The sequence below is a fragment of the Klebsiella sp. Q11 genome (genome assembly GCF_964241505.1).
GTDB lineage: Bacteria > Pseudomonadota > Gammaproteobacteria > Enterobacterales > Enterobacteriaceae > Klebsiella > Klebsiella michiganensis.
Genome location: NZ_CAXSXW010000001.1, coordinates 441,455 through 499,125, shown reverse-complemented (window position 1 = coordinate 499,125; position 57,671 = coordinate 441,455). Strand labels below are relative to the sequence as shown.

50 protein-coding genes and 1 pseudogene (2 of these 51 running past the window's edge) are annotated in these 57,671 nt (G+C 56.4%); 20 read left to right on the top strand and 31 right to left on the bottom strand.

The genetic code is table 11. From position 1 onward, the window contains the following. A protein-coding gene (locus tag ACESQ2_RS02265) for a GNAT family N-acetyltransferase (RefSeq protein WP_227634515.1) crosses the window boundary here: on the top strand, positions 1-364 show its 3' portion. It extends 101 nt beyond the left edge of the window; only the last 364 of its 465 coding nucleotides appear in the window; its start codon lies beyond the left edge, outside the window; the stop codon is at positions 362-364. 102 nt (positions 365-466) lie between these two features. Here ACESQ2_RS02265 and pepD read toward each other — a convergent pair whose 3' ends face one another. Then, positions 467-1,924 (bottom strand): cytosol nonspecific dipeptidase, encoded by a 1,458-nt coding sequence (gene pepD, locus ACESQ2_RS02260; RefSeq protein WP_014837473.1) that lies wholly within the window; start codon positions 1,922-1,924, stop codon positions 467-469. 258 nt (positions 1,925-2,182) lie between these two features. On the opposite strand from pepD, the gene gpt reads away from it, so the two are divergent. From gpt to crl, 3 genes are all read left to right on the top strand, one after another. Further along, positions 2,183-2,641 (top strand): xanthine phosphoribosyltransferase, encoded by a 459-nt coding sequence (gpt, locus tag ACESQ2_RS02255; protein ID WP_004129200.1) that lies wholly within the window; start codon positions 2,183-2,185, stop codon positions 2,639-2,641. 106 nt (positions 2,642-2,747) lie between these two features. Further along, positions 2,748-3,992, top strand: coding sequence for an esterase FrsA (gene frsA / locus ACESQ2_RS02250; RefSeq protein ID WP_004129202.1), 1,245 nt, complete (start codon positions 2,748-2,750; stop codon positions 3,990-3,992). Positions 3,993-4,049: 57 nt separating this feature from the next. Beyond that, complete coding sequence (crl, locus tag ACESQ2_RS02245; protein WP_004847949.1) at positions 4,050-4,448, top strand: sigma factor-binding protein Crl; 399 nt, start codon at positions 4,050-4,052, stop codon at positions 4,446-4,448. An 82-nt stretch (positions 4,449-4,530) separates the two neighbouring features. Here the strand turns inward: crl and ACESQ2_RS02240 are convergent, their stop codons facing one another. From ACESQ2_RS02240 to gabD, 13 genes are all read right to left on the bottom strand, one after another. After that, a complete protein-coding gene (locus ACESQ2_RS02240) occupies positions 4,531-5,037 on the bottom strand; it encodes a serine acetyltransferase (RefSeq protein ID WP_049084249.1) in 507 nt (168 codons plus the stop codon). Positions 5,038-5,039: 2 nt separating this feature from the next. Next, positions 5,040-6,458 carry a DUF4832 domain-containing protein gene (locus ACESQ2_RS02235; RefSeq protein WP_172869240.1) on the bottom strand — a complete coding sequence of 473 codons (1,419 nt, stop codon included), beginning with the start codon at positions 6,456-6,458 and terminating at the stop codon, positions 5,040-5,042. A gap of 2 nt (positions 6,459-6,460) precedes the next feature. After that, complete coding sequence (locus tag ACESQ2_RS02230; protein ID WP_025107261.1) at positions 6,461-6,871, bottom strand: hypothetical protein; 411 nt, start codon at positions 6,869-6,871, stop codon at positions 6,461-6,463. Then, positions 6,868-7,983 (bottom strand): glycosyltransferase family 4 protein, encoded by a 1,116-nt coding sequence (locus ACESQ2_RS02225; protein ID WP_373170130.1) that lies wholly within the window; start codon positions 7,981-7,983, stop codon positions 6,868-6,870. The genes ACESQ2_RS02230 and ACESQ2_RS02225 overlap by 4 nt, the downstream gene beginning before the upstream one ends. Further along, positions 7,980-9,194 (bottom strand): glycosyltransferase family 4 protein, encoded by a 1,215-nt coding sequence (locus tag ACESQ2_RS02220; protein WP_047724377.1) that lies wholly within the window; start codon positions 9,192-9,194, stop codon positions 7,980-7,982. The genes ACESQ2_RS02225 and ACESQ2_RS02220 overlap by 4 nt, the downstream gene beginning before the upstream one ends. Further along, positions 9,175-10,200 (bottom strand): glycosyltransferase family 2 protein, encoded by a 1,026-nt coding sequence (locus tag ACESQ2_RS02215; RefSeq protein WP_014837478.1) that lies wholly within the window; start codon positions 10,198-10,200, stop codon positions 9,175-9,177. The genes ACESQ2_RS02220 and ACESQ2_RS02215 overlap by 20 nt, the downstream gene beginning before the upstream one ends. Beyond that, on the bottom strand, positions 10,193-11,575 hold the full coding sequence (locus ACESQ2_RS02210; RefSeq protein ID WP_014837479.1) for a hypothetical protein: 1,383 nt from the start codon (positions 11,573-11,575) through the stop codon (positions 10,193-10,195). Before ACESQ2_RS02210 ends, ACESQ2_RS02215 begins: the two co-directional genes overlap by 8 nt. Beyond that, on the bottom strand, positions 11,566-12,783 hold the full coding sequence (locus tag ACESQ2_RS02205; RefSeq protein WP_014228045.1) for a lipopolysaccharide biosynthesis protein: 1,218 nt from the start codon (positions 12,781-12,783) through the stop codon (positions 11,566-11,568). Before ACESQ2_RS02205 ends, ACESQ2_RS02210 begins: the two co-directional genes overlap by 10 nt. Positions 12,784-12,788: 5 nt before the next feature. Then, positions 12,789-14,876, bottom strand: a complete 2,088-nt coding sequence (locus ACESQ2_RS02200) for a GumC family protein (protein ID WP_373170129.1) — start codon at positions 14,874-14,876, stop codon at positions 12,789-12,791. 1 nt (position 14,877) lies between these two features. Then, on the bottom strand, positions 14,878-15,432 hold the full coding sequence (locus tag ACESQ2_RS02195) for a polysaccharide biosynthesis/export family protein (protein ID WP_004847971.1): 555 nt from the start codon (positions 15,430-15,432) through the stop codon (positions 14,878-14,880). Further along, positions 15,429-16,715, bottom strand: coding sequence for an outer membrane beta-barrel protein (locus tag ACESQ2_RS02190; protein WP_025107255.1), 1,287 nt, complete (start codon positions 16,713-16,715; stop codon positions 15,429-15,431). Before ACESQ2_RS02190 ends, ACESQ2_RS02195 begins: the two co-directional genes overlap by 4 nt. Continuing rightward, positions 16,705-18,108 (bottom strand): undecaprenyl-phosphate glucose phosphotransferase, encoded by a 1,404-nt coding sequence (locus ACESQ2_RS02185; RefSeq protein WP_014228048.1) that lies wholly within the window; start codon positions 18,106-18,108, stop codon positions 16,705-16,707. Before ACESQ2_RS02185 ends, ACESQ2_RS02190 begins: the two co-directional genes overlap by 11 nt. Before the next feature lie 340 nt (positions 18,109-18,448). Beyond that, complete coding sequence (gabD, locus tag ACESQ2_RS02180) at positions 18,449-19,897, bottom strand: NADP-dependent succinate-semialdehyde dehydrogenase (protein WP_014228049.1); 1,449 nt, start codon at positions 19,895-19,897, stop codon at positions 18,449-18,451. A gap of 225 nt (positions 19,898-20,122) precedes the next feature. On the opposite strand from gabD, the gene ACESQ2_RS02175 reads away from it, so the two are divergent. Beyond that, positions 20,123-20,374, top strand: coding sequence for a zinc ribbon domain-containing protein (locus ACESQ2_RS02175; RefSeq protein ID WP_025107253.1), 252 nt, complete (start codon positions 20,123-20,125; stop codon positions 20,372-20,374). A gap of 37 nt (positions 20,375-20,411) precedes the next feature. Here ACESQ2_RS02175 and foxA read toward each other — a convergent pair whose 3' ends face one another. From foxA to uxuA, 5 genes are all read right to left on the bottom strand, one after another. Beyond that, a complete protein-coding gene (gene foxA, locus ACESQ2_RS02170; protein WP_373170128.1) occupies positions 20,412-22,520 on the bottom strand; it encodes a ferrioxamine B receptor FoxA in 2,109 nt (702 codons plus the stop codon). A gap of 121 nt (positions 22,521-22,641) precedes the next feature. Next, on the bottom strand, positions 22,642-23,634 hold the full coding sequence (locus tag ACESQ2_RS02165) for an AraC family transcriptional regulator (protein WP_014228052.1): 993 nt from the start codon (positions 23,632-23,634) through the stop codon (positions 22,642-22,644). A gap of 152 nt (positions 23,635-23,786) precedes the next feature. Then, a complete protein-coding gene (gene uxuR, locus ACESQ2_RS02160) occupies positions 23,787-24,563 on the bottom strand; it encodes a Uxu operon transcriptional regulator (protein ID WP_049070938.1) in 777 nt (258 codons plus the stop codon). Positions 24,564-24,701: 138 nt separating this feature from the next. Next, positions 24,702-26,177 (bottom strand): fructuronate reductase, encoded by a 1,476-nt coding sequence (locus ACESQ2_RS02155; RefSeq protein WP_373170127.1) that lies wholly within the window; start codon positions 26,175-26,177, stop codon positions 24,702-24,704. Between the two features lie 73 nt (positions 26,178-26,250). After that, positions 26,251-27,435: a mannonate dehydratase gene (uxuA, locus tag ACESQ2_RS02150; protein ID WP_014228054.1), complete on the bottom strand. Its 1,185-nt coding sequence runs from the start codon at positions 27,433-27,435 to the stop codon at positions 26,251-26,253. A 675-nt stretch (positions 27,436-28,110) separates the two neighbouring features. Between uxuA and ACESQ2_RS02145 the strand changes: the two genes are divergently transcribed. The 4 genes and pseudogenes from ACESQ2_RS02145 to ACESQ2_RS02130 all read left to right on the top strand — a co-directional run bounded on the left by ACESQ2_RS02145 (position 28,111) and on the right by ACESQ2_RS02130 (position 30,576). Beyond that, positions 28,111-28,368 carry a YjhX family toxin gene (locus ACESQ2_RS02145; protein WP_004110819.1) on the top strand — a complete coding sequence of 86 codons (258 nt, stop codon included), beginning with the start codon at positions 28,111-28,113 and terminating at the stop codon, positions 28,366-28,368. A 10-nt stretch (positions 28,369-28,378) separates the two neighbouring features. Further along, a complete protein-coding gene (locus tag ACESQ2_RS02140; RefSeq protein WP_200913827.1) occupies positions 28,379-28,930 on the top strand; it encodes a GNAT family N-acetyltransferase in 552 nt (183 codons plus the stop codon). An 11-nt stretch (positions 28,931-28,941) separates the two neighbouring features. Then, a pseudogene (locus tag ACESQ2_RS02135) lies at positions 28,942-29,469 on the top strand (class I SAM-dependent methyltransferase); the annotation flags it as partial. Positions 29,470-29,829: 360 nt separating this feature from the next. After that, positions 29,830-30,576, top strand: coding sequence for a methyltransferase domain-containing protein (locus ACESQ2_RS02130; RefSeq protein ID WP_373170139.1), 747 nt, complete (start codon positions 29,830-29,832; stop codon positions 30,574-30,576). Positions 30,577-30,790: 214 nt separating this feature from the next. Here ACESQ2_RS02130 and ACESQ2_RS02125 read toward each other — a convergent pair whose 3' ends face one another. Then, on the bottom strand, positions 30,791-31,678 hold the full coding sequence (locus ACESQ2_RS02125) for a DMT family transporter (RefSeq protein WP_373170126.1): 888 nt from the start codon (positions 31,676-31,678) through the stop codon (positions 30,791-30,793). 119 nt (positions 31,679-31,797) lie between these two features. Between ACESQ2_RS02125 and gcvA the strand changes: the two genes are divergently transcribed. Next, positions 31,798-32,706 carry a transcriptional regulator GcvA gene (gene gcvA, locus ACESQ2_RS02120; RefSeq protein ID WP_373170125.1) on the top strand — a complete coding sequence of 303 codons (909 nt, stop codon included), beginning with the start codon at positions 31,798-31,800 and terminating at the stop codon, positions 32,704-32,706. A gap of 136 nt (positions 32,707-32,842) precedes the next feature. Here gcvA and ACESQ2_RS02115 read toward each other — a convergent pair whose 3' ends face one another. Next, entirely contained in the window at positions 32,843-34,183 is a 1,341-nt protein-coding gene (locus tag ACESQ2_RS02115; protein ID WP_373170124.1) for a carbohydrate porin, read from the bottom strand. Positions 34,184-34,305: 122 nt separating this feature from the next. Further along, on the bottom strand, positions 34,306-35,703 hold the full coding sequence (locus ACESQ2_RS02110) for an MFS transporter (protein WP_032718963.1): 1,398 nt from the start codon (positions 35,701-35,703) through the stop codon (positions 34,306-34,308). Between the two features lie 437 nt (positions 35,704-36,140). Here ACESQ2_RS02110 and ACESQ2_RS02105 point away from each other — a divergent pair, with 437 nt between their 5' ends. From ACESQ2_RS02105 to ACESQ2_RS02090, 4 genes are all read left to right on the top strand, one after another. Then, the gene (locus ACESQ2_RS02105) at positions 36,141-37,172 is read left to right on the top strand and encodes a LacI family DNA-binding transcriptional regulator (protein ID WP_196546909.1); all 1,032 of its coding nucleotides are present in this window, start codon (positions 36,141-36,143) and stop codon (positions 37,170-37,172) included. A gap of 251 nt (positions 37,173-37,423) precedes the next feature. After that, positions 37,424-38,353 (top strand): dihydrodipicolinate synthase family protein, encoded by a 930-nt coding sequence (locus tag ACESQ2_RS02100; protein WP_004848004.1) that lies wholly within the window; start codon positions 37,424-37,426, stop codon positions 38,351-38,353. 142 nt (positions 38,354-38,495) lie between these two features. After that, positions 38,496-39,344, top strand: coding sequence for a fumarylacetoacetate hydrolase family protein (locus ACESQ2_RS02095; RefSeq protein ID WP_373170123.1), 849 nt, complete (start codon positions 38,496-38,498; stop codon positions 39,342-39,344). A 116-nt stretch (positions 39,345-39,460) separates the two neighbouring features. Continuing rightward, a complete protein-coding gene (locus ACESQ2_RS02090; protein ID WP_368767691.1) occupies positions 39,461-40,750 on the top strand; it encodes an anaerobic C4-dicarboxylate transporter family protein in 1,290 nt (429 codons plus the stop codon). 73 nt (positions 40,751-40,823) lie between these two features. Here ACESQ2_RS02090 and ACESQ2_RS02085 read toward each other — a convergent pair whose 3' ends face one another. Beyond that, positions 40,824-42,191 (bottom strand): formimidoylglutamate deiminase, encoded by a 1,368-nt coding sequence (locus ACESQ2_RS02085; protein ID WP_049070924.1) that lies wholly within the window; start codon positions 42,189-42,191, stop codon positions 40,824-40,826. A gap of 102 nt (positions 42,192-42,293) precedes the next feature. On the opposite strand from ACESQ2_RS02085, the gene hutC reads away from it, so the two are divergent. Both hutC and ACESQ2_RS02075 read left to right on the top strand, forming a co-directional pair. After that, a complete protein-coding gene (hutC, locus tag ACESQ2_RS02080; RefSeq protein WP_004848014.1) occupies positions 42,294-43,055 on the top strand; it encodes a histidine utilization repressor in 762 nt (253 codons plus the stop codon). Beyond that, positions 43,052-43,609: a HutD family protein gene (locus ACESQ2_RS02075; protein ID WP_038424105.1), complete on the top strand. Its 558-nt coding sequence runs from the start codon at positions 43,052-43,054 to the stop codon at positions 43,607-43,609. Before hutC ends, ACESQ2_RS02075 begins: the two co-directional genes overlap by 4 nt. A gap of 33 nt (positions 43,610-43,642) precedes the next feature. Here the strand turns inward: ACESQ2_RS02075 and hutH are convergent, their stop codons facing one another. Genes hutH through ACESQ2_RS02050 form a run of 5 tightly spaced genes read right to left on the bottom strand, consistent with a single transcriptional unit; the run spans position 43,643 to position 48,513 of the window. After that, complete coding sequence (gene hutH, locus ACESQ2_RS02070; protein WP_373170122.1) at positions 43,643-45,175, bottom strand: histidine ammonia-lyase; 1,533 nt, start codon at positions 45,173-45,175, stop codon at positions 43,643-43,645. A gap of 10 nt (positions 45,176-45,185) precedes the next feature. After that, positions 45,186-46,061, bottom strand: coding sequence for an ABC transporter substrate-binding protein (locus ACESQ2_RS02065; protein WP_373170121.1), 876 nt, complete (start codon positions 46,059-46,061; stop codon positions 45,186-45,188). A 30-nt stretch (positions 46,062-46,091) separates the two neighbouring features. After that, positions 46,092-46,772: an ABC transporter permease gene (locus ACESQ2_RS02060; protein ID WP_014228066.1), complete on the bottom strand. Its 681-nt coding sequence runs from the start codon at positions 46,770-46,772 to the stop codon at positions 46,092-46,094. Positions 46,773-46,774: 2 nt separating this feature from the next. Then, the gene (locus ACESQ2_RS02055) at positions 46,775-47,419 is read right to left on the bottom strand and encodes an ABC transporter permease (protein WP_004848024.1); all 645 of its coding nucleotides are present in this window, start codon (positions 47,417-47,419) and stop codon (positions 46,775-46,777) included. Continuing rightward, on the bottom strand, positions 47,416-48,513 hold the full coding sequence (locus tag ACESQ2_RS02050) for an ABC transporter ATP-binding protein (protein ID WP_255850372.1): 1,098 nt from the start codon (positions 48,511-48,513) through the stop codon (positions 47,416-47,418). The genes ACESQ2_RS02055 and ACESQ2_RS02050 overlap by 4 nt, the downstream gene beginning before the upstream one ends. A gap of 505 nt (positions 48,514-49,018) precedes the next feature. Between ACESQ2_RS02050 and hutU the strand changes: the two genes are divergently transcribed. Genes hutU through hutG form a run of 4 tightly spaced genes read left to right on the top strand, consistent with a single transcriptional unit; the run spans position 49,019 to position 54,164 of the window. Next, entirely contained in the window at positions 49,019-50,695 is a 1,677-nt protein-coding gene (hutU, locus tag ACESQ2_RS02045) for a urocanate hydratase (RefSeq protein WP_025107236.1), read from the top strand. 52 nt (positions 50,696-50,747) lie between these two features. Further along, a complete protein-coding gene (locus tag ACESQ2_RS02040) occupies positions 50,748-52,142 on the top strand; it encodes a cytosine permease (RefSeq protein ID WP_025107235.1) in 1,395 nt (464 codons plus the stop codon). 11 nt (positions 52,143-52,153) lie between these two features. Further along, on the top strand, positions 52,154-53,362 hold the full coding sequence (gene hutI / locus ACESQ2_RS02035) for an imidazolonepropionase (RefSeq protein WP_373170120.1): 1,209 nt from the start codon (positions 52,154-52,156) through the stop codon (positions 53,360-53,362). Then, the gene (gene hutG, locus ACESQ2_RS02030) at positions 53,355-54,164 is read left to right on the top strand and encodes an N-formylglutamate deformylase (RefSeq protein ID WP_072351744.1); all 810 of its coding nucleotides are present in this window, start codon (positions 53,355-53,357) and stop codon (positions 54,162-54,164) included. The genes hutI and hutG overlap by 8 nt, the downstream gene beginning before the upstream one ends. Positions 54,165-54,328: 164 nt before the next feature. On the opposite strand, the gene tssG is transcribed toward hutG, so the two are convergent. The 3 genes in view from tssG to tssJ are tightly spaced (at most 2 nt apart) and all read right to left on the bottom strand, a layout consistent with a single transcriptional unit that may run on beyond the window. After that, on the bottom strand, positions 54,329-55,513 hold the full coding sequence (tssG, locus tag ACESQ2_RS02025) for a type VI secretion system baseplate subunit TssG (protein ID WP_286114657.1): 1,185 nt from the start codon (positions 55,511-55,513) through the stop codon (positions 54,329-54,331). Continuing rightward, complete coding sequence (tssF, locus tag ACESQ2_RS02020) at positions 55,510-57,297, bottom strand: type VI secretion system baseplate subunit TssF (protein WP_368768091.1); 1,788 nt, start codon at positions 57,295-57,297, stop codon at positions 55,510-55,512. The genes tssG and tssF overlap by 4 nt, the downstream gene beginning before the upstream one ends. A 2-nt stretch (positions 57,298-57,299) precedes the next feature. Then, positions 57,300-57,671 carry the 3' portion of a type VI secretion system lipoprotein TssJ gene (gene tssJ, locus ACESQ2_RS02015; protein ID WP_049104576.1) on the bottom strand. It continues 159 nt past the right edge of the window, so 372 of the gene's 531 nt are visible here — the last part of the coding sequence; the start codon falls outside the window, past its right edge — the gene reads right to left on this strand; it ends in the stop codon at positions 57,300-57,302.

Genomic DNA, 57,671 nt, shown 5'->3' with positions numbered 1-57,671 from the left:
GCAAATTGCCGCCTGGGCGCAGGTTGATGAAGCCCGCTGGCGGCAAAAACTCGCGGCGTCACGCGTACTGGTGGCAATAAATGATGCCTCGCCGGTCGGGTTTATTACCGCCGTGGATGACTATATCGATTTACTATTTGTCTCTCCCGACTATAGCCGCCAGGGCGTCGCCAGCGCGCTGCTCAATACGCTATTGAGGCAGCTTCCTGAGCGCGCTTATACGGTAGAGGCCAGTATTACGGCAAAGCCCTTTTTTGCGCGTCACGGCTTCACGGTTATTCAGCCACAGGAAGTGACGGTGCGGGGTGAAAATTTTCTTAATTATTTGATGCGGCGGCAAATCGACCCCACATACAGCGCGTGACAGGTATGCCCGGATGCGGTTACCACAATCGGCACGGCGTGCTTTCGCTCGGTCATTTTATAAAGAAAAGGCCCACTCTCTGCGCAGTGGGCCTGTGTTGTCTTACTTCGCCGGAATGGATTTCAGCAGTTCAGTCAGCAGCGTCCAGTACTGGCCCACGCTTTCGATATGAACCTGCTCATCCGGGGAGTGAGGACCGGTGATGGTTGGCCCGATAGAAACCATGTCCATATCCGGATACGGTTTTTTGAACAGCCCGCACTCCAGGCCCGCGTGGATAATCTGGATGTTCGGCGTCTTGTTGAACAGACGCTGATAGGTTTCACGCACCAGATGCATCACCGGCGAGTTGGCGTCCGGCTGCCAGCCCGGGTAGGCGCCTTTCGCTTCGGTTTTCGCACCGGCCAGCTTGCCCAGCGAATCCAGCATGCTCACGACATAATCTTTGCCGCTGTCGATCAGCGAGCGAATCAGGCAGTGAATCTGCACGTTGTCGCTGGTCATGGTCACCACGCCGACGTTCAGCGAGGTTTCCACCACGCCTTTTGCCACATCAGAGTTGCGGATGACGCCGTTTGGCGTGGCGTTCAGCAGACGCACAAAGGTATCACGAGATTGGGCCGTCAGCGCAGGCTGCTCGTTAGCAACCGACTCCAGCAGCACAGTCAGGTTTTTCTCTTTGGCCGCCAGCTCGTTTTTCAGGATCGCCTGGTACTCATTAGCCAGCGCTTTCAGCGCGTCCGCTTTATCCGCGGCCACGGCGACTGTCGCGAACGCTTCACGCGGGATCGCGTTGCGCAGGGTGCCGCCGTTGAAATCGACCAGGCGCAGATCCAGCTCTTCAGCATGGCCTGCGAGGAAGCGTGCCAGCAGCTTGTTGGCATTACCTAAACCAACGTGGATCTCGCCGCCGGAGTGGCCGCCTTTGAGTCCTTTAAGGGTCAGCTTAAAGCTCTGGAAACCGGCCGGAACGGCTTCGCGGGTCAGCGCCAGATCAGAGGTGAAGTCGATACCCCCCGCGCAGCCCATGTAAATCTCACCTTCTTCTTCGGAGTCGGTGTTGATCAGGATATCCGCCTGCAGCCAGTTGGCCTGCAGGCCAAACGCGCCGTCCATACCGGCTTCTTCCGTCATGGTCAGCAGCACTTCCAGCGGGCCGTGAACCACGTTGTCGTCAGCCAGTACCGCCAGCGCGGAAGCCATGCCGATACCGTTGTCGGCGCCCAGGGTGGTGCCGCGCGCTTTGACCCACTCGCCGTCGATGTACGGCTGAATCGGGTCCTTAGCGAAGTCATGAACGGTATCGTTGTTTTTCTGCGGCACCATATCGAGGTGCGCCTGCAGCACAACTGGTTTGCGGTTTTCCATACCGGCAGTCGCGCCTTTACGAATCAGAATGTTGCCAACCTGGTCGCGTTCCGCGTGTAAGCCTTTTTCTTTTGCCCAGCCCATGATGTGCTCAGCGAGCTGTTCTTCGTGATAGGAGGGGTGAGGAATAGAGCAGATTTTGGCAAAAATATCCCACAGCGGCTGCGGGGATAATTGAGACAGTTCAGACACGATAAGTCTCCTTACAATCACCTGCAAAAGTCGTTTGCAGATCGAGGGGTTAGCAATCAAATACACTACAAGCTCGGGCTTGCGCGATGGGGTTGAGAATACCACTTTCCGTGTACTCTGGTAGTGTAAACCACGTAAAAAGAGTCGTCGTGGCCGCTTAACGCTGGTTTTTAGCGCGTCAGATCTCTATAATCTCGCGCAACCATTTTCCCCCTCGAACATTATTTAAGCCGTATTACACAGGCTGGGACACTTCACATGAGCGAAAAATACGTCGTCACCTGGGACATGTTGCAGATTCACGCCCGCAAGCTGGCCACACGCCTGCTGCCGGTTGAACAGTGGAAAGGCATTATTGCCGTTAGCCGCGGCGGTCTGGTACCGGGAGCACTACTGGCGCGTGAACTGGGTATTCGTCATGTTGATACCGTTTGCATCTCAAGCTATGACCACGATAATCAGCGTGAACTGACCGTGCTGAAACGTGCGGAAGGCGATGGCGAAGGCTTTATCGTGATCGATGACCTCGTCGACACCGGCGGTACCGCCGTAGCCATCCGCGAAATGTATCCGAAAGCACATTTTGTCACTATCTTCGCAAAACCGGCCGGTCGCCCGCTGGTTGATGATTATGTTGTTGATATTCCTCAGGATACCTGGATTGAACAGCCGTGGGATATGGGCGTGGTGTTCGTACCGCCTATCGCAGGTCGTTAATTTCCAGCATAAATGCTAATTACCACGCCCGGTTTTGCCGGGCGTGGTTTTTTTTACCCTTGCGCAGGTTACAATAGCTTCAGTGGCAACATGATGGAGGCTGCACATGTCCCAGGCTAACCTTAGCGAAACGCTGTTTAAACCCCGATTCAAACATCCGGAAACCTCCACGCTGGTGCGTCGGTTTAATACCGGAGCGCAGCAACCGATCCAGTCTGCGCTCAGCGGTAATCACGTTGATCACTGGTATCGATTGATTAACCGCCTGATGTGGATCTGGCGTGGCGTGACGCCGCAGGAAATCCTCGACGTGCAGGCGCGCATCGTCATGAGCGATGCCGAGCGAACCGACCCGGAGCTTTACGATACGGTCGTTGGCTATCGCGGCGGCAACTGGATCTTTGAATGGGCCAAACAGGCGATGGACTGGCAGCAGAAGGCCGGTCAGGAAGAGAATCTGCTCGTGAGCGGTCGTCACTGGCTCCATGCGGCAAACCTTTACAGCATTGCCGCCTATCCGCACATCAAGGGCGATGAGCTGGCGGAACAGGCGCAGGTGCTGGCATACCGGGCTTATGAAGAAGCCGCTCAGCGCTTGCCCGGCAAGCTGCGAGAGCTGGAGTTCTCTATCCCCGGCGCCGCGCCGATCACCGGTTTCCTGCATATGCCGCCAGGCGATGGGCCGTTCCCGACGGTACTGATGTGCGGCGGGCTTGACGCGCTACAGACCGATTATTACAACCTGTATGAAAACTATTTTGCGCCGTTGGGTATCGCTATGCTGACCGTGGATATGCCTTCCATCGGTTTCTCCTCAAAATGCAAGCTGACCCAGGATACCAGTCTGCTGCACCAGTATGTGCTGCAGCATCTGGCTAATGTGCCCTGGGTCGATCATACCCGCGTGGCCGCTTTTGGTTTCCGTTTCGGCGCGAATATCGCCGTGCGGCTGGGCTATCTTGAGTCCCAGCGCCTGAAGGCGGTGGCCTGCCTGGGGCCGGTGGTACACGGCCTGCTGGTGGACCCGCTGCATCAGGGGCGGGTGCCGGAGATGTATCTTGACGTTCTGGCTTCGCGGCTGGGGATGCATGACGCTTCCGACGACGCGCTGCGCGTTGAGCTTAACCGCTATTCCCTGAAGGTTCAGGGGCTGCTGGGACGCCGCTGCCCCACGCCGATGCTCTCAGGCTTCTGGAAAGACGATCCGTTCAGCCCGGAGGAGGAGTCGCGGCTGATTACTTCATCATCATCCGACGGCAAGCTGCTGGAGATCCCGTTCAATCCGGTCTATCGCAATTTCGATCACGCGCTGCGGCAGATCGCCCGCTGGATTAGCCATAGATTTAGTTAATATATTGCTAAATTCTATCGATTTGGTAACGTCATGGCATCACTAAAGGAGATCGCAATGACGTTACCGAGTGGACACCTGAAGAGTAAGCTGATTAAGAAATTCACGGCGCTTGGCCCTTACATCCGTGAGGAGCAATGTGAAGACAACCGCTTCTTTTTCGATTGCCTGGCTGTTTGCGTCAACGTAAAACCAGCGCCTGAAAAACGCGAGTTCTGGGGATGGTGGATGGAGATGGAAGCGCAGGAATCGCGCTTCACCTATAGCTATCAGTTTGGATTGTTCGACAAAGAGGGCGTCTGGCGTCCGGTCGCGATTGACGATCCTGAAGTCACTGAAAAGCTTGAAAAGACGCTACGTGGTTTTCACGAACGAGCCGAAGCGTTGCTGGCGACGTTCAGTCTTAAGCTGGAGCCCGCCGATGATTTTAGCGAACCGGTTAAGCTGAGAGCCTGAGTTCCGGTCAGCGGCTGTCATCCTGCTCGCAATAAAACCCGCGTTTCGACCAGCGCGGGTTTCCTTCCCAGGCAAACCCGCGCTAAATACCGTTTAATACCCGAAAGGGTTGACCGACGGCAATCATTCCTGCGGCCAGATCTTTGGTCACCACCGTGCCTGCCCCAACCTTGACGTTGTCGCCCAGCGTGACCGCGCCAATCACCACGGCGTGGGCGCCAAATTCGACGTTATCGCCGATGCGCGGGCTGTCGCCCTCACGGCCCTGACTGTCGGTCACGCTGCCAATCGTGACGCCCTGGCGCAGGGTGCAGTTCTGGCCGATGACCGTTCCCCGATTAATCACGATGCAGTGCGGATGATACAGCTTCAGCCCATAGCCAATGCGCGCTCGCCACGGCAGCTCAATGCAAAATAAACACTCGTTAATCACGATATTGAGAATAACGAAGGGGATCCCGCAGATCTTCCACAGAGGATTACGGCTGCGATAGAGCGTCGCCAGACGATAAAGCAGAACCGCGATTTTCGCTTTTATGCCGCCGCAGGATTTGATTTCCCGGGCGACCAGCCTGATAGCCTCAAACATGGTTATTCCTTAAGGTTAAACGAAGCCAGCGAATACCATCCATCACCGGTTTTACCTTCGTTAGCGAGTTGAATACGCGGCTGGCCCTGATAATTGGTCAGTGCCGCTTCCAGACGATATTGGCCGCCAGGGAGTCCGGCAGGCAGCGGCAGCGTAGCGCTGCTGTGATGATCGCCGGGCAGCCACTGGCGAACGTCATCCGCCGTTTTGATTTGCGTAACGGTCGTTCCGGCGTCATTGACTATCCGCCATTGCACAAGGTACGGGAGATAGGCTGGCGCGACGCCGTCGTTACGCCAGGTGACGTTTAGCGTAAGCGGCATGCCGCTGCGTACGGGCGTATCCCATTCCAGCTGACCCACCCGGTAGCGGTAGCCGATTCGCAATAACGCGCTATCAACGATATCGCGATACGCTGCCGGCACCGGACGCGATTTCAGATTCAGGGTACTGGCGTGCTGCGCTAATGCCCAGTCGAAGCTTGCCTGGACCTCTTCGCGGGTGTAGTGCTGCACGCTTTCCCACTCCGCCATATAACCGCAAATTTCCAGGCTAACGGGGGCGTGCTGCCAGCTATCATTAAACCCGGACCACGCCGTCTGCGCCGCGGCCAGGCGTTGAGGATAATCATCGCGCATATGGCTCCACTCTGCGGAAAAGTTATGCCAGTCTCCCCAGCAATCCGCGCGCCACCCCGCGCCTTTTTGGCTGGCCCAGGCCAGCGAATTACCGCCGCTGATTAACATGATTTTGGGCGTTTTCGGGAAGCTGCTGAAGTGCATATCAACGTAGCGATTGAGCTGCTCCGGAGCGTACTTTTCCAGCAACGGCGCAACGTCAGTGAAATTGGAGTTGTGCCATTCCCCCCACGAACCCACCATGCCGATATCGACAAACGCGAGGTTCGGATTGCCGTCATAACGCGCGCCGAGGGCGTTAAGCAGCTTTTGCGCATAGGCGATAAAGGTCGGATCGCTGAGGTCCGGGACAAAGGTTTTGCCATTTTCGACCCATTGTCCCTGAATGCCTTTTTTGATAAGCCAGGCGGGGATTTTCGAGCCCGATTGCGGTTCATCGAGCGCCATGAAACGCAATCCGACGTTCATCGCCGGCTGATGCCGGGCGGCGACGCTGAAAGCACGATCGATCGGCGCAAAATCATAGACGCCTTCTTCAGGCTCCAGATCGCTCCAGTAAAAGCGATCGTATTCAAACCCGGTGTCCGGATACTCTTTCAGAGAAGGTTTCTGGCCATAACCATCGTGGAAACTGGCCACGCCGATGCCTGGGTTTGTCAACAGACCGGTAAAGGCCGGCGGGGTGATAACCGTGCGTTCAGCCAGCACTGCCGCTGAGGGTATGACTCCGGCCAGCAGTAGCGCCACAAGGCGCGCGGCGCGGCGCAGCGAAAAAGAGCTCATCGTTAATTCACTTTATCGTGGAGGTTCACAAACCACGTCCAGATACCGACGTGGAAGTTTTTAAACACATCGATACCCAGCGCTGATTTCAGCATATAGAGCGCCAGCAGCACCGCAAGAATGGCGAACAGCACGGCGATGGTAATCGCCAGGGTGGAGAATATACGCCCGAGCAGCGTACTCTCTCGCGGAATTTTGCGCAGATCGCGGCCGCATAAAAAGACCACGAAATAGCGGCGATGCAGAAAAGGAAAGCTATGGCGAAAATCGATGCGATGGCGCGAGGCCAGGCTCGCTCTCACCAGCGCCTGTTCAATACCGCGCTTTTGCTCCGGCGTGAGTGAGGTTTCTGTTTCCGGGTCAAGCGCGGAATAAAAGCGCTCGACGACCAGGTCGGATGTTGATTTAGTCACGGTTGACTCTTATTCATTAAACGCTGATAGACCTGAGCGGTTTTTGCCGCAATGTCCGGCCAGCGGTATTTAGGCATCAGTTGGCTGTAATCCGCGGTCTCCTCGCCGCGCCAGGACTGGAGCTTTTGCGCCAGCGCGGCGACATTGCCCGTCGGAAAATAGACCTCGGCAGGCAGGCCAATCTCGAGGTTGGCCGGAATATCGCTGACGATAACCGGCAGAGACCAGGACATGGCCTCCAGCAGGGCAATGGGCAGCCCTTCGTGATAAGACGGTAGAACAAAAAGCCCGGCCTGTGAGAACAAAGTGTGCAGCGGATCGCCGCTAATGAAACCGGTCATGATCGCTCCCGGGGTTTCGGCCGCCTGCTTCTTCAGCCGCTCGCTGTACTCATCGGGATGGTCGGCATCGCCAATCAGCACCAGCGGCAGCGAACAGTTCGAGGCTTTGTAGGCGGCAAGCAGATCGTGCAGCCCTTTTTCTTCCACAAAACGGGCGACGGCGACAACGTATTGCCCGGCTTTCAGCGAATACTGATTCAGCGTGGCCCGTCGCGTCTCTTCGGCGGGAAGCTGCGGTTGGCGCACGCCGTTATAGATCACGTTAGCGTTGGTACGCCCGTGTTTGGTCTTAATGAGCGTATTAATCACTTCCGAGATAACAATAACCTCGTTGGCATATTTCACCGCCCATTTCTCACCGAGGCGCAGCATCTCTTTCGCCATTTTGCCCCACTTCTGCCTGTCGTAGTCCGGGCCGTGGTGGGTAAAAACGACGCGTTTGCCGAGCAGGCGCAGCAGCGGGACCACCAGGCCAGGGCCGACCGCATGAACGTGAACCACATTTGAGCCGTCAAACAGGGTGCTGAATGCGGCGAGCGTAGAGTGAATAATGGCTTCGAATTTACGGCTTTTGGGTGCCCACAGGCTTTTCAACCGCACGCCTTTATATTCGCTACGGCGATAGTCCACGTACGGTGAGCGGGCAATGACGCAGATATCGGCGTGATTCTGGTGATAGATTTCCGGATAGAGATTCTGGCAGTGGGTCTCCACGCCGCCCTGGACGTTCGGAATACCGCGGGTGCCAAGCACCGTCACTTTGAGCTTCATTTCGCTTCCCCCACGAGCTGCTGATAGAGTTCCTGCAGAACCTGCATATGCCGGGCGAGATCGTATTTCTCCTCTAAACGCTGGCGTGCGTTGATGCCCATTTCACGCGCCTGCTGCGGATTGGCGGCCAGGCTATCCATGATGCGCGCCAGCGCGTCGGCATCCCCGGGTTCCACCAGATAGCCATCAATGCCATCGCGAATTTGCTCCGGAATGCCGCCGATATTGCCGCCGACGACGGGGCGACCGAACGCCATGGCCTCCAGCACCGACATCGAGCAGTTTTCATAATATTCGGAAGGGACGATCACCGCCCGCGCGCCGCGAATCAACGCGTTGAGCGCGTCTCCGTGGCGCATATAGCCGAGAAATTCCGGACCGCTAAAGCGGGCGCGCAGGTCGCTGCCGAGAGGGCCATCGCCGACGATTTTCAGCGGCATGGACTGCTGCATTTTTTGCTGCGCCAGCGCCAGGGTGGCCACGCCTTTCTCACGGCTCAAGCGGCCAATATAGAGGAAATAATCCCCCGCCGTATCGCCCGGGATCGTGGTGCTGGCATCAATACCGTTGACGATCACATCGATCCGCGACCTGGGTAATTTACGCCGCAGCGTCTGACGCATAAATTCGCTGGGAGCGATAATGCAATCGAGCATGGCGTAATTTTGCGCGAACTTTTGCCAGTAGGCTTCAAGCGAGAGCAGCAGGCTTTTAAAGGTATCGCCCTGCTGGCAACGATGGCGAAAGGCGTTGCTCACCGAACCGGTAAGACAGTCATCGCAGACGTGGCCATCGCGCAGCATGGTGTACGATGGGCAGACGATTTTATAATCGTGCGCCGTCAGTACGGTTTTGCAGCCAAAGCGCTTAGCGACGCCAATCAATGCGGGCGTCAGCTGATGATAAATATTGTGAAAGTGCACAATATCCGGGCGCTGCTCCAGCAGCAGGGTGTTGAGTTTATTGCAGGCCTCAGCGTTGTAGATAAAGTCGATGCCCGCTTTGAGCTTGCCCGTCAGCCCGTGGCTTTGATGATAATCCACGTTATGTACGAAGAAGCTTTCCCAGGGCGAAGGCTTATTTTCCGCATGCTGCATGCTGAAGTCGACAACCTGATAGCCCGCTTGCAGCATGGCGTCTCGCTCCTGGAAAAAAACGGTTTCCGCTCCGCCCTTAATAAAAAAGAATTTATTAACGAATAATATTTTCATGTTCTGTCTGGATATGTTTTGGGTTGGAGACGGTCACGGCGGGTTGTTTCAGCGGATCGCGAACGGGGTTAATGACGCCTCGCACCATGCCTGCGGAAAATAACGATAAGTTGATCACGCTCTGGACGCCGTCGCGCAGCGACTTATTTTTAATCGCCTTCAGCGCGATAAACGCCAGCAGCGGAAGCAGGGCGATAATAATCACCCCGGGATTGAACGACAGGAGGCAAATAATCAATACCAGGATATACAGCGTGAATATTAGTTCGTTGCGAACAATCTTAAGTGCGGCGGGGAAATGCTTTTTTCCCCAGCAGTTGCGTAATAGCTCACCCGGCGCCCATAAAAAACCGTTCTTCCAGCGATAGGTCAGCATTTTAAATGTCGGCATGGTATAGGACGCATGGCTAAAATAGGGCGCGGCGAGGCGGTGGAGTTTATAGCCCGCGGCCTGCAAGCGGATCCCCAATTCGGCTTCTTCATAACCGTGAAGGTTAAGATTGGTCAGATAGCCAATTTTCTCGATTGCCGAACGGCGGTAAAGGCCGCCGCCGCCAAGATGATCGGTATCGCCCTGCGGATAGATAAGATGCAGACGCTGCTTGCGCGATTTAAACTCATAGTTAGCGGCGTCATCCATCTCGACGCTGCCCGCCACGCCCGCATATTCGGGATGCGTTTCAAGAAACGCCACGGCGGTGTCGAGAAAACCCGGCTCCAGCTCCATATCGCCGTCCAGCAGCAGCAGATAGTCCCCTTCGCTGAATAACCAGCCCAGCTGGTGGCCCACGCCGCAGCAGCGATCTTTCGCGTTATCGAGGCAGACCACCATCGCGTCTTTGGCGACGGCCAGCTCGCGGGTATTATCGGTGGACAGGCTATCGGCGACGATAATCTGATGCGGGTAAGGCTGCAATTGCTTGCGGACGCTGTCGATCGTTTTTTCAATACCCTGCGCTTCGTTGAGGGTCTTAATGCTGACGGTAATTGATGGCGTTTTATTCATATTGGGTACCGGAGTTCAGACGGACGGAACGATGAATGACAATAAGCGCCCCGAGGGCCAGCCATAATAAAAACTGTAGCATGGGAATGATCATCAGGATCTGGCTGTAGGGAAGGCTGAGCAAACAGCCAATGGCAAAGACGTAAAACGCAGGCGCGGAGCTGAGCAGCTGTAAATCTTCCCGTTTGAGATCGTAGCGGGAAAAGGTCTCTTTGGGCCGCATGCCGATGAGAATAGCGGCAATCATGGCGATAAATAAGATCACGCCGATAATACCGACTTCCCACAGCATCATGCTCAGCGCGGTGGAGTCGAGTATCAGATGATACCAGGCGCCAATATAGCCGGGGGAGACGGTACTGCCGCTGTTGGTGGCGTTCAGACCGTAGCCAAACAGCATCCCGCCGGGGCCAAAAAGCTCGTTATGCTGGAGCCAGAAGAAAATAGTGGTAAACCGGCCGAGCTCGCCGCTTTCCATAATGTAATTGGTATCAAAGATATAGCCGAGGGAATCGATAAATACCGAGAGCGCGCTTTTGGTTGGGTCCCCGCCGAAGGCCGACGAGTAATTGGACGCCAGAATGGTGATAGCGGCAAAAATTAGCACCACCATTCCGGCGGCGATAATCATCAACGAGCGCAGGGTGACTTTGCTGATGCCGCTGACATAAGCGGGCATGATCCACAGCAGCGCCAGTAAGAAAGGCGACAGCAGAATCACGAACTTTACCTCGCCCACCACGCAGAGGAAAAAGGCCAGCACGATATGCGCCGCCATCGACTTGAACGAGCAGATACCGTGCTTAAATTCGGACACCTTCAGCAGCATAATCAGCAGGCAGAACATCCCCATAGCCGCGGTATTGCCGCCGCCCATCGGGTCGCCGCCAAACGTGCCGACCACCGAATCCCACTTTTCATCCTCGCCGCGCAAAGCCACGCGTTTTGGCACCACCACCAGCACCTGATAGATAGCCAGCGGGAACTGGACGTAGAACAGCCAGTAAAATAGCCGGGTCAGGCGGTGCAGCTGCGACTCGCGAAACATGCCGAGCAGCATGCAAAACATCACCAGCGACAGGGCCAGTTCGTTTTTGAAGCCGACGATGGCGGTAACGATGCCGGATTGTAAAACCGTGGCGCAGAGGCTAAGGATGATAAAAGTCAGATACAGCGCCAGCACCACCTTCTCGCGCGCGCTAAGCGCCAGCGGCTGCGGCCGGCTTTGCATCATCAGCAGGACCACCATCACCAGCACCATGAAAAAGGGGAGCCACAGCACGGCTGCCACGCCGGTGAAATACTGAATCGTGCCGCAGAAGACGATGGTCGTCAGCGCGAATACCTCCAGATAGCGACCGGTGTTTAGCTGCATATTTTCTGCTCCTGCCGGGAGAGCTGTAGCGCCCGTTTGTTCATTTTCAGCAGGATGAACAGATAGCGAATGCTGGTCAGCACGGAGAACGTCAGGAGGGCTATCTCATAGCGCTGGCCCAATTCAGGCAGCGCGATAAAAGCGACGATAATGATCAGCAGCTGCTCGATCTGAATACGTAAAAAATAGCGTTTAGAACCAAAGATAAGCTCAATAACGGTCAGCGGACTGACGGCCAGCGCGGCGAACAGATAAGGCAGCATATAGCGTGAGGTCGGAATGGAATTGAGCCACTCCTGACTGAAGCCCAGGCGCATGACCAGCGGATAGAAAATCCAGATCCCAAGGATACAGATCAGCGCCGCGGCCATCAGCAGCAGGCGAATCTTTTTGTACTCCGGATAGTTAAAGGTGCCGTTGCGAAAATCCATCGACCATTTTGAAAAGATGGAGTTGCGCACCGCGTTACCGACAATCATCACCGGTGATAAACAGAAGCGGCTCACCACCGAGAAATAGCCCGCGACCAGCGGTGAAAACCAGATATTTATCAACATCGTCGGCAGGTTATTGCTGGCCATCGCCAGCACTTCCGCGCTGCCGACGCGGCTGAGGTGCTGCCAGTGCTGGCGCGCAAAAAGGCCGTTCGCCCGTGGTGAAAAGTGCGCCGGCGTCAGGGTGCTGAAGCGAAACAAACGCAGCAGGCAGAGGCCGAGCAGCAGCAAAATGCCCGCCATCCAGGCAATATAGAACAGCGTGGTATTCGGCATCGCCAGCAGAGCTATCGCCACCACCAGCGACACGGCGATACGCTGGAAGGTGAGGAACTGATAGTTACCGCCGCGCAGCGAGAGGTTCTCGGCGATCAAAACCAGCGCATAGCCGAAGGTGAGCAGGTAGAGAAACGCGATATTGAGATGGAATATCAGTCCGGTGATGACCGCCCACGGCAGCGCCAGAAGCAGGCTTTGCAGCAGGCAAAACACCACGTTCTGCCCCAGCTCATGCTCTTCCTGGCGCGGGATCAGCAGCTGCGACGCAAAGGTGCAAACCTGCGCGCCAATCAGCACGTTGCTGTAGATCATCGCATAGTGCCCGACTTCCGCCATGCCGTAGCGATGGGAAATCAGCCATACGGAAAAAGCGCCGATCGCCTGCGAGAGGACCGAGGAGCTGGCGATTGAAGAAATACTCTTAATTAAGTTCATAATCGCTACTTCGGTGAAATCAGTTCGCCCATGCCGCGCTCGGGCAGGCGTTTGCCCTCCTGCGTCTCCAGGTTCTCTTCTTGTACCCGGTTAAGCATGGTGGCGACAGGCGTTGGCGCGGCGGCTTCCAGACGATGTTGCGCGTCGCGGATGCGTGACGCCTGCTCGCCTGCGTTGACCACCAGCAGGCTGATATCGACGTGCGGCGCCAGCAGCAGGGCGTCCTGGGCCAGTCCGAGCGATGGCGCATCAATAATCAGATAATCGTAGGTCTGCCGCAGCGTCGTCAGCAGCGCCGGGAGCCGCTCAGAAGTGAGCAGCAGCAGGGCTGAGTCGCTGAGTTCGCCTCGCGGCATAAAATCCAGCGTCTCGGAAAGGGGGGCCACCGCCTGGGACGCGGCGCTGCGGTCATCAAGACGCTCGCTGAACCCTGTTTTATGCTGAGGATAGCGCGCGGAGAGCCCCGCGCTTGCCAGATAATCTATATCGATGAGCAAGGTTTTGCCTGACTTAGCGGCGGACCACGCCAGCATTTCGGCAATCAGGCTGCTGCCGGCATCGGCCTGCGCGGAGGTTACCAGTATCGTCCCGCTATGAGTATTCTGGCCGAGCAGCGCCAGGCGCAGGCTGTGGAGCATATCGGCATACAGCAGGTTCTGGAACGTCAGCTTCGCGCTGTTCGCCTGAGGCAACAGCGGAAACTCACCGCTGGCATCAAGGCCCGTTTTGGCTTTAAGTTCGCTGATGCTGTTCACCGTTTTGTCGAGCGCGGTGCTGACTATCAGGTACATGATGTACAGCGCCAGCGCCATCAGGGTCGCCATCACGATAAGCAGACCGCGCTGCGGTTTAGAGGGAAGATTTGGCGGCACGGCGGCATCGTAGATCACTTCATCGGGAACCGAAAAGCTCTCGGAGAGCTTCTGCTCATTCGCCCGCTGATACAGCGATTTATACAGCTCTTCGGTTTTGTTCAGCGCGGTCATCATGGTGTTGTATTTGTCGCGCCTGGCGCCCAGCGCCTGGAAGTCGGCTTTCTGGTCGTTGAGCATCTGCTGATAGTGCTGTTCATCGTCCAGCGCGATCTGATACTGCTGGCGTAAGCCGTTAAGCAGTTCCCCCAACACCTGGCCTATCTGCCCGTTGACGACCTGCAGCTGGGCCTGAGCCTGAAGATATTTCGGATGCTTAGGGCCATAGTGTTTCGCCGCTTCCGATAGGTTACGCCGCGTCTGGATCAGCGCGATACGCAGATCCTGAATCTGCGGATGACCGGAAATTTCCGGCAGCGAGATGATGGCTTCCGGCGCTTTTCCCTGCTGACGGCGCACTTTGTCCCACACCGTTTGCGCTTTCAGACGGCGCTGGGTGGCGTCGGCCAGATGGTTAATCACGATCCCCAGGCGCTCGGTCTCGTAGCCATCCATGCTGCGAAAGGTCAGCAGGCCGTTTTGTTTGAGAAAATCATCGATGTCGGCTTTCTGGCGATCGAGCTTATCGCGCAGGTCGTCCATCATTTTCTCGTTCCAGCCCTGGGCCTGAAGTAAAATTTTCTGCTTCTGCGCCAGACTGTAATCGATAAACGCCTGCGCCACGCCGTTGGCGATATCGGCGGCTTTTTGCGGCGATTTCGCCTCCATCGAAACGGATACCAGCTGCGTGGTGCGCACGCCGGAGATGGTCAGGTTTTTTTGCAGGGCGCGCAGCGCATTATTGACCCGCGCGGCCTCATCAAGATTGTCCCCGCCGTTAAATTCCGGGTCCCGATCCAGCTTTAGCGCTTTTACCGCGGCTTCCAGCACCACGCGGGAGCCCATCAGCGCGTATTTGGTTTCATAGTAATCGCTGCGGGTGGAATCATAGTTTTCCAGCCGCGGCAGGGGGGTAACGTCCTGCGACTGCGCTTTAAACAGCACCGTCGCGGTTGCGGTATAGCTGGATGACATAAAGCGCGTCAGGATCCACGACGCCGCGGCAGCCACCACCACCACCACCAGGCACCAGATCAGCTTGTGCTTAATTTTGTTGAAATAAGGCGTGAAGTCGATAAAGCCTTCTTTCTTCTTTCCATTTTCAACTAATGAAATAGCCATATCAGAAGAAACTCATGCCAATGATGATGGTATCTCCGGCCTGTACGGCGGAGTCGGCGGCGACGTTTTCCAGCAGTTTACCGCTGCGAAACTGACGAATGCGGATGTCATGGCGATCGGCGCGATCGGTAAAGCCGCCGGCCAGCGCAATGGCTTTTTCAGCGGTTAAGCCCGGTTCCCAGGCGTAACCGTCCGGTTTTTTGACTTCGCCTAACAGATAAATTTTACGGTATTCGGCAATGCTCACGGTTACCATTGGCGCCTGCAGATAGTTACCGCGCAGCTTATCGGCAATTTCGTTGCCGACCTGTTCGGGCGTTTTCCCTTTCAGCATCAGGGAGCCTATATAAGGATAATCAACGCTGCCGCTATTATCGATTTTTACGCGCATAGTGAGATCCTGCTCGCCGGAAACCGCGATATTGATCTCATCTCCCTGGTCCAGATGATAAACGGCATCCGGCGGCGTTCGGATCGTCTGCGGCGGCGCCGAACAGCCCGCCAGCCATAGCGCCAGAAGAGAAATCACCGCCCGTTTTCCATAGCTAAGGATCATATTTGTACCTGCGTCATAAAAATAATGGCCGAGTCGTTGTAGCCCAGCGTGCGCTCGACCTCATGGTCATAGTCCGGGCCAATATAAAAGGCATCTTTTTCTTTATTAGAATGCATCGTGTTCCATTGCAGCTTCAGCTGAAAATTAACGGATGGACGGTAGTCGTAGTTGAAGGTGAGCGAAACGAGGTTTGATCGATCTTTGCGTCCGTTGGTCTGGTGTTTGTAATCCTCTGTAATATAAGAGTAATCAACCAGAGTGGAGAACCTGTCGACCAGCCAGTGGTGCTCATAGCCCAGACCGAAATTTGATACCAGAATATAGCCGCCGGAGTCGGTGGGATCTTTTATTCGTTGTGAACTGTGTAGGTTGAGCTTTATCTGTTCAAGCGGTTTCCAGTCGGCGTTAATATCCCAGTTCAGGCCGTTGAATCCCTGCGAGTCGGGATTATGGATAAAATCTTTATACAGCCAGGCGACGTTGCCGTTGATCTCGGTCTTGCCGGAAAGACGATTTTTCATGCCGACCAGCAGGTAATATTCATTACTGTCTTTTAACGGGTTGAGTTCATAGCGACGCTGGTTGGTAATAAAACTGTAGCGATAGCGCAGCGTTTTGGCTTTTTGATCAAAAAGCTCGGCGACCACGCTGTTTTCATGCCACTCCTGATCGTGCATGTAGTAATGAAAGTCGGCGCTGGCGTCCTCAATGCTGTCGAGATTGCGAAAGCGCAGCTGCTTATGCATTAGCGCAACTTCTGCTTTACCGCGCCCTTCCGGCGCCCCGTAGCTATAGCGCAGTTCACTGTTAAAGAAGCGCGTGGCGATGGGCTTATTAATGCCAAACTCTTTAAACTGCTCGGGGAGAAACCCCTCGGTGGTATCGCGGCCGCGCTCTTCATGGCCGAACGTTTCATCGAGATCCAACGACAGCCCGTGCATGCTGCCGAAGCGCCACTTGCCGTTAAACATAAAAAAATGGTTGTCGCGGTTATCTGCGCTATCGCTGGCGTAGCGGCGGTAATCGCCGGAGTACATCAGTAAATAGCGGTCCTCGTAGCGCTCGCCGATGGCTTTGAAAATCGGCTTAACGCCTTGATAAGCGGAGCCGATTTCATTCCCGCCGTAGCGTTGCCAGGTCACGTTGTCATTGTAACCGACGTCATAACCCACCTGGCTCTCGAAATCGATGCCAGCCACACCGGTATGTGGTTTTGCCTGCAGGTCAGCCCATGCGTAAGGCATCGCCAGCAAACCTGCGAGGAAAGTGAGTTCAGAACGCATTCTTCCCCACAAATCCGCGGAAAAACGTTAAAAACACAATTTTAATGTCCAGCAGCAGCGACCACGACTGAATATATTCCAGATCGTACTGAATGCGTTTTTCCATTTTATCAATCGTGTCGGTTTCGCCGCGAAAACCGTGTATTTGCGCCAGCCCGGTAATGCCGGGCTTCACTTTATGGCGGATCATGTAATTTTCCACCAGCACGCGATACTGCTCATTATGCGCGACCGCGTGAGGGCGTGGGCCCACTATCGACATGGTTCCCTGCAGCACGTTAAAAAACTGCGGTAGTTCGTCAAGCGAGGTTTTACGTAAAAAGGCGCCGAAGCGGGTAATGCGCGGATCGTTACGCGTTGCCTGGGTCACTACCGCGCTGTTTTCCATCACGCGCATGGTTCTGAACTTCCAGACGGGGATCTGTTTACCGTTCAGGCCGTAACGGTTTTGTTTAAACAGCACCGGGCCCGGCGAAGTCAGCTTAATGCCGATCGCCACCGCCAGCATGACCGGCAGGCTGACCAGGGTAAAAAAAGCGCCAAGCACGATATCTTCGATACGCTTGAGTACCGCGCCTTCGCCTTCAAACGGCGAGGTAAAAATGCTGATCGTCTGAATATTGCCAAACATCCGCAGCTGAGAAATATGTGAGCTGTAGGAAAACAGGTCCGGTACCAGAAACACATCTACGGTGGTGTCGGAAAATTCATTCAAGAACTGGCGAATACGCTGCTGGGCGACCATCGGCAGGGCAATATAGACTTCATCGATTTCTCCGGCTTTCGCCAGCGCCAGCAGGTCGCGCGAGTTGCCTTTTTTCTCAATGCTGAGCAGGCGACTGTCGCGCTGCACGGCGCGGTCCTCAAAGAAGGTAATGTCAATCCCGTCGTGGGTATACTCCTTAAACAGCGCCTGCTCGATGGCCAGCCCGGCTGGCGTTATGCCTAAAATAGCCACCTTGAGTCTGGATTTGAAAAAATAGCGGCTGGAGATAACGCGAATCAGAAACATACTAATAAATATGGCAATCGAGCACAGCACAATAATTTCAGCTAATCGCACCGCGTTTGTGCTGGCGTGATTGTTCAGTAATAATTCGGCGCTTACAAACAATAAAAATGATAACAAGCCGCTTATACTGACGCTGAAAAACAATTTAGTTAATTTTTTTAAATACTGGCCTTTAAACTGACCAGAATATAGCTGAAAGTGTTCATTGGCTCTGATAAAAATCAGTGAGTATATTATGCCCAGGAACAGAGAGGCCGTTGAAGGTTCGACGAAAAAGTATTTTAAATAAGCGAAAATGAACAAGTTGACGGCAATAAAATCCAGTAGCTTCATCAGCTTACTATAGCGGGCGTTGTAAATTTTAATGGTGCTATCCGTCATCTTTTTGCTCGTTTTATAGTCAATAAAATGATGTCCTGTCCTTCTTTAAAGCTGAATTTATGTCTATGAATCTATTCAAAAATTAAGCTTTAGCTCGGCGTTGATTATTGTAGCCTACGATTAATCTTATGTCGAACCTGCCCCGGACTGAGAGGAGATAACTTTTCCTGACGGGCAATAATATTTTTATCATTGCCTGAAGCATAAAAATGGCGGTTACGATTAAATAGGGGCGGAGAGACCCGGGTGGCAAACGAACGGTCGTCGTGACTACATTTCCTGGCCGATCCGCACTTGAGCGTTAAAAAATTCGCGCCAGCGGGGCTGGCGCGTTTATAGACTAAATCCCAATGCACATGTATTTGATTTCTAAGTAATCCTCGATGCCATACTTCGACCCTTCGCGACCGAGACCGGAAGATTTCACGCCGCCGAACGGGGCGACCTCGGTGGAGATCAGGCCGGTGTTAATCCCGATAATGCCGTACTCCAGCGCTTCGCCGACGCGAAAGACGCGGCTCAGATCGCGAGCGTAGAAATAGGCCGCCAGGCCGAATTCGGTGTCGTTGGCCTGAGCAATAACATCCGCTTCATCTTTAAAGCGGAATAGCGGGGCGAGGGGGCCAAAGGTCTCTTCTTTCGCCACTTTGGCATCACCGGGGACGTCCACCAGAATCGTTGGCTGAAAGAAGTTTCCGCCGAGCTCATGAACTTTGCCGCCGGTTACTATCCGCGCGCCTTTGCCCAGCGCATCGGCGATATGCTCCTGTACTTTGGCGATTGCTTTCTCGTCAATCAGCGGCCCGATGGTGACGTTCGGCTGCAGGCCATCGCCGATTTGCAGCTTACTCACCGCCTGCTGAAGCTTTTCGGCGAAACGATCGTAGACGCCATCCTGGACGTACAGGCGGTTGGCGCAGACGCAGGTCTGCCCGGCGTTGCGAAACTTGGAGGCCAGCGCGCCTTCGACGGCTTTATCCAGATCGGCGTCGTCAAAAACGATAAACGGCGCGTTGCCGCCGAGCTCCAGCGAGACCTTCTTGATATCTTTCGCGCACTGTTCCATCAGCTGGCGGCCAATTTCCGTCGAGCCGGTAAACGAGAGTTTGCGCACCAGCGGGTTACCGGTGAGCTCATTGCCGACTTCGCTGGCCGATCCGGTGACCACATTAAACACGCCCTCGGGGATCCCGGCGCGGTTGGCGAGCTCCGCCAGCGCCAGCGCGGAGAACGGGGTCTGGCTGGCGGGCTTGAGCACCATCGTGCAGCCTGCGGCCAGCGCCGGGCCCGCTTTACGGGTGATCATCGCCGAGGGAAAATTCCACGGTGTGATAGCGGCGGTCACGCCAATCGGTTGTTTAATCACCAGCAGCCGCTTGTCGGCCTGATGGCCGGGAATGGTATCGCCGTAGATGCGCTTGCCCTCTTCGGCAAACCACTCGATAAAGGAGGCGGCGTAGCTGATTTCACCTTTTGCTTCCGCCAGCGGTTTACCCTGTTCCAGCGTCATCAGGCGCGCCAAATCGTCCTGATGCTCCATCATCAGCTCAAACCAGCGGCGCAGGATAGCGGAGCGTTCTTTGGCGGTAAGGGCGCGCCATGCGGGCAGCGCGCCGGCGGCGGCATCGATAGCCTCGCGGGTTTCTGCGGCGCCCATTTTGGGCACGCTGCCCAGCTGCTGGCCGTTGGCGGGGTTCGTGACCGCGAGGGTCTCTTTGCTGCTGGCGTCGCGCCAGCGTCCGTTAATCAACGCCTGCTGGCGAAAAAGGGTAGGGTCGTTAAGTTGCATGGTTGCGTCCTGTCTTAATCTGTTTTAAACCGTGGATGCGCCTGAATCAGCTGCGTCAAACACCTGTCCCTGTTTAGTGTAGACGAACGCGTTCAGAGAACCGGGAGCAATGCTGGGTGATACAACAATAACCACAAATAATTTACGGATATTTGAACTGGCAGAACGTTATTGTGCAAACAATGCTGTATTTTTTATGCTCAACCCGCAAGAAAGGAGCGCTCTATGTCACAGCAAGAACGGTTTTGTCAGGCCTGTGGAATGCCGATGTCCGCCGGGGAGGCGAAAAGCGCAAGCGAAGAGTACTGCGCCTGGTGCTGCGATAGCGAGGGGAAGCTTAAATCCTGGGAGGACGCCGTCTCCGGCCTGGCCGAGTTCCTCGATTCCTGGCAGAAGGTCGGCCCCGCGGAAGCGCGCAAGCGGGCGATGCGCTACTTAACGGCCATGCCCGCGTGGGCCCATAAAGCGGAAGAGTAACCCGCAGCCCGGAGCAAAACTCCGGGCTTTTAGCGCGTCAGAACTTCCAGGAGACGCTGCCGACAATACTGCGCTCTGCGCCAAAGTAGCAGTAAGAGAGCGAGTTACAGGCGGCAACGTAGCTTTTGTCGGTCAGGTTATTCACGTTCAGCTGGGCGCTGAGGCCTTTAATTCCCACCTTCGACAGGTCATAGCCGATCGCCATATCCACCAGCGTATAGGATGGCAGAGTGTGCGTATTCAGGCGGTCGCTGGTAATGCCGTTGACGTAGCGCACGCCGGAACCCAGCGTCAGGCCATCCAGCGGGCCGCTTTTTACATCATAGCTCAGCCAGGCGCTGGCCTGATTGCGCGGCGCGTAAACTGCACGCTTGCCTTGCTCTTCCGGGCTGCTTTTCTTATAGCGAATGTCGGTGTAGGTATAGGCGGCCTGCAGGCGGAAGCTATCCGTTAGCTGGCTTATCGCCTCCAGCTCCACCCCTTTCGACTCAATTTCACCAATCGAACGATACGGATCGGTCGGCTCTTCTTTGGTGGCGATATTGGTCTGATTGATGCGGAATACCGAGGCGCTGAACTGGCTGTTCATTCCTTCCGGCTCATACTTCAGCCCGGCTTCCCACTGCTTGCCTTTCATCGGATCCAGCACGTTGCCGTTTTCGTCGGCGAAGCTGGTGGGCGTAAAGGCGGTGGAGTAGCTGATGTACGGGGCAAACCCGTTATCGAACAGATACAGCAGCGCGGCGCGGGAGCTGAAGTTGTTCTTATCCAGATCGCTGCGCGTTTGATTAAGCTTATTGATGTTGGAGACGCTGACCTGGTCGTAGCGCCCGCCGAGGGTCAAACGCCAGCGCTCCCAGGACATTTGATCCTGTAAATAGTAGCCGGTCTGGCGCAGCTTGTGCTTCTCGCGGCTGTACATGGTGATGTAATCCGGCTTCGCGCCGTAGACCGGATTAAAGGCGTCAATGGCCGGGAATGCGCCATAGTAGCCGGTGGTGTCGTTGCTGCGGTCCTGATAGTCGATCCCTATCAGCAGGCGATGGTTAACGGCCCAGGTATCGACGCTGCCGTCGAGCTGGTTATCGAGGGTGATGGCGTTCATCTTTTCGTCCGAGCCGGAATAGCCGCGGTTCAGCTCGGTTTCGTTCAGCCAGCCTGCGGCATAAACCTGATTCAGCTCGACTTTGGTATGCAGGTAGCGCAGCTTCTGCCGCACCGACCAGCCGTTATCAAACAGATGCTCGAAGTTGTAGCCGACCATATTTTCGCGGCGATCGTACTTGTCGTAGTCATCTTCTCCCTCGAAGAAGGTGTTAGCGATTTTCTTGCCGTAGTGCGGCACCACGGTACCTTCATAGGGGAGGCCCGAGTGGCTGCCGCCCTCCGGGTCGCGATGCAGATAGGCCATTAAATCAAGGCGCGTCTGGTCGGTGATGCGCCAGGTCAGGCTGGGCATAATCGCGTAGCGCTGCTCTTTTAAGGTATCAAACTGCGAGTCTGCATAGCGGGTCATGCCGCTTAAGCGCGCCGCCACGCGATCGTTATCGTCCAGCGCCCCGGTAACGTCAAACGCCGCCCCGCGCTGGTTGTTATTCCCGGCAAACAGCTTAATTTCCCCGCCGGGATCGAATGAGGGTTTACGCGAGGTGAGGGCGACGATGCCGCCGGGCGAAGAGCGGCCGTACAGCACTGAGGCCGGGCCGCGCACCACTTCGATATTTTCCAGGAACCACGGATCGACCACCAGCGAGCTGTGCGAGTTGGTATCGCCCATCATTTTCAGGCCGTCGAGATAGACGTTATCCAGGCTGCCGTCGGAGAAGCCGCGCAGGACGATATAGTCAAAGCGGTTGGAGGCGCCAATCTGGTTGCTGTATACCCCGGGGGTATAGCTCACGGCCTGGCGGACGCTGATCGCGCCCTGTTCTTCAAACTGCTCGCGCGTGATAATAGACACCGATTGCGGGGTCTCTATATCCGGGGTGGCAATTTTGGTCGCGCCGCTCTGCATCTGCGAAGTGACCACGATGGTTTCGTTTTTTGTTGTTTCCTGGGCCAGCAGCGGGAAGGCGACGCCGCCGGTCACCCATCCTACCAGTAGCGCCAGGCGAGTTTTCGCAAACATGAACATCTCCAAAGGCATTTCTAATTGTTAATAAGAATTATTACCTTTTTGATGCTGTCTATAGCTATGCGCAATGCCAGGATACGTATGCGCGCTGCCAAAGCCGCTGACTATTTTTCGCAAAAAGGGGAAAAATGGATTAGCCCGGCTTTTGCACATCGCAGGGCGAGATGCCGTAGCGCCGACGAAAAGCGGTAGAGAAGTTGGTGGCGTGCTGGTAGCCCGACATCCAGGCCGCCTGCTGCACGCTATAGCCCTCCAGCAGATAGCTTCTTGCCCGCGCCAGCCGGCAATCGCGCAGGTAGTCAAAAACCGAACAGCCGTAGGCCTGGCGAAACTTACTGCGCAAGCTGCTGGAGCTCATCGCCGCCCGCTGGGCCAGCTCATTGAGGGTGTAGTCGTTTTCCGGCGCCTGCTCCAGCAGGCGGCGAACTCTCTCCAGCCGCTGCTGTTCGCCGCCCGCCGGGGCGACGTGCTTCGCGCTTTCATCCTGACAGACGCTCAGCCCATGACCGAACAGCTGCAGGATAAGCCCTTCCAGCATCAGCTGTCGGGACACGCGACTCAGCGCGCTCTGCTGCGCGTACTGCAGTCCGCTCAGCAGAAAACCCGGTATCTGCCAGATAAGCGTTGGCGTCTGGCACCTTTCCCACTCGCGCATCAATGAATCGAGCAGGCCATCGCGCCAGGTGCCGTCCGGGTAGAGTCCGAGGGAGAGCGTACGGAGCCGGCTGTCGGCATCGTGGCGGGCGCGCATGGCCTGATGTTCGCTAAGGCGCGAGGTGAAGGCCATCCCGGAACGCACCAGGTGCTGCTCCCCGTTGAGGGTCAGCGCGACGCAGCCTTCCAGCACCACCAGCATATAGAGCGGGCTACTGTGGCGGGAGGTGGTCTCATAAGGCTGCAATACGTGAACATCAGAATGGGTGACGCACATGCCGCAGGGCAGGGTCATCTCTTCCACTTCTCCCCGCAGCACCGGGCTGGCGTGCGGAGGCTCCGGCTTTTGCAGCAGCTGCGGGAAGCGGTAGTCGATACCGTATCGTTCACCAAACGCCATAAACTCGCTGACGGAGAAGGTTTTCCTCAGCGCCTGGCGGGCGGGTTCGTTCTGCGTAGTTGTCTTGTTCATGCGGTTTTCGGCACCGGAGAGGGCGTCATCGGATGACGTCACCTTATCACTGCGCGGGCAGGGCGACAATAAAGATGAGAATCATTATCAACTTTTGCGCTGCGGCACAGAAGGCGCGCGGACGGCCGCTATCCGTGCGCCAGCGGCAGGGATCAGGCGTCAGCGTTGTCCAGCGGCCAGGAGTCGAACAGGTAGCCGTCGAAGTAGATATCATCGACGTTGGAGAACTCCAGCAGGCGGCGTTTGACGTTTTCCAGATGCTGCCACATGGCAAGCTTGGCCGCCCGGGCGTCTTTTTTGATTAAGGCGGCGAGGATCCGTTTGTGATCCACCAGCCACTCCTGGCGGTAGTGGGTATCGCCGAGATGGCGGTGCAGCTGTATCCACATGGGGTTATTTTCCCGCCACTGCCATGACTGCCTGAACAGCTCGACCAGCATACTGTTGTGGGTCGCTTCGGCAATGGCCAGATGAAACTGCATATCGCCGCTTTCGGAGCCGCCCGGCGCGCTGCTGGCCAGCTCGCGCTCTTCCAGCTGCAAAGCCTGGCGCATTTTGATGATATCTTCCCGGGTTGCCTGCAGGGCGGCAAATTCGGCGATATTGCTCTCCAGCAGCTGGCGGGCCTGCAGCAGTTCAAACGGACCGGCATCATTGCAATGATTGATGTCCGCGCTCTCCGCCGCGCCTTCTCCGACGGCGTTATCGAGCACGTAGATTCCGGCGCCGCGGCGCACTTCGACCAGTCCTTTAATCTCCAGCATGATCAGCGCCTCGCGGACCACGGTGCGGGTCACGTCCAGCATCTCGGCGATTTCGCGTTCCGGCGGTAAGCGATCGCCGGGGTTATAGGGCGTCTGGACGATCAGATTGCGGATCAACGCGCCGACTTCCTGATAGGGTCTGTGCTGAGAAGTTTGTAATTTCATGATGTTATGTTGTGAGATGCGATAGCCCGGTGGCTGACTATAGCATCTGGCCAGGGGGTTGGCACCTCCCCGTGCGCGGAGAGTGGGAAAACGGGTCAACCACACTGGTGTTCAGTTGACCCGTGGCAGGACAGAGCGTTACAGGCCGCCGCCGGGCGCCGCAACGCACTCGCGGGCGCCGCGCTCGCACAGCGCGTGGTAAGCCTGCGTCACCGCCGCAATAAAATCGCTATTGTCCGGCAGATCGTGGGCAAAAATTCCGCTTAACGCCAGCAGCGCGGCGACGCGTTCTGCGCCCTGAAAACGCTGGTTGATCTGTTGGATCTCCGCCAGCAGCGGGTCGACGACATCAATAGGCTGCCCCCGCTCGTCGATGCCCTGGGTATAGCGCATCCAGCCCGCCACGCCGAGCGCCAGATGGTGCCAGCTGCTGCCGTTTTGCAGATGCAGACGGATGGGATCCAGCAGGCGCTGCGGCAGCTTCTGGCTGCCGTCCATGGCGATCTGCCAGGTACGATGGCGCAGCGACGGGTTGCTGAAACGGGCAATCAGCAGCGTGGCGTAGGCCTGGAGATCGGTGCCTTCCGGCATGGAGAGCGTCGGTGCCTGCTCCTGCATCATCAGGGCGAAAGCCGCTTCACGATAGGCCGGGTTGGTCATGGTATCGGCGATGGTTTCATAGCCGCCGAGATAGCCAAGATACGCCAGGAAGGAGTGGCTGCCGTTGAGCATCCGCAGCTTCATCATTTCAAACGGCACGACGTCTTCAACAAACTGCGCGCCGACTTTATCCCACGCCGGGCGGCCGCTGACGAAGCTATCTTCAATCACCCACTGGCGGAACGGTTCGCAGGCGATGGCGCACGGATCGTAGACCCCAAGCTGGTCGGCAATCTCCTGCAGCGTTTCCGGCGTCGCCGCGGGTACGATGCGGTCAACCATGGTGCACGGGAAGGTGGCATGGGCTTCAATCCACGCCGCCAGCAGCGGGTCGCGCGCCTGGGCCAGGCCAAGCACCGCCACTTTCGCCACGTGGCCATTCTCGCGGACGTTATCGCAGGACATCACCGTAAAGGCCTCAAGCCCCTGCACACGGCGCAGGCGCAGCGCTTCGACGATATAGCCTATGGCGGATTTCGGCGTCGTCGGGTTGGCGAGGTCGTGTTGAATCAGTGGGTTGTTGAGATCGAGCTGGCCGCTGGCCGCATCGGTGCAGTAGCCTTTTTCCGTGACCGTCAGGGAGACGATTGCCGTGTGCGGACGCGTCATGGCGCGCAGAATGCCGTCACAGCCGTCGATTTCCGGATGCAGCGCCTCTTTCATCGAACCGATAATTTTCAGCGCGGTGCTGTCAGCGCCTTTTTCCGCCACCGTGTAGAGCAGCTGCTGGTTTTTCAGCTGTTCAATCAGAACGCGATCGTTGCCCGGCATCAGGTTGACTTCGCAGATGCCCCAGTCGCTGTCGCTGGTTTCCAGCAGATGATGGGTATAAAGCGCCTGATGCGCGCGGTGAAATGCGCCGCAGCCCAGGTGAACGATGCGGGATTCCAGGCGAGAACGATCCCACGCGGGGCGCGTCACCGGCAGGTTGCTGTCGGCAATGGTTGCAGTCATAGCAAACTCCAGAGTGGGCCGCAAAAGGCGGCCGAAGAGGTAAAGGCGGGACGTCGGCCCCGCCAGTCAGGAATTAGCGGCTAAAAAAAGCGCGCTGAATCGCCAGCTCGACGCCGCGAACTTCAGCCAGCCCTTTCAGGCGACCAATCGCGGAATAGCCGGGGTTGGTTTTCTTTTTCAGATCGTCGAGCATCTGGTGGCCGTGGTCAGGACGCATAGGGATAAGATCCTCTTTGCCTTCCGCTTTACGGCGGTGCTCTTCTTCAACAATCGCTTTCACCACTTCGTACATGTCCACGTCGCCGTGCAGGTGAGCGGCTTCGTGGAACGTTTTCGGGTTCTCTTCGCGCAGCGTAGAGCGCAGATGGGTGAAGTAAATGCGCGGGCCGAACTGCTTAATCATATCCACCAGATCGTTGTCGGCGCGGACCCCGTAGGAGCCGGTGCACATGGTAAAGCCGTTAGCCATGCTGTTCACCGTGTCGACCATCCACTGCATATCTTCAATGGTCGAGACGATGCGCGGCAGGCCGAGAATCGGGCGCGGCGGATCGTCCGGGTGTACCGCCATACGTACGCCAACCTCTTCGGCGACGGGGATAATCGCTTTCAGGAAGACGGCGAAATTCTCGCGCAGCGCGGCTTTATCAATATCTTTATAGGTGGCAAGGTGCTGGCGGAACTGGTCGAGGGTATATCCCTCTTCCGCGCCCGGCAGACCGGCGATAATGTTGCGGGTCAGGCGCGCTTTATCTTCATCGCTCATGGCGGCGAAACGCTGATTCGCCTGAGCGACCTCTTCGGCGGTATAGTCCGCTTCCGCGCCCGGGCGCTTGAGGATATGCAGTTCAAAGGCGGCGAATTCAATTTGATCGAAACGCAGGGCTTTGGAGCCATCCGGCAGGACGTATTCCAGGTCGGTACGAGTCCAGTCGAGGACCGGCATAAAGTTGTAGCACACGGTACGGATGCCGCACTGGGCCAGATTGCGCAGGCTCTGCTGGTAGTTAGCGATCCACTTCGCGTAGTTGCCGGTATGGGTTTTGATCTCTTCGTGAATCGGTACGCTTTCGACCACCGACCATACCAGCCCGGCGGCTTCCACGATGGCTTTACGCTTGAGGATTTCGTCAACCGTCCACACTTCACCGTTCGGGATATGGTGCAGGGCGGTAACCACTCCGGTCGCGCCCGCCTGACGGACGTCAGCTAAAGTGACCGGATCGTTAGGGCCATACCAGCGCCATGTCTGTTCCATGCTTAACCTCTTTCACGTTATTGACCTGCTTCAGGCCGCTGCTTTGATGGTAGCGTCGGTTCCGGTCAACCATCGTAACGGAGGGGAAACCAGACGATATGGCGTATAAATTCCTCCAATTGGTCGAACATGTCAACCATGAATGGTGAATTGGTAAACCAAAATGTGACGGAGATGTGCGAAGGGGAGGAAACGTTAAACAGGGCGGCATTGATAAACCGCCACGGGGCGCGGGCTGATTCTGCTGGCGTTAGCGTTAAGCAATTTTCATGTACTTCAAGAGATTACTCAGAACCGGAGAAGTGGAATTCTTCATGGGCATAGGGCCAGTGCGCGGCGGGTAGCGACGTGTTGCGAAATGGTTAACCAATGTGCCAAACCTATCGACCAGAAGAACGGAGGCGGTCATTGATGCCGGCCGGAGCGCGTACGGACTCGCAGCAGATCACACTTTTTGATTATTACGATTTCCATATAAAAACTACGTGTTATCATTCCGCTGGTAAATACCTTTTCAACTCTCACCGAGGCTTTGATGCTGGAGAATGTCATCATCAGATAATCAGCTTCCCGACCTTTTCAGGCCGGACTGGTTATCGCTGCGCTTAAACCTTACGCGAACACCTGCGGGTGTTGGCTCGTTTTTACGCATGATGATTAACAGGTTTCTTCAGTATGAATCTATCCCGTCAGGAACAACGTACCTTACACGTTCTCGCTAAAGGTGGCCGGATCGCGCACATCCGCGATGCATCAGGCCGCGTCACCTCTGTTGAATGCTACAGCCGCGAAGGGCTCCTGCTCAGCGACTGCACGCTCGCCGTTTTCAAAAAACTCAAAACCAAAAAGCTGATTAAGTCCGTCAACGGACAGCCCTACCGCATCAATACCACCGGGCTGAATAACGTCCGCGCACAGCTGGACAATCGCTAAGGAGCCTCTGATGACAAACCACAGCTTCACTTTTCATGTCGCCTCTGAAGGCGATACCGATGACATTCTCGACGTCGAAACCCGGGCTTTCGGCTACAGCAAAGAGGCCAGGCTGGTGGCCGATTTGCTTAACGATGAGAGCGCCTGCCCGACGCTATCGCTGCTGGCCAGGCATAACGGAGAGGCGGTTGGGCATATTTTATTCACCCGGGCGACGTTCAAAGGGGAGCCGGACTCGCCGATGATGCACATCCTTGCTCCCCTGGCGGTGGTGCCGGAATACCAGGGCGTGGGCGTTGGCGGAGAGCTTATCCGGCACGGCATTGAGCAGTTGAAAGCAATGGGAAGCCAGATGGTATTTGTTCTGGGCCACGCCGCTTACTACCCCAGGCACGGGTTTGAGCCATGCGCGGGAGATAAAGGCTATCCGGCGCCTTATCCGATTCCCGAGGCGCATAAAGCCTGCTGGATGCTGCAGCCGATTTCGTCTCAGCCGCTGGGACGAACGGGCCAGATACAGTGCGCCCGGGCGTTAATGAAACCCGAGCACTGGCGCGAGTAATCAATAAGGAGATGATGATGACTATTGGTACGATTATTACAGGTTCCAGGCATATCGCGTTGTCATCCCGGGAGCGCAAAATCCCCTGGGATGAACCGGCTTTTAGCCAGCGTATGCTGGAGAACCATCTGTCGCAGGAGCACGACTGGGCCAGCCGCAGGCGGGCGGTTATCGAACAACAGGTCGCGTGGATTGCCGGACAGCTACCCGCCGGCGCGCGCATTCTGGACCTCGGCTGCGGGCCGGGCTTTTACACCCGCCTGCTGGCGGAGCGCGGCTTTTACTGTACGGGCGTGGATTTTTCGCCGGCGTCGATCGCCTGGGCCCGGCAGCAGGCGCAGGCGGCCGGGCTGGATATTGCCTATCACCAGCAGGACGTTCGCGAGTACGCGCCGGAAACCCAGTTTGATTTCATTATGATGACCTTCGGTGAACTGAACGTGTTCAGCGCGGCTGAAGCCCGCTCGCTGGTTCATCGCTGCGCGCAGTGGCTGGTTCCGTGGGGAAAGCTGCTCATCGAGGTTCATACCTATGCTGAAGTTAAACGTCAGGGAATGGCCGATCCCGGCTGGCAGCGCTGTCCGCAGGGGCTGTTTCTTGATGTTCCACACCTGCTGCTGACGGAGCACGCCTGGGATCCGGCGGCGCAAACCAGCTCCACGCGGTTTATGGCGATTGAAGAGAGCGGCAAGGTGACGCGCTTCGGCAGCCGGATGACCGCCTGGCATGATGACGCTTATCTCGACCTGCTGCGCACGGCGGGTTTGACCACCATTACCCGCCCGGATGAGGCGGAATGGCCGGTCAGCGAAACCTTTACCGGCAAGCTGTACGCGCTGCTGGCCGAAAAAAACGTTCCCGATTCTCTTTCCGCAAAACCCATAAAAGGAATTCAACCATTGGATATTCCACGTATTTTCACCATTAGTGAAAGCGCTCACCGCATCCATAACCCGTTTACGCCGGAAAAATACGCCGCCCTTGGCCGCGCGCTGCGAATGAAGGCCGGAACCCGAATACTCGATCTTGGCAGCGGGTCGGGGGAGATGCTCTGTACCTGGGCGCGCGAACACGGCATTCGCGGCATCGGCGTCGATATGAGCGCGCTGTTCAGCGAGCAGGCTAAGCTGCGGGCAGAAGAGCTCGGCGTTGCCGACCGCGTGACGTTTATTCACCAGGACGCCGCCGGTTATGTGGTCGAGGAAAAATGCGACATCGCCGCCTGCGTTGGCGCGACCTGGATCGCCGGCGGCGTCGCCGGGACTATCGAGCTGCTGAGCAAAAGCCTCAAGCCCGGCGGTATGCTGCTGATCGGCGAACCGTACTGGCGCCAGGTACCGGCAACGGAAGAGATAGCACAGGCCTGTGGCGCCTCTTCGCTCGCCGACTTTCTGACGCTTGCCGATCTGGTCTCCTCTTACGATGCGCTTGGCTATGACCTCGTCGAAATGGTGCTGGCGGACCAGGAAGGTTGGGACCGCTACGAAGCGGCGAAATGGCTCACCATGCGCCGTTGGTTGGAGGAAAACCCCGATGATGAGTTTGTGCCAGAAGTCCGGGCGGAGCTGACGATGGCGCCAAAACGCCATACGACTTATACGCGCGAATACTTTGGCTGGGGCGTATTTGCGTTAATCAAGCGGTAGTTGAAATACCCGGCATAGCAGGAAGGCTATGCCGGGATCAGGGGGGCAGAACCGCAGGAAAGGGCGTCCCTGGGTGTTCTCTTGTCAGTTTACGCATTGCCCAGGACAGCAGCCTGTTAGCGGCGAACTGGCCATATTCATTACGTTTTCAGGATAATTTCTTGGGGATTTCTGGCACTGAATGCACGTCAATTTGACTCTGCGTACTCCGTCGCTAATTATTTTTTTCCGGGCTCACAACCATCCAGACAGCAATACCTATAATGATCGCCCCGATAACAAAACCATTGTTAATGGTTTCGTTCAGTACCATGTATCCCCATAGCACGCCAAATGGAGGAATTAAAAAGGTCACTGTGAGTGAACGTAAGGGGCCGATATCAGCGATAAGCCGGAAATAGAGTATGTAGGCAAATGCGGTACAGATCGCTCCTGCGGCAATGACGCTTATCCATGCCTCTTGCTGTAACCAGTTAACGGTCGGTCCACTATGGGTGCTCCATATAAAAAAGGGTAGCAAAAAAAAGGACGCACCTATCTGACTACCGAAGGCCACCATTTTAGGATCGAGTCCACCTTTGTTTGAAATCCAGCTACGCGTCAGAAAACCGGCGATCGCATAGCAACTGGTCGCGATGAGGCAGGCAATAACGCCGGCAATTTGTTTCTCAACTGACAGGGGTTCACCAATTGTGGCGATCGCGATGATCCCGACAATGCCCAGGAGCATGCCAGCCCATTTTCTGAAGGTTAATTTCTCTGCAAAAAATGCAAACCCAATCACTGCCCCCATCAACGGCGTTGTTGCATTCAGAATGGCTGAATACCCAGCCGGTAACCATTTGGCAGCCAGGCAATACATCAGGAAGGGTAATCCAGAATTAATGACGCCAAGCATCACTGAGGACTTAAATTTATCTTTAAAGTCAAAAGAAGATTTAAAGATAAATAAAATAACCGCGAGGCCTGTGAAACCAAAAAAGACGCGCAAAAAAGCCGTGTTAATCGCGCCAAACTGCGGTACGGCTATACGCATAAAGAGAAAACTCGCGCCCCAGATAGCGGCGAGCAACAATAACCGAAGATAATCAGCAATGCGCATAGCGGTTCCTTTTATTTGAATGAGAAGTCACAACGCAACTGTGAAACAGGGCGGGCGTACTGACAAACAAGATTTTTGTTTATACTTAAGCTTTTCTAATTCATGAAGTCGTGTAGCCGATGAAAATGCCACCTTTACATGCGCTTATGTGTTTTGAGTCTGCGGCAAGGCTGATGAGTATGAAAGCGGCTGCCGATGAGTTATGCGTGACATCCAGCGCGGTCAGCCAACAGATTGCTAAGCTGGAAAGCATGACGAACAGCCGGTTGTTCATACGTAGTCCTCGCCGTCTCGAACTGACAACCGAAGGACGCATTTATCTGCGGGCGATAAGGCCGGCTTTCAATCAGATAGCAGAAGCAACACAGCGCTTAATGAATGAAGGAAAGGCAAACAAAGTGACGGTCAGTTGCACAAGTGGTTTTGCCATCCAATGGCTCCTGCCGCGGCTGCCTGCATTTGAAAAAGCCAATGCGGGCGTGGAAGTGCAAATCAGTACAACCAACAGGCAGGTTGATTTACTGTCTGAAGGGATTGATTTCGCCATCCGACACGGGGCTGGTGACTATCCCGGGCTGGAGTCTGAGTGCCTGATAAACGATAAACTCCTCCCGGTCTGTAGCCCCCGGTTAATCGCATCAGAGGACGAGCTCTCATCACCGGGCGATATGGCTGAATACACGCTGCTGCACGATGAACACCGGCTGGACTGGGCTCTCTGGTTTCGTGCTCTGGGTATTAACGATCTGAATACAGACACGGGGCCCGTTTTCATCGATTCCAACGGCGTGATTGAGGCCGCAATCGCGGGCAAAGGTATCGCGCTCGTGCGCAGTTCTCTTATTTGTGAAGAACTGAAGAGTGGTTTGCTGATTAACCCGCTAAAAATACCGGTTGATACGCCGATTGCGTACTATCTGGTGTACGACGAGTCCGCGGTCTTGCAGAAGATATGCCGGCGTTTCCGTGACTGGATAACCACGACCGCGACCAAAGAATTTCCCGCGATAGACAAGAGGGCTAAATAAAGAGGCTGACTCCAGTTCTGCCCGTACTCCCTCTGAATCCCCTGTGGCGGGGGAAGAAATGGGGAGATATTCGTCTCCCCGCTGAAGACACGTTGCTGCTCGAATACAGCAGGCCTGACGGCGGCAGCCCGTTTTATCAGAATTTGACGGTCACCTGATTGCCGAGCACCCAGGCGTTTTTAATGTCTTCGCTTCCTCCCGGATGAACGAGCAGCTGCAGGTTAGGGCGCACGGTCAGCCATGGCGTCGCGCGAAAGCTATAATGCAGCTCTGCGGCATACTCGGCTCTGCGAACCGGAACATACAGAGGGTTATCATAATCATCGATCCCCCGCATCTGGTTCAGGAGCTGCGCCCGACGGGCGACTCTGTCGTTGGCGTGCATTTTACTGACGCCGAAGCTGATAAAGTCCTGCGGACGGCTGGCGAAAGGGCCTTGATAAATGGCGCCGGCCTGAATCTGATAGTCCATTGTCGCCGTATCTTTATCATTCATTGCCAGATGCCCGAAAAGGCTAAGGCCACGTTGGCGCTGGCTGCTCGAGTGGGTCAGCTGCTGGACGATATAGAGATAACCTCCGTAGCGGCCGTCGTGTCGCCGGGCGGCCTGGTGCGTGAGCACATAGGGATCGCCATTGTCATCATCCAGCACATCATTGGCGTCCGCCGTGTTATACCATCCCCCGAGTTTCCAGATGCCGGGGAGTTTCGCCGCGCCGAGAGTAGGTCGATATCCCATTTCAAAAAGGTACATGTACCCCAGATGCCCGGTACCATCCAGCTGGAAGCTTCCGTGGCGGGTGGCGTAGTCAGGATTGTACTGAAACGCGCCGGCCTGGACGTAAAGCTCCGGGGCAGGGCTGTATTTAATACGGCCGCCCCACTGGCCTATGGGGGTGTTATACCAGACGCCGCTGCCGTGGCCGGCTAAAGAGCCGCACAGCGACAGGTTTTGAAAAAAGCAGCCGTTGTTATCAAAATCCTCTCCCGGCGGCATCAGGCCCACCTTGAGATCCAGCTTTTTATCCCACCCGGTTTTTTTGAACCAAAACTGCGTCGCGTGCCATGTTTGCCCCCGACCGTAGTTGCTCTGAACACCGGAGCCTATTACCGGCGCGCGCGGATCCTGAAGGCGATCCTGAGTCAGATCTCGCCCGTTACGATTATTCACCGACGCTTTAAATTCACCGTCGTGAATACCTAAAATCTTTTCCAGATCCATATTTACGCCGAGAATATACTGGTCGCTGTAGCGCAGGGTTTTATCGCGATCGTAACCGCCGGAGATATTCGTGGCCGTCATTGCGCTATATTCCAGCGTAAAATCATAACCATGACGGCGCAGATCCGTACGCACGCCTCCCCATTCTCCGGTCATGTTTTTTGCGGTGGGAGAAAAAAGCGTCTCGTTGGCCAGCGTCTGTAAAGGGTGTAGTAAAGCCAGCAGCATCGTGCCGCTGTGGATGAGTTTGTTCATGTTTTTACCGCCTGTTAATGATCCAGGTCTATGAATAATTCCCGGTAAGGCGCAGCTGAATCAGCCGACTGCGCCGACCTCCCGTCAGAGGTGGCCCCGCGCTTCCCGGAGCCACAGGCCGTCTATGGCGACAGCTCTTCTAACGATTTTCCTTTGGTTTCAATGGCAAAAAGCCAGGTAATTAAGCCGCCAATCAGCGCAATGACCGCGAAAGTGATAAACACAAAGCGGATCCCGAAGCCGCTGACGATAAAACCGACCATCAGTGGGCCGATGGATGACCCCGCCCGGAGCCATGCGCTGGAATACGCGGTGCCGATAGCGCGCAGTCGGGTGGGATAAAGCTCTGCCGCGTACAGATAAAGCGAGAAAGCGATGGTCTGCAGAATGGCGTAGGTCAGGCTGCCCAGAATCAGAATTTCAACGGCGGATTTCGCGCCCAGAACGGAGAGCGTAATCAGCGGAACGACGGCCAGTAAAAAGGCCCATGTGTACCAGCGTTTGCGCCCGACGCGGTCGATCATCAAGGCGCAGATCACTGAAGCCACGACGCCGCAGGAAGAGGTGATCCAGCCGTAGGCCAGACTGGTATCGAGGGAGAGGTTAAACCAGGTTTTGTAGAGGGTTGGAAACCAGGTGATCATTCCGTTGTTGACGCTATAAACCGTCAGCCACAGTCCCCAGAGCATAAAGGTGCGGGATTTATAGATACCGCCAAAGAGGGCCTTAACCCCTTCCGGAGCCGCTTTTTGCACCGCGGGGGCTTTTATTTCCGGTTCGGGCAACGTCATCCCGCGCCTGATGACCTCTGATTCCAGCGTCGATACGATGCTGTCCGCTTCCTTCAGCCTCCCTTTTGCGGTCAACCAGCGCGGTGATTCCGGCATCAGCCAGCGCAGGGGAACGGTCAGCGCGGAGGGGACTAAGCCAATTAAAAACATGACCTTCCAGCCATAGATGGGCACCAGAAAATACCCCACCAATCCGGCAAACATCATGCCGATAGGGAAAATCACTTCATACAACAAAAAGAAACGCCCGCGCTTTTTGGCGCCGACAAATTCATTGATATAGGCGCTGGCAACGGGGACTTCCGCACCGATACCCACCCCCTGTAAAAAGCGAATAACAAGAATTGACCAGCCGTTCCAGGCAAAAAGGCAGGCCGCATCCATGAGTACGAACATGATGATGGTGATACGCAATACGCCGATACGGCCTATTTTTTCCGCCAGCGAGCCGAAAAACAGGGCGCCGCACAGCTGGCCCACGTAGCTGGCCGCAATAATAAGACCGACAAACGTCGGCGTGAGACCCCACTCCTGGGTAAGCTGGGGGAGCGCAAAAGCGATAGCAATAATGGTATAGGCATCGAAAAACGTCGATAAGCCGACGATAACGCGGATCGCTTTCAGCCGTCGGGTGATGGGGAGGCGTTCCAGCCTTGCCAGTAGCGCGTCTGGCGTGGACGCCGTTCCGCTGGCAACGGCGTAATCTGAAGCAATGGCCTGAGTTGACATAGTATTACCCTGTTAAACGTTGTCTGGGGCATACACGTAAGGTTCTGAATAACCACAGGGCAACGAACCCTTATTCATCGACGTGCTGCATATAATGCTGTCCTGATGTGTTTATGATAACGTTACTGCAATCGATTTCACTTACAGCTAATCCTTTGCTGGATTCGCCGCTAAGTCAATTACGCCTGTTGTATAAATGTCGAGCAGTTCACAATCTGAAAAAACTCACGCGCAAAAAGGCGAAGCGGCGAATGCAAAGCAAAATGGATAAGAAATGTGAATTAACGACCAGCCGAATGAACCCGGCAAAGTGAAGCACCATTTCTTTTGTCCGGGCGAGGTTTGACGTAAGATCCTTTAACCCCACGGTTTGCACGATGGTATCCGTTGAACGGGCAACACGGATTTTTACCCGCATTGATGAGTTGGAGCAGCAGATGGATCAAGAAAGTGAACTGAACGATTTGCCGGAAAAAAAGCTGGCGACAATGCGGGATGTTGCTCGCGCTGCGGGCGTGAGCGTCTCGACCGTTTCGCGCGTACTCGATGAACGGTTACCCACTTCGCGCAGCGCCTCGGCAGAGAAAATTCGCCAGGTAGCCCGTGAGCTGGGCTACCGTCGGGACTATGTTGCTTCCAGCCTGCGCCGGGGCGATACCGGAACGCTTGGCGTCCTGGTGCCGAGGCTGACCGATGCCGTTACGGCGATGCTTTTCGAAGAGATAGCCAGGGCGGCGGCCAGGCGAGGCTATTTCGCGATCGTTGCGACCTGCGGTGATAGCAAGGAGCAGGAGAAAAACGCCGTGGAATCGCTGCTGGATCGCCGCGTGGATGGATTAATCATGTCCACCTGCCGGCTGGACGATCCTTTGCCGCAAACCCTGCGTGAACGGGATGTGCCCCACGTTCTGGCGCTGCGTACCGACGGTTTTAGCCCCTCATCGGTTGGGGACGATGAGCTTGGCGGCTATCTGGCTACCCGACACCTGATTGATTTAGGCCACCGCGATATTGGCCTGATTGGCGGCCCTGATTTTGCCTCCAACGCGCGCAACCGGCGTAAGGGCTTTGAGCGGGCAATGCAGGAAGCCGGGCTCAGGATCGAAGCGGAATGGTGCTGTCATTCAGATTTTAATATCGCCTCGGGGGAGCAGCAGGGAATGAAAATTCTCAGCCAGCCTCATCGCCCGAGCGCGCTGTTTGCCGTCAATGACGAGCTGGCGATCGGCGTCCTCGCGGCCGCGCACCAGCAGGGGCTGGTGATTGGCGAAGATCTCTCCCTGGTCGGCTACAATGATATTCCCCTGGTGAGCAGACTGCCCGTGGCGCTGACCTCGGTCAGAACGCCGCTGGAGCATATCGCCAGCAATGCGGTTGATATGTTATTGAATCCAGAGATAAATAATAATATGCGGATTACCACGCCTTCCCTTATTCCCCGTAAGTCTACCGCGTCTCCACGTAAATAATCCCCCTGCGATCCTCCCCGACTTTCCAGGAGAAAGCGGGGAGGGTTGAATTTTGTATAACGGATCTCATCCCGGATGCAGATCGCGGTTTAGTTTGTGATCTGCGTTGCATTTTTAACCAACATGGCGTTGACGGTTTTATTTTTGAGGTTCAATGTCAACGTCGTGAAAACGATTGCAGAAACGATTTCACTTCCGTTTCAAAGAATCGCTTAACCGTAAATAAATGCTTACTCATCAAGGGGATATTTATGATTAACATCGATCTGAGAGGTTTGACTCCGGCTCCGGTTACACCCTTCACTCGCGATGGACGCGTAGACTATGATGCCATTCAGCGCCTCGGCAGCTGGCTGGGCAGCATCGACGGGGTGAAAGGTCTGGTGGTGCTGGGACACGCAGGGGAGGGGACTTTTCTGACCCAGGAAGAGCAGGCGAATGTGATCCGCGCGTTTGTGAAGTCCGTGGATGATAAGCTTCCGATTATTGCCGGCATCACCGGGGAAGGGACGGAAGTGGCTGCGCTGGAGGCGAAGCGCGCCGTTGCCGCCGGCGCATCCGCCGGTTTGCTCTATCCTTCCCACGGCTGGCTGCGCTTTGGCTATCAGGATGGCGCGCCTCAGGATCGCTACCGCGTGGTGTACGAAGAAAGCGGCCTGCCGCTGATTCTTTTCCAGTATCCGGATGTCACTAAAGCCACCTACAACCTGAAAACGCTGCTGGATATCTCCGCGCAGCCGGGCGTATTTGCCATGAAGAATGGCGTACGTAATATGCGCCGCTGGGATACCGAAATTCCGGTTATTCGCCGCGAGCGTCCGGATCTGCAAATCTTAAGCTGCCACGATGAATATCTGCTGCATACCGCCTTTGATGTGGATGGCTTCCTGGTCGGCTACGGCAATATCGCGCCTGAGCCGTTAATTGAAATGATTAAGGCGGGTAAAGCGGGCGATTACGTTAAAGCGCGTGAGCTGCACGACCGACTGCTGCCGGTGACCAAAAGCGTCTACCACCGCGGTTCGCACATGGAAGGTACCGTGGCCCTTAAACATGCTCTGGTTGCGCGCGGGATCCTTGAACATGCCACCGTTCGCTCACCGCTGCTGCCGCTCGAAAATGGCGCTGAAAAAGAGATCCACGACGCCATGCGCGCCGCTGAACTGGGCCGCGTCGGTTAATTTATTCTGCGTCTGTTGTTAATCCGCAATGCAGAGATATCGCTTACTGTATTGCGGATCATCGGTTACTTCGCCCCGGTATTTTTTGCTGCTCTTCATCATCACGTCGGGGCTTTCACCTCTGTATATTGCTGGGTGATTTATGAAACTATTAAGCTTTCGCGTTAATGATCAAAACAAATATGGCCTGGCGACCGCTGACGGCGTCATCGATCTGCAGGCGCGGTTTCCTCAATATGGCAGCCTGCTGGAATTTATACCGCATCTTCATCTTGTTGATACTCTGCCGCCGTCTGCGAAACAGGCGAGCTATTCTTTCGACGAGATCGCTTTCCTGCCGGTCATTACTGAACCGAAAAAAATTATCTGCGCTGGCGTGAATTATCGCGATAAAAATGCTGCCGGTAACGAGAAGCCCTCTAATCCTGTGCTATTCATCCGCTTTGCGGATTCACAGACCGGGCATCTGGCACCGCTCCTCAAGCCGGAACGCAGCAATGAGTTTGACTATGAAGGCGAAATGGCGCTGGTGATGGGCCGTGGAGGACGCAATATACCAGAGCAGGAGGCGCTGCATTATGTTGCCGGCTACAGCTGCTATATGGATGGCTCCGTGCGCGACTGGCAGCATGCCTGCTTTACCGGCGGCAAAAACTGGCCAGCGACGGGCGGCTTCGGCCCCTGGCTGGTGACCGGGGACGCTATCCCCGACCCGCAAAATCTGAATATTACCACCCGACTGAATGGCCAGACGGTGCAGCAGGATAATACGGGCAGCATGTTGTATTCAATTGCCGAACTCATTGCGTATATCAGCACCTTCAGCGCGCTCTCTCCGGGAGATGTCATTCTGACCGGCACGCCCGGAGGCATCGGAAAAAAACGTACCCCGCCGCTCTTTATGCAGCCCGGGGACAGGGTGGAAGTCGAGATTGAGCAGATCGGATGCCTGATAAATAGCGTGCGCAGCGATGCCGCGGTAGCGCGATAAGTTATCGTTTTGTATCTAAAAACAGGGTGAGAGCGCGTTTGCCCGGCGGCCAGGACTTGCAGGCCATTTAATCATGTAAAGGGTTAATGCCGGACAGGGAGCCGTGGAGGCAATGTATGATATTGGTTCAGTTTCTGGTGGTGCTGCTGTTTCTGTACATCGGCATGCGGGTCGGGGGGATCGGCGTGGGGTTTGCCGGCGGCGCCGGCGTGATTGTCCTCAGCGCGCTCGGCGCCACGCCGGGTGATATGCCGATGCTGGTTATCGTATTTATCATGGTGGTGATCGTGGCGATTGCCGCCATGCAGGAGGCCGGCGGTATTGAATACCTTGTTGACTTCACCGAGCGCCTGCTGCGCCGCTATCCGCGATTGTTAGTCATCACCGCGCCCCTTTCCACCTGGCTATTAACCATGATGGCCAGCACCGGGCAGGTCTCTTTTGCCTGTATGCCGGTTATTGTCGGCGTGGCGAAAGAGAACAATATAAAACCCACCCGGGCGCTTGCTCTTTCGGTCGGCGCCTCTTTGCTGGGCATTGTGGCGTCGCCCATTTCTGCGGCGGTGATTTTCTTCTCGGGGATTCTGGAAAAGGGCCATTCTGGCTGGGGCTATATTGAGCTTATTGCGGTATCAATCCCGTCCACCTTTCTGGCGCTGCTGGTCACCTCCGTTTTTTACCTGTGCTGGGACAGGATCCGCCAGCAGGATCGGCTCAATGACAATCCGGTTCAGGTGCAGGCAAGGACTGCGCGGGCGATCCCGCCCTGCGCCGGTCGTTCGGTGCTGATTTTTATCATCGGGTTGGTTGTGGTGCTGGTTTATGCGATTGTCACCAGTCCGAAACTCGGGCTGATTGCCCATCCGATCATGAGCAGCGGACAGGCGCGGGTAGGGGTGATGATGGGCGTTGCGCTGCTGATTGTGGTGTGCTGCCGGGTTAACGTACACAAGGTCCCGTCCGGCTCGGTATTTAAAACCGGGATGACCTCCTGCATCTGTATTCTCGGCGTTGCCTGGCTGGGTTCAACCTTTATGGACAGTAATCAACAGTGGTTGCAAAGCGCGGTCTCGTCACACTTGCTGGATTCGCCCATGATGCTGGCCATTATTATTATGGCGGCCTCATGCTTCTTGTATTCTCAGGCGGCTTCCACAAAAATTTTATTCCCCGCCGCGCTGAGTATGGGCGTTGCCCCGGCTATTTTGGTTGCCTGCTTCCCGGCAACGGCTTCTCTTTTTATTCTGCCAAACTATCCGACGCTGCTGGCGGCAGTAGAGCTGGATGATACCGGCTCCACCAGACTGGGCCGACATATTATCGATCACCCTTTTCTGCTGCCGGGCCTGGCATCGGTCCTGCTTTCAATGCTCTTCGCCGCGGGGCTGGCTTATTGGATTCAGTGAATCGCCTGAGGCTTTTACTTTGAATACATCCGAAAACAAAACGGTTCACCGTCGGTGAACCGTTTTTTCGATATCAGGCTGCGAGATCTTTCATCACCTGAATAAATGCCTGAGAGACAGATTCTTCTTTATGGTGATGCCCATCCTCAATCACCCAGCGTCCGCCAGTCATCACCGCGGTAATGGGATTAGACGAGCAGGCGAAGATCCAGCGGTTGAGCAGCATCTGGTCTTCTGCGCTGGCGATAAAGGGATTCTGGCTATCCAATACGACCAGATCGGCCCGATATCCTACGCTTAGCTGGCCAATGTTTTGGCCCAGCGCTCTGGCGCCGCCTCGTAGCGCCCCTTGATACAGCACGTTGCCGACGTGAGGCTCGCCTGGGACGATGAGCCGGTTACGGCGCTGGGCTATCAGGCGCTGCCCGTATTCGAACCAGCGTAAATCCTCGCTGACGCTGACGCTAATGTGGCTGTCGGAACCAATTCCCCAGACGCCGTTATGCTCCAGATATTGTGGGCCAGGGAATATGCCATCGCCGAGATTGGCTTCGGTGGTCAGGCACAGGCCGGCCACCGCACCGGATGTGGCGATCTTCATCGTTTCCTGAGGCGTCAGATGAGTGGCGTGGATCAGGCACCAGCGCGAATCCACGGGGAGATGGTTGTACAGCCACTCCACCGGGCGCTCGCCGGACCAGGCCAGGCAGTCATCCACCTCTTTTTGCTGTTCAGCAATATGAATATGAATCGGCTGCTGGCCAGGATGGCAGGCCATAATGGCGCCAATCTGCTCCGGCGTAACGGCCCGTAATGAGTGGAAGCACAGACCGGTACGCTGCATTGGCTCGCCGGCCAGCCGCGATGTGAGCGACTCGTACATTGTCAGGTAGCTGTCGCTATCGTTGATAAAGCGGCGCTGTCCAACGGAGGGCGGCTGCGCGCCAAACCCGGCGTAACTGTACAGGACGGGCAGCAGCGTCAGGCCGATGCCGGTATGTTTCGCCGCGCTGGCGATACGCAGCGCTAATTCCGTCCGCTCTTCATAAGGCGCGCCGCTGCTGCTGTGATGCAGATAGTGGAATTCGGCGACCGAGGTGTACCCGGCTTTCAGCATTTCGATGTACAGATAGCTGGCGATGGTTTCCAGCTGTTCTGGCGTAATTTTATCTACCAGCCTGTACATCAGATCCCGCCAGGTCCAGAAGCTATCCGACGGGTTTCCCGCCACCTCCGTTAACCCGGCCATCGCCCGCTGGAAGGCATGGGAGTGCAGGTTCGGCATACCCGGCACGACGACACCTTTGATGCGCGTCGCCTGCGGATTCGGCGCTGCGTTCTTTTCCAGCGCGGTTATGATGCCTTCTTCGGACACGGTTATGCCGACATTATTTGCCCAGCCATCAGGCAACAGCGCTTTTTCTGCCAACCAGACTGCCATTTTACCACCTTATTATCAGTGCTAATGTATATACATGTACATATATATACATCTAACAGGTCATAGAGTAAACTGACAACGTCAGCATATGAGGAATGGTTAATGGCGCGTAACGACCTGTCAAATTCGGATTCCATGGATGAGTTACTTGAACATCCCGCCCCCTTTTATGAAAGGGTAAAGGCCATGATCAAAACCAAGATCCACAGCGGGGCATGGCCCGCGAATTACCGTGTTCCTTCTGAAAGCGAACTGGTCACGCTGTTTGGCTATAGCAGAATGACGATTAACCGCGCGTTGCGAGAACTGACCGCGGAGGGCTTGCTGGTGCGGATGCAGGGGGTCGGTACTTTTGTCGCCGAAATTCGCGGCCAGTCGGCGCTGCTGGACATTAACAATATCGCTGACGAAATCGCCAGCCGTGGCCATCGCCACCACGCCAGAGTCTTCAGACTGACGGAAATCGAAGCCGATGCCCAGCAGGCATTCAGCTTCGGCATGCAGCAGGGTTGCGGTCTGTACCATTCGCTGATTTGCCATTATGAAAATGGCGTACCGGTTATGCTGGAAGATCGACTGGTGAATATGCAGGTTGTGCCGGACTACCTGCAGCAGGATTTTACACGTATCACGCCGAACGCCTATCTCTCCTCAATTGCGCCGATTGTTGAAGGCGAACACGTTATTGAAGCGGTCAACGTCACGCGGGCCGAGTGTGTTTACCTGGAAATTGATGAACATACGCCTTGTCTGCTGGTCAATCGTCGGACGTGGACCGGCCGACAGGAGAAGAAAATCGTCACCAGCGTGCGCCTGGTCTATCCCGGTCCGCGTTACCGCCTGGAAGGGAGCATGCGCAAATGATCCGTCTGCTCCCTGCCGGGTTGTATACGGAAATGCCCTGGAAAAACGGCCAGGGCATGACGCGCGAAGTGGCCCGCTATCCGGAAGCGGGGGAATATGACTGGCGTATTTCCCTGGCGACCATTCGCCAGCCTGGTCCGTTCTCCGCATTTCCCGGCTACCTGCGCAATATCAGCGTGCTGGAAGGCGGCGGGATGTACCTGACAATCGATGGGCAGCGCAGCGCATTGATTGCGCCTTTCCAGGCGCTGGGGTTTAACGGCGCGAGCGGCGTATCCTGTGAGATTGTCGGCGGCCCGCTGCTGGATTTTAATGTGATTTACCGGGAAGCCGCTCTGCGGGCGACGGTGAGCTGGTGCGGGGCGGGAACGTGGTCGCATCAGGGCGGACTGCGGATATTGTTTAATGCCGGGCCCGCGCTGCGGGTGAGCGTCGGCGACCAACGCTATTTACTGGAACATTACGACAGCCTGCTGGTGGATGAAGCGGTGGCGCTGGTTATCCAGGACTCTCCGGGCGCGCGTCTGGCCCGCATCACGCTGATTCCCCTTTAATCACGCCGCAGGCTCCTTCTGCGGCGCCTGTTGTCACTCCTCTTCGCACAATGCCTGCAGCATCGCGCTGAGTTCGCCCTGATGAATCAGGGCGCGTAGCGCATGTATATCGGGGTAGAGCTGCGTATCTTTATCCCGGAACGGCACCGCCTGACGCACTCTCTCCAGCGTCGCCTCGCTGCCCACGGCGGCACGCAGCGGGCGATGGAACTCCAGCGCCTGACAGGCGCACAGCAGTTCGATGGCGACGATGTCCACGGCGTTTTCTACCGCCTTAAGCGCTTTACGTGCGGCGGCAACTCCCATGCTGACATGATCTTCCTGACCGGCGCAGGTGGATACCGTGTGGATACTGGCCGGGCCGGCCAGACTGCGGTTATCGCCCGCCAGCGCAGCGGCGACGTAGGGTGGGATCATCATCCCGGAGTACCCCGAATCCGGCGAGATAAGAAAGGCCGGCAGCCCGCTGAGATGCGTATTGGTTATTCGGTCGCAACGGGCCTGGGAAGCGGTGCTCAACTGGGCAATCGCAACGGCCAGCGCATCCAGCGCCAGCGCCGTTGGCGCACCGTGACCGTTGCCCCCTGGCATCACGATAAGCCTGTCTTCTTCTACCAGAAACAGCGGGTTATCGGTCACCGAATTGAGTTCGATGGTCATAATCTGCCGACAGTGGGCCAGCTGGTCGCGCACCGCGCCGTGGATCTGGGGGATACAGCGTAAACTAAGCGCGTCCTGAACCCGGTGGTCGCGATAACGCGCCAGGATCTCGCTGCCTTTCAGCAGGCGGCGCAGGTTTTGCGCGGTTTCCCGCTGTCCGGGATGAGGGCGCAGGGCGTGCAGGCGGGCATCGTAGCCGCGCGTATTGCCCCGCATGGCCTCGAGGCACATCCCGCCCGCCATATCGGCGACGGGGAGCAGACGCTGGAAATCCGCCACGGCCAGGCAGCCCAGCGCGGTGATCTCATAGGTGCCGCCGACCAACGCGTGACCCTCTCTGGGGCCGGGAACATAGGGCGGGATACCCGCCCGCGTCAGCGCCTGTTGCGCCGGCAGCAGTTCTCCCTGATACCAGCATTTGCCCTCGCCGAAGACCGCAAGGCCGATATGGGCGGTGGCAATCAGATAACCGACGGAGCCGCCGGCGGGTGACCACGGCGTGACCTGACGGTTCAACATATCGGCGATACGCTGCGCCAGCGCCGGGGTGACGCCGCTGTATCCCTGCAGCAGGGATTTTAACGTCACCGCCATCATGGCCCGCACTTCACGCACCGTCAGGTCCGGACCGACTCCGCAGGCGTGGCTGCGCAGCATATTCAGCTGAGTATCCGTCATCCTGTCCGGGGAAAGCCGGGTGGTGACCAGATCGCCGACACCGGTCGTCAGCCCGTAGATTACCTGGCCTTGTTCAATGGCGCGCTGAATACGGCTGCTGACCCGCGCCATATTATCCAGCGCCGCCTTCTCCAGCGCGATCGGCGCGCCGTCGGCAATCCGCACTATCTCATCCACAGTACCCGGTGCCTGCCCGAGGGTAATGCTGCCGTTCAGAGGAGTTGTCATGTCTGCGACCTTATTGGCTAAATCCGTGTTTTACCAGCCACTCATGCGCGATATCGTCGATGCTGACAAATTCGGCAATTTTCTCGTTCATGTCGATCAGATCTTCAGTCGTTAGCTGAGCAGAGACTTTGTTCAGCGTGGTGGTCACGGCGTCATCCAGCGCTTCACTGGCGACGATTGGCACAATATTTTGCGCCGCGAACAGATGTTTTGTGTCTTCCAGCACGACAAGGCGATCTTTTTTGATTGCTGGCGAGGTTGAAAGCAGATCGGCGACCTGGACCTGGTTATTTTTCATGGCGCTGAGCGTCAGCGGCCCGCCGACGTCCAGCACTTTAAAACTCTTAAAGTTCAGCCCGTACACGTCGCGCAGGCCGGAGAGCCCCTCATGGCGGGTTTTCCATTCCGCCGGGCCGCCCAGCACCAGCTGGCTGGCAACAGGCTGTAAATCGGCGATGGTTTTCAGTTTATATTTATCGGCGGTTTTCTGCGTCACGGCCAGAACGTCGATATCCTGAGCCTGGGAGATCTGCAGCATTTTAACTTTCTCCGGCAGCTTAGCGGCCAGCTCTCTGGCGACGTCCTCACTACCGTGTGCCGCATTTTTCGCATCCAGATAGCTCAACAGCGCGCCGCTGTATTCCGGGATCAGCGTGATGGAGCCGTCCAGCAGCGCCGGGATATACACTTCGCGGCTGCCGATGTTCAGCTTTTTCTCCACCGGGATGTTTTGCGCTTCTAACGCACCCGCATAAATGGTGCCCAGCAGTTGGCTTTCCGGGAAGTCTGCAGAACCGACAATGACTTTCGGCGCGGCCCAGGCCGATGAGGTCGCCGACAGCAGCAGCGCTGAACACAGCGTCAAAATACGTTTTTTCATATTCATTGAGGTATCCTTTTGAGCAGTGGAATGAGGTTATGGGTTTTTAATACGCCGGGTAATACCGGGTGAAACGACTATTTTTTGCGAGAAAGAGAACAAGCAGTCGATCAGTAAAGCCAGTAGCGCCACCAGCATGGCGCCGGCGATCATCTGGCTGAAATCGTTCGCCGCGCGTCCGTCAATAATCAGACGTCCGAATCCCCCCAGCGAGACATAGGCTGCGATGGTGGCGGTGGAAATAATCTGCAACGTGGCGCTGCGCACGCCGGAGAGGATCAGCGGAAGCGCGCAGGGCAACTCCACCTGTAGCAGGATCTGCAGCCGCGTCATCCCCATGCCGCGAGCGGCATCAAGGACATAGGGATCGAGCGCGCGAATACCCGCATGCACACCCAGCGCAATCGGCGGGAGCGCCAGCGCCACCAGCACCAGAATACAGGGCAGAATAAAGGCCATATCGGACTCAAACTCGCCGGAAAGTAAAATCACCAGCAGAATAATCAGCCCAAATGAGGGCAGGGAGCGCAGGGCGTTGGTGGTACCGATGAGCAGGCCTTCCCCTTTACCGGTATGGCCGGTGTAGCAGCCGACGGGAAACGCGATGATAAAGGCGATCGCCAGAGCGACAGCGCTATAGCTGATGTGCTGCGCCAGAAGGGGGAAAATGCCGCCCTCACCAAACCAGTGGATGGGATCCATAAACCAGGTAAGCATAATTATCCTCTCTGAGGTTGCCAGCGGCTGAGTTGACGAGTGGCGTAAACCACCAGCATATCCAGCAGCAGCGCCAGAATGATGCTGAGCGCGATCCCGGCGATGATGGGCGTCAGAAATTGCAGCTGGAAGCCCAGGGTAAACAGCGAGCCGAGCTGCGGTGCGCCGATTAATGCCGCGACGGAAACGATACTGACGTTAGACACCACGGCAACGCGCAGGCCGGAACCAATCACCGGCACGGCCAGCGGCAGGTCGATCTGGAAAAACTGCTGAGCGGGTTTATACCCGAGCGCTGCCGCGGACTGACGGGTATCGGCCGATACGGAGTCCAGCCCGTCGCAGACGGTGCGAACCAGTAGCGCAAAGCTGTAGATGGTCAGTGCGACCACAACATTAATGGGGTCCAGAATCTGCGTGTGGAGCAGCGGGGGCAGCAGCACAAACAGCGCCAGTGACGGAATGGTATAGAGTAGGCCAAACAGGTTAACGATCGCCGACTTGACCGATGGCAGGTGGTGAATGCCCCAGCCGACAGGGATCGCCAGAATTAACCCTATCACTACCGGCACAATTGCGAGATAGCTGTGCCAGAGAAACAGGTTGAATATTTTATCGCTCTGCGCCCATAGCCAATCGAATCTCATGCTCCCTCCTGGCGCGTGGATTTACACATGTCGAGTACTTGATCGAGGTGGATGGTCCCCTGCGGGATTTGCCGTTCATCGACGATCACGGCCCGATGGTTGGGCGAGCTCAGCGCAGCGTCCAGCAAATGGCGCAACGGGCTCCCCTGCTGGTGGAACGTCGCCCCCAGATTGATGTTGTCGTGGGTAATCGCTGTTGCCGGCTGATGGGTGTCGAACCAGCCAAACGCTTTGCCGTTTTGGGTAACCAGCAGCCAGCGGTCGATGGCCATCTCTTTGGCCTGCTCGAAGGAACAATCCAGCTCGGCATAGGGCTCGTTGCGTAACCCGGTTTCTGTGTCGGCGGCGTGGAAACTCAGTTTGCGATAGCCTCTGTCTTTGCCGATAAAGTCCGCCACAAAGGCGTTTTGCGGCGTATTGAGCAGTTTGCCTGGGGAGGCCATCTGCGCCAGCTTGCCGCCAGGTTTAAGTACCGCGACCAGGTCGCCGAGCTTCATGGCTTCATCAATATCGTGAGTGACCATAATGATGGTTTTGCTCACCTCTTTCTGAATACGCAAAAACTCTTCCTGCAGCTGTTCGCGGACCACCGGGTCGACCGCGCTGAACGGTTCGTCCATCAACATAAACTCCGGGTCTGCCGCCAGGGCGCGGGCAACGCCCACGCGCTGCTGCTGGCCTCCGGAAAGCTGCCAGGGGAAGCGTTTGGCGATTTGCGGATCCAGACCGACGACTTCCAGTAATTCCCCGGCTCTGGCTCTGGCTTTACTTTTGGCGGCGCCGTTGAGAATCGCGGTGGTGGCAATGTTATCGATAATGTTTTTATGGGGGAATAAACCTGCATTTTGAATGACATAGCCAATACGGCGGCGCAGTTGCACGATATCCATTTGCTCGGTGGCTTCGCCGTTAAGCAGGATCCGGCCCGATGACGGTTCCACTAACCGGTTAATCATCCGCAATGAGGTGGTTTTTCCACAGCCCGAAGGGCCGACAAATACCGTAATTTTGCCCCCCGGCGCTACCAGGCTAAGGCCATCTACTACGACCGAACCGTTGTCGTAGTGCTTAGTCACATTCTGGAAGGTAATCATCTTCACGCCTCTGATTGGTGTGTGGTGTTCCCGAATACAGGGGAGTCACGCGACAAAATGCTGCTATGTATAATCTTGTATGTACAACTAGCAAAACTTGTGCCACTGCCAGAGGAATACGCAATGATATGATTGCTTAGTTATTTTAAAACAATTGCTTAGAGTGAATTTGCGTTGTCTGGTACTGCCGTCTATGGCGAGATAAGAAGTCATGACGAGATAGAAAATGCACTGGTGTTATCTTTTTGTGATGTTTTAGTGCACAAAAATAAGGCATAGAGCTGTATTTTTGCACCGTAATGGCCCATCATCACGGTGTGTTCACGAGTGTATAGCGCAGTATGTCCTTCTGTTTTTATGTTAATTTTTTGAATTTTATTGGTTTTATAAATTAATTTCTAACCTGGCATCCAATATGCTTATCATGTATATACAATTAAAATGCGAATAACAAAACTAACAATTAATTAACACATGACAGGTAACGGATAAGAAGGTAAAGCGCATGAGTAAACAAGCAACCCGTTTTCGCGATGTTGAAATCAGAGCCCCGCGAGGCACTAAGCTGAACGCAAAAAGTTGGTTCACAGAGGCGCCGCTGCGCATGCTGATGAACAACCTGGATCCCGATGTCGCCGAAAATCCAAAAGAGCTGGTGGTGTACGGCGGTATTGGCCGGGCGGCCCGCAACTGGGAATGCTACGACAAGATCGTTGAGACCCTGAAGCAGCTCAATGATGATGAAACGCTGCTGATCCAGTCCGGTAAACCGGTGGGGGTTTTCAAAACCCACGACAACGCCCCGCGGGTGCTGATCGCCAACTCCAACCTCGTGCCGCACTGGGCAAACTGGGAGCACTTCAACGAGCTTGATGCACAAGGTCTGGCGATGTACGGGCAAATGACGGCCGGCTCATGGATCTACATCGGCAGCCAGGGCATTGTTCAGGGCACTTACGAAACGTTTGTGGAAGCCGGGCGCCAGCACTATAACGGTAGCCTGCGCGGACGCTGGGTGCTGACAGCGGGTCTGGGGGGCATGGGCGGCGCTCAGCCGCTGGCCGCAACCCTGGCGGGAGCCTGTTCGCTGAATATTGAATGCCAGCAGTCGCGTATCGACTTCCGTCTGCGTACCGGCTATGTCGATGAGCAGGCGAGCGACCTGGATGACGCCCTGGCCCGCATCGCCCGCTATACCGCAAAAGGAGAAGCGGTATCCATCGCGCTGCATGGCAACGCGGCGGAAATTTTACCGGAGCTGGTAAGACGCGGCGTGCGCCCGGATATGGTGACCGACCAGACCAGCGCACACGATCCCCTCAACGGTTATCTGCCGCTGGGCATGAGCTGGGAAGACTACCGCGCTCGCGCGCAGTCCCACCCGGTGGAGACGATCAACGCGGCGAAATCTTCAATGGCCGAACACGTTAAAGCCATGCTCGCCTTCAGGCAGCAGGGCATTCCCACCTTCGATTACGGCAACAACATCCGCCAGATGGCGAAAGAGATGGGGGTGGAAAACGCTTTTGACTTCCCAGGCTTTGTTCCCGCCTATATTCGTCCGCTGTTCTGCCGGGGGATTGGCCCATTCCGCTGGGCGGCGCTTTCCGGCGATCCGCAGGATATCTACCGTACCGACGCGAAAGTTAAAGCGCTAATACCCGATGACGAACACCTCCACCACTGGCTGGATATGGCCAGAGAGCGCATCAGCTTCCAGGGGCTGCCGGCCCGGATCTGCTGGGTCGGCCTGGGACAGCGCGCCCGGCTGGGCCTGGCGTTTAACGAAATGGTCCGCAGCGGCGAGCTGTCGGCACCGATCGTGATCGGCCGCGATCATCTTGACTCCGGCTCCGTTGCCAGCCCTAACCGCGAAACGGAAGCGATGCAGGACGGCTCCGACGCGGTCTCCGACTGGCCGTTGCTGAACGCGCTGCTGAATACCGCCAGTGGCGCGACCTGGGTTTCCCTGCACCATGGCGGCGGCGTAGGGATGGGCTTCTCCCAGCACTCCGGCGTCGTCATTGTATGCGACGGCAGCGATGAAGCGGCGGAGCGCATCGCCCGGGTGCTGAGCAACGACCCGGCCACCGGTGTGATGCGCCATGCGGATGCGGGTTATGACATCGCGATTGAATGCGCCAGAGAGCAAGGACTCAACTTGCCAATGATTGCGGACTAATTTCTCCGGCGAAGGGGGCAATGTATCCCCTTCGCCTCACCGGAGTGCTGCCATGAATAATAACAACACAACATACATCGAAACACGTTCTATTGAACCCATCCCTGACGGTGAACGCCACGGTAGCATTTTTAGCCAGTTCACCCTGTGGCTGGGGGCTAACCTGCAAATCACCGCCATGGTCACTGGCGCATTAACTATTGTATTCGGCGGGGATGTTTTCTGGTCGCTGGCCGGTCTTATGCTGGGGCAGATTGCCGGTGGGATTGTGATGGCATTGCATGCCGCGCAAGGGCCGCAGCTGGGGATACCACAGATGATCAGCAGCCGGGTACAGTTCGGCGTCTACGGCGCCTGCCTGCCGATTCTGCTGGTCTGCCTGATGTACCTTGGCTTTATCGCCACCGGGGCGGTGCTGTCCGGCCAGGCGATCTCAGCGGTTTTCCATACTACGGAAACCAGCGGCATTCTGCTTTTTGCTGCCGCCACGCTGGTTATCGCCTATGTCGGCTATCGTTTGATCCACCTGTTGGGTAAGCTGGCGAGCCTGGTGGGGATTATCGCGTTTATCTACCTGCTGTGGAAAATCAGTTCCTTTCCGGCTATTGGCGACCTGCTGAGTATCCGACCCTTTAGCTGGAGTACGTTTTTAACCGCCACCGGCCTTGCGGCTTCCTGGCAGATCACCTTTGGCCCCTATGTTGCCGATTATTCCCGCTATCTGCCGCGCAGCACCTCTCCCGGGAAGGTCTTTTTCGCCGTCGGGAGCGGTTCGGTGATTGGCGCGCAAATCGCCATGACCGTCGGGGTGCTGGCTGCCGCTCTCTCTCAGGGAAAACTGGTCGGTCATGAGGTGGACTATATCGTCGGCCTGGGCGGCACCGGCGCGATTGCCACGCTGTTATATCTGAGCATCGCGTTTGGTAAACTGACGATCAATACCCTGAATGCCTACGGCAGCCTGATGTGCCTGGCGACGGTGTACAGCTGCGGGAAGCAGCGAGTGCGCGTAAGCCAGTCGGTACGTCTGCTGGTGCTGGCGATGATTATTACCCTGGCGACCGCTATCGCGATTATCGGGCAACACTCTTTCCTGTCGGCTTTTAAATCCTTCCTGTTGTTCCTGTTGACTTTCTTTACACCGTGGAGCGCGATTAACCTGGTGGATTACTATTTCTTCAACCATCAGGCGATAGACATGGAGGCGCTGAACGATCCGAACGGGAAATATCGGGCGTGGAATGTGACGGGGCTCGGGGTTTATCTCGTTGGAGTGGCGGTACAGACGCCGTTTATTGATAGTGGATTCTATTCCGGCCCATTCGTGAAGATGCTGGGCGGTATCGATATCTCCTGGCTTATTGGGCTGGCGCTACCGGCGGGGCTCTACTATGTCCTGCGCAAAGCGCAGTCCGCAGCGGCGGCTGGCGCCGCCATCAGTCGTTAAAGGAGAGCGCCATGTATACCCTTTGGCACCACTGCCGGATCGCCACCATGGCCGCAGGGCATTATCAGTTGCTTGACGATGGCGCGATGCTGACCGACGGCGCAGTGCTGTTATGGGTCGGGAACCGGGCAGAATTGCCGGACTTACCCGTTGCGCAGCGGGTGGATTTGCAGGGCAGGGTGGTCACGCCGGGACTGGTGGATTGTCATAGCCACGCGGTGTTTGGCGGCGACCGGGCCCGGGAATTTGAAATGCGTCTCAACGGGGCGAGCTATGCGGAGATCGCGGCTGGCGGCGGCGGGATCGCCAGTACAGTCAACGCCACGCGACAGGCCAGCGAAAGCCAGTTGCTGGAGAGCGCGCGGCAGCGTATCCGGGAGCTGTGCCGGGACGGCGTAACGGCGCTGGAGATCAAATCCGGCTACGGCCTGGATCTGGCTAACGAACGTAAAATGCTGCGGGCGATCCGCCGTTCAGGCGACATATTGCCGCTGACCGTGCGCAGTACCTGCCTGGCGGCCCATGCGGTGCCCGTCGAGTATCAGGAGCGGGCGGATGCCTGGATTGACTATATTTGCGAACGACTGCTGCCGGAACTGCATCAGGAAGGGCTGGTGGATGCGGTGGATGCGTTCTGCGAACACCTGGCATTTTCGCCCTCGCAAGTGGAGCGGGTCTTTCAGAAGGCCCGAGAACTGGGGCTGCCAGTGAAGCTCCATGCTGAACAGCTAACGCTACAGCATGGGGCGGCGTTGGCCGCTCGCTACCATGCGCTGTCGGCGGATCATCTGGAATATTTGTGCGAAGAAGATATCGCCGCAATGGCACGCCATGGGACGGTGGCGGTGCTGCTGCCGGGCGCCTATTACTTCCTGCGTGAGAAACAGCTACCGCCGCTGGATCTGCTGCGTCAGTACCGGGTGCCGATTGCCCTCGCCAGCGATTTAAATCCCGGCACCTCGCCGGTGTTGTCCCTGCGTCTGATGATGAATATGGCCTGTACGCTATTCCGCATGACGCCGGAAGAGGCGTTGGCTGGCGTGACGCTTAACGGCGCGAAGGCGCTGGGGCTGGATACCGTTTGTGGTTCTCTGGAAGCCGGAAAAGAGGCCAGCTTCGTGGCGTGGGATATCGCTCATCCGGCGGAGCTAAGCTACTGGCTGGGAGGCTCCCTTTCGAAACAGGTGATTTATCAAGGTAAGGAGGTTTATTGTGATTAAGGCGTTTGATTTGCAGCAGGGGAACCTGCCGCTTCTGGTCAGTATGCCCCACCCGGGAACGTTATTAACCCCCGAAGTCGACCAGGGGCTCACGCCGAGGGCGAAGCGTCTGGAAGATACCGACTGGCATATTCCCTTGCTCTATCAGACCATCGCGGATATGGGAGCCAGCACGTTATGCGCCCGCTATTCCCGCTATGTGGTGGATATCAATCGCCCGGCGGATGATAAACCGCTTTACAGCACGGCGACAACCGGGCTGTTTACCGATATCTTTTTTGACGGAGAAGCCCTGTTCGTGCCGGGCGGTGCGCCTGACGCGGCGGCGAAGGACGCGATCCTAAAACAGGTCTGGCAGCCTTATCACCAGGCGCTTGCCGCTGAACTGGCACGTCTGCGTGAGAAATTTGGCTATGCGCTGTTGTGGGATGCGCACTCGATCAAATCCGTGGTGCCGCGCTTGTTTGAAGGGCGCCTGCCGGATCTGAACTTTGGTACGGCGGACGGCGCCAGCTGTTCGACGCAGCTCAGCCAGGCGCTGCTGGCAAGCTGCAATGCGTTCCCGCAGTATAGCCGGATACTCAATGGCCGCTTTAAAGGCGGATACATCACCCGTCACTATGGCGATCCCGTCAACCATATTCATGCTGTTCAGCTAGAAATGGCCCAGTGCTGCTATATGGATGAGGAGAGCTTTGCTTATCTTCCGGAGAAAGGGCAGCAGGCGCAACAACTGCTGGAGAGGTTGATTAATACTGCGTTGCAGTGGGGACGAGAGCAGTACGGCGAGCCCGGAATGTGAACGCGTATATTGAAAAGCTGAAGACAAAGGCACCCGAAAAGTCTGTAAAACAGCCGAAGGCGATAAGAAAGGTCAAATAAAGCGACGGCTTACCGCCTGCCTGGCTTCTTCTGAAGAGAGGGGGAATGCGGGCCGTTAGCGCACCCCCCTTATATCTCCGTCTTTCAGGGCGGGGATCCTGCTTCAGCATTAACGCTATGCGATCGTTGTGTCAGCGCTTTCACCTGCACGGGCCATTGCAATTGATGATATTGCTCCAGAAAAGCAGGATGACGGAATGAGTCTGCTTTCAACACAAGCATTCTCTGGTCATGAGTTTTACAAGCATCGTTGCGCTCCCTTAACCGCCCTATATGTATTCTGGCAGTCTGCGGCAAATCCTCCGCGGGCGTCCCCTCATCCAGCCCCAGCATAATATTGTAACCGGAGAATAACCCATCATCACCCAGGCGCGGACGCGGCAGGAGTTCAGTGGGTATAGTCACCCACAGTCGCACGTCGTCATCGCACCCCAGGTAAACCCGCAGCAGCGCCAGTACGTCCTTTCTCAACTGACCGCCCGGCATCCAGCCCCTGGCCTCATCCGGGTCTTCGGTGTACAGCTCCACCGCCGCACAGTAATTCACGTCGCTGATTTCATCGCCTAGTACCAGATGCTCTCCCAGCGTCCTGTGGTTATCCATCGACAGCTGCGCGCGCTCATCGACCGGCATCAGCACCGGGTAATGCGGCTTCACCGTCACCTGCGTGAAAGGCGCCTGCGAGCGGATAACGGCGGCAATGCCCTCTGCGGTGTGGGTGGGATGCAGCAGCGACGGCAGTATCGCCAGCCCGTGATAAGCCGGTTGTTCGCGCGGGCTGGCGATGCCGGTCAGCGCCATCAGATACTGTGATGTGGCGTCCGTGCCGCCCGGCTCAAAGGTCTCCGGATAGCGGTATTTACGCCAGATACGGTAAAACTGCGTCATGATGCGGTGACTGAAGATATCGAGAAACGCCATCATCGCCTCATGACCTTCCCGGCCACGGGTAATGTCGTCGATAAACGTCGTCGGCAGCGGCGAATCCACGCCATACAGCCCGAGGAAATTTGTCCTGACCGTGGGCGGCGCATCCGGCTGTTCCGGGTCAGTTTCGGTAAGCTTAAGTTCTCCCGTCGGAAAGCCCATCCCCGGATGTGGGCGAAAACGCACCGGGTCGTCTGCGGGTGAGCAGCCCGCGCCCAGCCTGGTTTCGCTCAGCCGTTCGACAAGCTGGCAGAAACGATAAAAATTAAACTCCGGCGTGCGGTCGCGTCCCTGCGCGTCCAGCCAGAATGGAGGAAGTCCGGGTTTGTTGTCGTCCGTCACATCAGCACCCTTCTGATACGCCGCTCCGGCCACAGCCATTCGGTTTTTGACTGTGTGAGCGTCACCGTCAGTTGCGTGAAGCGTACTATGCTGGCGTACTGGGTGAAAAACTGCTCCAGCAGCTCGCAGAACAGCCGGGCATCGCCCGGACCGCTGAACTGCGTTTCATCCAGTTCCACGCGGATATGCACGCCGTGCCACTGGTGCGATGCATTGTACGCCTGCCGGTAGCTGACGCCAGTGATGCCGTCAGTGCGCCGCCGGTTGTTCCTGTCCCTCGTCCAGTCGAACAGGCTCAGGGCAAAGCGCAGATTTTCCGCATTATCAATCAGAAAGCTCAGCGCACGCGGATGCAGCAGCGACATGACCTCCCACTGATAACGCGGCGTGGTCGGCGGATAACAGGGACGGGAGGGCAGGCTGCGGGTGCGCCCGCGCAGGCTCAGGTTCCCGGTGGAGTAATCCGTGTCAAACAGCGCCTGTTGGAGCGACATACGCGGAAACGCGCCATTGGTGCAGGTGAGATTCAGCAGCAGACGCACACCGGGAAGCTGTTCATGGGTTCTGCCGCCGAGCATCAGCAACGTTTCATGCATCCCGCTCACGCCGCGCCAGGTGCGGGTGTGGAAGAAACGCTCCGGCCACTCCTGCTCGTATTGCAGCATACCGCCCTTATGGCGAAAGTGGCGATAAGCCACGTAGGGGTATTCCGTTTCCTCTTCCTCATCCTTCTGGCTGACGGTGTCCACGTTGTAAATTTCGGTATGGCCGTCGGTCAGGCGGTGCGGGCGTAGGCGATAATCCAGTTGCGCCGGTTGCGTCACCAGCGGTTCCCCCGCCAGACGAAACAGGTTAATCACCGGCACGCAGTGCATCCGGATGGCGTCTTCGGGAACCGGCATCTCCGGCGGCATCAGTTCGCTTAAGGCGATATCCAGTTCAAAGTGTGAGCATTCCGGCGGCAGGGTTAACGGCACTGCACTGTGCAGGGTCATAAAGAAAAAACGTTGAGGACCGCTGAAATATTCCAGTAACGGTCGTACCTCGCCGCACAGCGCCGGGCTGTCGCTCTCCGGCCACAGGGCAGGCTGCGGAGCGTGCCAGCGTGGGGAGAAATGAATATCCGCAGGATGTTGCTCCGTCTCACCGCCGTAACGAATGCGGACACGACTGACATGCTGACTCAGCGCCAGATACAGCGCCGCCTGTAGCGGACGTTCGCCGTTCAGGTACAGCGGGATATCATTGAGGGAGATTTGCTGCTCATCCGTCTGCGGGATAACGTTAAAACGCAGGCGCAGCGCATGGCCGCCCTCCGTTCGCGTGTAGCGGCTGATGGTAGCCAGAGAAAACGGGTGAATCACCAGGTCGCTGACGGTGCGGTACGGGCAGCGGTTGCCGCGCTGGTCCTGCATGGCGCTGATCGGCAGGCTCAGCAGTTCGGTTCCGGCAGGCAGCGTCTGCTCACGCAGATGGTTTTCCGGTTGTGGTGGTGTCAACTCCACCACCGCCGTGGAGGGCAGAGTGCGGTTCACTACCGGCAGCAGATGGGAAAGCAGCGGCTCGGTCAGTTCGGGGATATCGTCATCAATCTTACGGCGTACCTGCGCCATCATAAAGGCGAATCCCTGAAACAACTGTTCCACCGACTCATCAGTTTTAAGTGACACTGAGTCTATGCCGAGCTGTCTGGCGACGTCCGGAAACTTCTGCGCAAATTCTTTAGCCGCCTCTTTCAGATAACGTATTTCACTGTCGTAATAGCGCAAAAAATCGTGGTCCATTATCAGTCCCCTTCTTTACGCAGCACAAGGTGGCGGTCATTCAGTTCCACCACGGTTGGTTCGCTGACATTCAGGGCATCACGCGGAATGATGAGCTTCCAGTTGTTACGCACCGTATCGGGCCAGAAAAAAAATGCCGTCAATGCAACAAACTGCGTGTCGTCAGCGAGTGGCATATCCAGATGTGTTTGCTGCCCTGGCGTAAGGCGTATTGCCTGGTATGGCGCGCTCAGGTCTTTGCTCAGCACCTCAGGCCCCTGTTTGAGCAGGCTGCGGTAATCGGCCAGGTTAAACGTTGTGGCGTTACGCAGTGGCCAGATCCGCACCTCCACCGGCGACGACATCCCGTCTTCATCGGTGTTCAGCGCGTTACG

Bases quoted from the DNA above. Each gene is read 5' to 3' on its own strand.
- ACESQ2_RS02090 (WP_368767691.1), top strand. From the start codon at position 39,461: ATGATATTGGTTCAGTTTCTGGTGGTGCTGCTGTTTCTGTACATCGGC.
- ACESQ2_RS02140 (WP_200913827.1), top strand. From the start codon at position 28,379: ATGACAAACCACAGCTTCACTTTTCATGTCGCCTCTGAAGGCGATACC.
- ACESQ2_RS02220 (WP_047724377.1), bottom strand. From the start codon at position 9,194: ATGAAAATATTATTCGTTAATAAATTCTTTTTTATTAAGGGCGGAGCG.
- ACESQ2_RS02105 (WP_196546909.1), top strand. From the start codon at position 36,141: ATGGATCAAGAAAGTGAACTGAACGATTTGCCGGAAAAAAAGCTGGCG.
- hutH (WP_373170122.1), bottom strand. From the start codon at position 45,175: ATGACAACTCCTCTGAACGGCAGCATTACCCTCGGGCAGGCACCGGGT.
- ACESQ2_RS02195 (WP_004847971.1), bottom strand. From the start codon at position 15,432: ATGATCCTTAGCTATGGAAAACGGGCGGTGATTTCTCTTCTGGCGCTA.
- tssF (WP_368768091.1), bottom strand. From the start codon at position 57,297: ATGGACCACGATTTTTTGCGCTATTACGACAGTGAAATACGTTATCTG.
- uxuA (WP_014228054.1), bottom strand. From the start codon at position 27,435: ATGGAACAGACATGGCGCTGGTATGGCCCTAACGATCCGGTCACTTTA.
- ACESQ2_RS02115 (WP_373170124.1), bottom strand. From the start codon at position 34,183: ATGAACAAACTCATCCACAGCGGCACGATGCTGCTGGCTTTACTACAC.
- ACESQ2_RS02055 (WP_004848024.1), bottom strand. From the start codon at position 47,419: ATGAGATTCGATTGGCTATGGGCGCAGAGCGATAAAATATTCAACCTG.
- ACESQ2_RS02065 (WP_373170121.1), bottom strand. From the start codon at position 46,061: ATGAATATGAAAAAACGTATTTTGACGCTGTGTTCAGCGCTGCTGCTG.
- hutI (WP_373170120.1), top strand. From the start codon at position 52,154: ATGTATACCCTTTGGCACCACTGCCGGATCGCCACCATGGCCGCAGGG.
- gabD (WP_014228049.1), bottom strand. From the start codon at position 19,897: ATGCAACTTAACGACCCTACCCTTTTTCGCCAGCAGGCGTTGATTAAC.
- frsA (WP_004129202.1), top strand. From the start codon at position 2,748: ATGTCCCAGGCTAACCTTAGCGAAACGCTGTTTAAACCCCGATTCAAA.
- ACESQ2_RS02075 (WP_038424105.1), top strand. From the start codon at position 43,052: ATGATCCGTCTGCTCCCTGCCGGGTTGTATACGGAAATGCCCTGGAAA.
- uxuR (WP_049070938.1), bottom strand. From the start codon at position 24,563: ATGAAATTACAAACTTCTCAGCACAGACCCTATCAGGAAGTCGGCGCG.
- ACESQ2_RS02095 (WP_373170123.1), top strand. From the start codon at position 38,496: ATGAAACTATTAAGCTTTCGCGTTAATGATCAAAACAAATATGGCCTG.
- ACESQ2_RS02210 (WP_014837479.1), bottom strand. From the start codon at position 11,575: ATGCAGCTAAACACCGGTCGCTATCTGGAGGTATTCGCGCTGACGACC.
- ACESQ2_RS02145 (WP_004110819.1), top strand. From the start codon at position 28,111: ATGAATCTATCCCGTCAGGAACAACGTACCTTACACGTTCTCGCTAAA.
- ACESQ2_RS02185 (WP_014228048.1), bottom strand. From the start codon at position 18,108: ATGACGGATAGCACCATTAAAATTTACAACGCCCGCTATAGTAAGCTG.
- gcvA (WP_373170125.1), top strand. From the start codon at position 31,798: ATGAAAATGCCACCTTTACATGCGCTTATGTGTTTTGAGTCTGCGGCA.
- ACESQ2_RS02050 (WP_255850372.1), bottom strand. From the start codon at position 48,513: ATGATTACCTTCCAGAATGTGACTAAGCACTACGACAACGGTTCGGTC.
- crl (WP_004847949.1), top strand. From the start codon at position 4,050: ATGACGTTACCGAGTGGACACCTGAAGAGTAAGCTGATTAAGAAATTC.
- ACESQ2_RS02235 (WP_172869240.1), bottom strand. From the start codon at position 6,458: ATGAGCTCTTTTTCGCTGCGCCGCGCCGCGCGCCTTGTGGCGCTACTG.
- foxA (WP_373170128.1), bottom strand. From the start codon at position 22,520: ATGCCTTTGGAGATGTTCATGTTTGCGAAAACTCGCCTGGCGCTACTG.
- ACESQ2_RS02190 (WP_025107255.1), bottom strand. From the start codon at position 16,715: ATGCGTTCTGAACTCACTTTCCTCGCAGGTTTGCTGGCGATGCCTTAC.
- ACESQ2_RS02085 (WP_049070924.1), bottom strand. From the start codon at position 42,191: ATGGCAGTCTGGTTGGCAGAAAAAGCGCTGTTGCCTGATGGCTGGGCA.
- ACESQ2_RS02110 (WP_032718963.1), bottom strand. From the start codon at position 35,703: ATGTCAACTCAGGCCATTGCTTCAGATTACGCCGTTGCCAGCGGAACG.
- ACESQ2_RS02175 (WP_025107253.1), top strand. From the start codon at position 20,123: ATGTCACAGCAAGAACGGTTTTGTCAGGCCTGTGGAATGCCGATGTCC.
- gpt (WP_004129200.1), top strand. From the start codon at position 2,183: ATGAGCGAAAAATACGTCGTCACCTGGGACATGTTGCAGATTCACGCC.
- ACESQ2_RS02240 (WP_049084249.1), bottom strand. From the start codon at position 5,037: ATGTTTGAGGCTATCAGGCTGGTCGCCCGGGAAATCAAATCCTGCGGC.
- ACESQ2_RS02225 (WP_373170130.1), bottom strand. From the start codon at position 7,983: ATGAAGCTCAAAGTGACGGTGCTTGGCACCCGCGGTATTCCGAACGTC.
- hutU (WP_025107236.1), top strand. From the start codon at position 49,019: ATGAGTAAACAAGCAACCCGTTTTCGCGATGTTGAAATCAGAGCCCCG.
- ACESQ2_RS02155 (WP_373170127.1), bottom strand. From the start codon at position 26,177: ATGACTGCAACCATTGCCGACAGCAACCTGCCGGTGACGCGCCCCGCG.
- ACESQ2_RS02100 (WP_004848004.1), top strand. From the start codon at position 37,424: ATGATTAACATCGATCTGAGAGGTTTGACTCCGGCTCCGGTTACACCC.
- ACESQ2_RS02060 (WP_014228066.1), bottom strand. From the start codon at position 46,772: ATGCTTACCTGGTTTATGGATCCCATCCACTGGTTTGGTGAGGGCGGC.
- ACESQ2_RS02040 (WP_025107235.1), top strand. From the start codon at position 50,748: ATGAATAATAACAACACAACATACATCGAAACACGTTCTATTGAACCC.
- ACESQ2_RS02200 (WP_373170129.1), bottom strand. From the start codon at position 14,876: ATGGCTATTTCATTAGTTGAAAATGGAAAGAAGAAAGAAGGCTTTATC.
- ACESQ2_RS02215 (WP_014837478.1), bottom strand. From the start codon at position 10,200: ATGAATAAAACGCCATCAATTACCGTCAGCATTAAGACCCTCAACGAA.
- ACESQ2_RS02205 (WP_014228045.1), bottom strand. From the start codon at position 12,783: ATGAACTTAATTAAGAGTATTTCTTCAATCGCCAGCTCCTCGGTCCTC.
- ACESQ2_RS02165 (WP_014228052.1), bottom strand. From the start codon at position 23,634: ATGAACAAGACAACTACGCAGAACGAACCCGCCCGCCAGGCGCTGAGG.
- hutC (WP_004848014.1), top strand. From the start codon at position 42,294: ATGGCGCGTAACGACCTGTCAAATTCGGATTCCATGGATGAGTTACTT.
- ACESQ2_RS02125 (WP_373170126.1), bottom strand. From the start codon at position 31,678: ATGCGCATTGCTGATTATCTTCGGTTATTGTTGCTCGCCGCTATCTGG.